Here is a 53,480-nt window from a genome sequence, read left to right on the forward strand (position 1 = left end):
CGACGAGCAGTACGGCGGGGAAGGCGGCGAGGAGAAAGCGCAGCGCCACGTAGAGCAGCGGGGGAAAGTGCCGGAGTCCCACTTCCATGACCACGAAGTTGAAGCCCCAGAGGGCGGTGAGGGCGACGGCGAGGAGGAAGTGCCGGGTACGCATCCCCTAATCGTCGTTTCCAACGATATTTCAGCACAAGTGAGACTTTCTTGCTCATGTCGTTTAGGGTTGCTTACATGTTGGATCTCAACCGGCTCAAGGCCCTGCACGCGGTATCCGTCTACGGCTCCGTGGGTGCGGCGGCCGAGGCGCTCATGGTGACCCCCTCCGCGGTCTCCCAGCAGCTGGCCAAGCTGGAGCGGGAGACCGGCGCGACCCTGCTGGAGCGCAACGGGCGCGGCGTGCGGCTGACCGACGCGGCCGGGTTGCTCGCCGACCACGCCGAGCGCATCCTCGCGCTGGTCGAGACGGCGGAGGCCGACTTCGAGGCGCTGCGCGGCGAGGTCGTGGGGCGGCTGAGCATCGGCGCCTTCCCCACGGCGGCCCGGGGCCTGATGCCCGCCGCGCTCGCCCTGCTGCGCACGCGCCACCCCGACCTTCGCCTCCAGCTCATGGAGCGCGAGCCGGAGCGGCAGGTCCGCGAGGTGGCCAGGGGCGAGCTCGACCTCGCGGTGATCCAGGACTGGATGAACCGCCCGGTGGCGATCCCCGAGGGGTTGTCCCGGGCCACGCTCTTCGACGACATCGCCGACGTGATCCTGCCCGCGTCCCACCCGCTGGCGGATCGTCCCGAGATCGAGCTCGCCGAGCTGTCCGGGGAGCAGTGGATCAGCTCCTCGCCCGGCACGGTCTGCCACGACTGGCTGGTCTACACGCTGCGCTCGGCCGAGCTGGAGCCGGACATCACCTGCATGGCGGACGAGTATCCGACCCAGATGGCCCTCGTCGCGGCGGGGCAGGGATGCGCCATCATTCCCCGGCTGGGCCGCGACTTCGTCCCGCCGGGGGTGCGGGTCGTCCCGATCCGGTCGCGCCCGACGCGCAGGATCTACGCGCTCTGGCGGAGCGACGCCGCCCGCCGCCCGGCCATCCGGGCCGCGGTCGAGGCGCTGAAGGCCGTCTCCGCCGACTTCCGCGGCCCCGTCTCCGAGCCCGCCGGGCCGGTGGCGGTCCCGGCGACGGCCTCCCCGGCGACCTCGATGGTTGCGGGTGACGGCTCCGGCGGCTTCTAGGGTTCGGTGCCGCTAGCCGAGGGCGATCGTCACCACGCCGCCGACGATGACGCAGGCCGCCAGCAGCCGCCGGGTCAGGTCGCCCTCGGCCAGCAGCCGGCCGCCGAGCACCACCGCCACGAGCACGCTGACCTCCCGTACCGGGGCCACCGCGCTGATCGGCGAGAACGTGTACGCGGTCAGCGCCAGGAGGTAGGAGAGCGGCATCAGCACCGCCGCGCCCAGCACCCGCGCCCGGTGCTCGTGCCAGACGGGCAGGACCAGGCCCCTGCGGCGGGAGCCGAGCACCGGCGAGGTCAGGACCAGGGCGCGGCCGAGGTCGCCGCCGTAGTTGAGCAGGATCGGCGCGACCGCGAAGGCGCTGACGACCTGCTTGTCCCAGACGGTGTACGCCGCGATGAACAGCCCGGTGGCCAGCCCGAACCCGATCCCGCTCAGGTCCCGGCGGCCGGGCCCGCGCGCCGCGCCGAGCAGGAACACGCCCACCCCGACCAGCAGGATCCCGGCGATGCCGACGGGGCCCGGCCGCTCGCCCAGGAACAGGATGGCGACCAGGCTGGCCAGCAGCGGTCCGGTACCGCGGGCGATCGGGTAGACCATCGACAGGTCGCCGTGCCGGTAGCCGCGCTGCAGCAGCATGAAGTAGCCCAGGTGCAGTGTGGTGCTCGCGGCGATCACCCCGAGGCCGGTCCAGGAGGGGCCGGTACCGCCGAGGAGGAGGTAGCCCACCGCGACCGGCGTCCAGACCAGGGTGGAGGCGGCGGCCACCATCCAGACGAAGACGACGCCGTCGGCCTCGGCCGCCTGCTTGCTCATCAGGTTCCAGCAGGCGTGGGCGACGGCGGAGGAGAGGACGAGGGCGAGCGCGAGGGGGCTCACGCGGTGACCCTATCCCGCCCCATCCGACCCGGGTCGCCCACCTGCCCGACCACCAACCCGTACTTGTCGGTAGGCTGGCGACACTATGCCTGAGACCACCGTCGTTCACCTCCTGCGCCACGGTGAGGTGCACAATCCCGCCAATGTCCTGTACGGCAGGCTTCCCGACTACCACCTCTCCGACAACGGCCGGCAGATGGCAGAGACGGTGGCCAAGACGGTCGCCGGACGAGATGTCACCGCGCTGTTCTCCTCGCCGCTGGAGCGGGCCCAGGAGACGGCGGCGCCGCTCGTCGCGACCTTCGGCCTGGACGTCACGGTCGACGAGCGGCTCATCGAGGCCGAGAACATCTTCGAGGGGCTCTCCCTCGGCAAGGGTGACAGTCTCTTCCGCAACCCGCGCTTCTACCGCTACCTGTGGAACCCGCTCCGCCCCTCCTGGGGGGAGCGCTACACCCACATGGTCAGCCGGATGAGGGCCGCGATCGAGACCGCCCGCGACGCGGCGCGCGGTCATGAGGCGATCATGGTCAGCCACCAGCTCCCGATCTGGACCGTCAGGCTCGCCGCCGAGGGCAGGCGCCTGCCGCACGATCCGCGCCGCAGGCAGTGCGGCCTCGCCAGCCTCACGAGCTTCTCCTTCGAGGGAAACCGTCTGATCGGCGTCGGATACAGCGAGCCCGCGGCGGCGCTCGTCAAACGCCCCACTGTGCCGGGCGCCTGACCTCGCCGGTACAGTGATTGCTCTACCGGTTGTAGTACAGGGAGCCTCCGTCACCCATGCGCGCACAATCCTTCGCCGCCGCCGCGCTGCTCGTCGCCGTGGCCGGATGCGCCGGAACCCAGGGATCGCAGCCGCAGACCGGCGACACCCGCTTCGTGGCCGGTGACGGCAAGATCACCCTGTTCCAGGCCGCGGACCGCAAGGTCGCCCCGAAGGTGGAGGGGGAGACCCTCGACGGGGGCACCGCGACCCTCGCGGCCCACAAGGGCAAGATCGTGGTGCTCAACTTCTGGGCCTCCTGGTGCGCGCCCTGCCGGGCCGAGGCGCCGGTGCTCAAGGACATCTCCGCCAAGACGAAGGCCGACGGCGTGGAGTTCCTCGGCATCGACTTCAAGGACCGCAAGGCCGACGCGCTCGCGTTCGAGCGCAGCCACCAGTCCGGTTACCCGAGCATCTTCGACCAGCCGGGCAAGGTCGCGCTCTCCTTCCAGGGCACGGTCCCGCCCGCCGCCATCCCCTCCACCCTGATCATCGACCGCCAGGGCCGGATCGCCGCCAGGGCCCTGGGCGCGGTCAAGTACAGCGACCTCCTCGCCGCCGTGACCAAGGTCCGCGATGAGGGATAACGGCTCCGGGCGACGGCCGGGCCCGCGATGAACGCCGACCTCGTGGGCACCGTCGCGAGCGGCTCGCTGGCGCTGGCGCTGCCGATCGCGGTCGCGGCCGGGCTGGTGTCGTTCCTGTCGCCGTGCGTGCTGCCGCTGGTCCCCGGCTACCTGTCGTACGTGACCGGCATGAGCGCCGACCCCAGGCGGGGACGCATGGTCGCGGGCGTCGTGCTGTTCGTCCTGGGCTTCGCGACCGTGTTCGTGGCCGGGGGAGCGCTCTTCGGCGGCCTCGGCGCGGCCCTGTTCGGCAACGCCGCGATCATCACGCGGGTGCTGGGCGCCCTCACGATCGTGCTCGGCCTGGCCTTCATGGGGGTCGTCCCGGGTCTGCAGCGCGACTTCCGCATCCACCGGCTCCCGGCCGCCGGCCTGGCCGGGGCACCCCTGCTCGGCCTGGTGTTCGGCCTGGGCTGGACCCCCTGTATCGGCCCCACCCTCGGGGTCGTGCTCACCCTCGGACTGAACGAGGGCAGCGCCGGTCGCGGCGCGATACTCGCCTTCGCGTACGCGCTCGGCCTCGGCCTGCCGTTCGTGGCGGCCGGGCTGGCGTACAGCAGGGCGCTGAGGACGTTCAAGGCGGTGCGCCGGCACTCGCAGCTGATCACGCGGGCGGGCGGCGTCATGCTGGTCGTCGTCGGCGTGCTGCTCGTCACCGGGCTCTGGGAGCAGCTCGTCGCGATGACGCAGGGCTGGGTCGGCGGATTCGAGCCGGTGATCTGATGGTGTCCGTCGGCCCGAGGACGGGAGAGCGAGCGGTGAGCGAGACGCGGCGGCCCACGGGCTTCGGGGTCGTGGGGTGGGCGCGCTGGTTCTGGCGGACGCTCACCTCGATGCGGACCGCGCTGATCCTGCTGTTCCTGTTCGCCCTGGGCTCCATCCCCGGCTCGATCTGGCCGCAGCGCGGCGTCTCCGACGCCAAGGTCGCCCAGTACTTCGACGACAGTCCCCGGCTCGCCGAGTGGCTGGACAGGTTCTGGCTGTTCGACGTGTTCCGGGCGCCCTGGTTCGCCGCGATCTACCTTCTGCTGTTCGTGTCCCTGATCGGCTGCGTGCTCCCCCGCACCGCGACCCACCTGCGGGAGCTGCGCAGGAAGCCGCCCGCCGCGCCGCGCAACCTGAGCAGGCTGCCGCAGCACGCCTCCTTCGAGGCCGGCCTCACCGTGGAGGAGGCCGTCAAGAGGCTGCGCGCCAGGCGGTTCCGGGTGACCACCGGTCCCGGCTGGGTCGCCGGGGAGAAGGGCTACCTGCGCGAGACCGGCAACCTGCTGTTCCACGTGGCCCTGCTCGGCCTGCTGGTCGCGGTCGGGGCCGGGGCGCTGTACGGCTACCGGGGCAACGTGCTGGTCGTGGAGGGCGAGGGCTTCGCCAACACGGTCGCGGCCTACGACCGCTACATGCCCGGCCAGCAGGTGAACGCCGAGTCGCTGGAGCCGTTCTCCTTCACCGTCGACGATTTCCAGGCGACCTACATCGCCAAGGGCGAGAAGGCGGGGCAGGCCCTCGACTACGAGGCCAGGCTCAAGGTCGAGGACGCCCCGGGCGCCGCCCCGCGCGACTACGTCCTGAAGGTCAACGAGCCGCTGGACGTCAACGGCACGCTGAGTTACCTGATCGACCACGGCTACGCGCCGACCTTCAGGATCACCGACGGCAAGGGCCAGGTCGCCTTCGACGGGCCGGTGCCCTGCCTGGTCGTCCAGCCCGCCACCTTCACCTCAGAATGCGTGATCAAGGTTCCGGACGCGCAGCCCGAGCAGCTCGGCATCCTCGTCGGCTTCCTGCCGACGACCGTCCCGATGGGCGCCGAGTGGGTGTCGGTCTTCCCTGGCGCCGCCAACCCCACCGCCCAGGTGTACGGCGCCTTCGCCGGTGACCTGGGCCTGAAGGACGGCCGGCCGCAGTCGGTCTACGAGCTCGATCAGGCGAGTCTGAAGAAGATGAAGCCGCTGGTCATGAAGGCCGACCCGCTGGCGGTCGGCAAGAAGCTCACCCTCCCGAACGGCGCGGGCTCGATCGAGTTCACCGGCGTCAGGGAGTGGATCGCCCTGCAGATCACCCACGACCCGGGCCGGATGCCCGCGCTCGTGGCCTCGGTCCTCGCCGTCGTCGGTCTCGTACTGACCCTGACCGTCCGCCGCCGCAGGGTGTGGGTGCGGATCAACGAGGGCCGCGAGGTCGAGGTGGGTGGCCTCACGCGCACCGAGGGTGACGATTTCAGCGAGGAGTTCACCGAGATCGTCTCCGCTTTGAACCCAGGAGTTCCCGATTCAGGAGTGAAGGATGTCCGCTGAGGTCGACGCCGGCCTCGCCACGTTGAGCGACCAGCTCATCCTGGCGACGGTGCTGCTCTACGTCTCCGCAATGATCGCCTACGCCCTCGACCTGGCCTTCGGCCGGTCGGCGGGGGCGTCGGCCCGTGCGGACCGGCCCGTTCTGGCCACCGTCGGCGGGGGCGCCGCCCCGGACGGCACCGGCTCCGCCGCCGAGGGCGGTCCCGCGGAGAAGGCGCCGCCCGCCTGGGCGGTGTGGGCGGGACCGGTGGCCGTCGGGCTGAGCTGGCTCGGCTGGGCCGCCAACCTCGCCTCCCTCCTCACCCGCGGCCTGGCCGTGGACCGGTGGCCGTGGGGCAACATGTACGAGTTCGTGGTCGCGATGTGCTTCGCGGCGGTGAGCGCGTTCCTGTTCATGCAGCTCCGCTACCCGGTCCGCTTCCTGGGCGCGTTCGTCACGGTCGCCGCCGCGCTGGGGCTCGGTTTCGCCGTACGGTACCTGCACGTGCAGGCCGGCCCCGTGGTGCCCGCGCTGAACTCGTACTGGGTCGCGATCCACGTGTCCGCAGCCATCGTCGCCAGCGGGCTGTTCATCGTGGCCGGAGTCTCCGGCATCCTCTACCTGGTCAGGAAGGACACCGCGGTCCGGCTGCCGTCCCGGCGGGACCTGGAGCGGGTCGCGCACCGGGCCATCGTGATCGGCTTCCCGATCTGGACCTTCGCCGTCATCGCCGGGGCGCTCTGGGCGGACAAGGCGTGGGGTCGTTACTGGGGCTGGGACCCCAAGGAGATCTGGGCGTTCATCACCTGGATCGCCTACGCCGCGTACCTGCACGCCAGGGCCACCGCGGGCTGGAAGGGAAAGGCGGCCATGATCGTGCAGCTCGTCGCCTTCGCCTGCCTGCTGTTCAACCTGGTCGGGGTGAACATTTTCCTCGGGGGACTGCACTCCTACGCCGAGGTTCCCGGCTGATTCCCGGCACCGAGCTGATTCTCGACGCCGAGATTTCCTCGGGCCGAATTTTCACGCTGGAATTTTCCGTCGAATTCCCGCGCCGGAGTTCACGCTGATTTCCCGCCGGATTCCCGGAGGGTTTCCGCGCCGGAATTCCCGGTCGATCGGCCGTACCGGCCACACCGGCCGGTCGATCGCCGTCTCAGTCGTCGTCGCGCAGGCGGCGGTCGAGGTCCTTGAGGAAGTCGGGGTCGTCGTCGGGGCCTTTCGGGGCCTCGGCGCGCGGCGGCCTTTCCTCGGACAGGAGCGATCGTGGCGCTCTGGGGCCGGTCGGCCGACCGAGTAGCAGCCAGAAGGCTCCCCCGGCGATCGGCATCAGCACCACGATGAGCACCCAGAGAAGTTTGGGCAGGTTCCTGGACTCCTCGTCCGGCGTGGTGATGACGTCGAACAGGCAGTAAAGCCAGAAGGCGAGTATCGCCAGACCGACAAGCAGGGGCATGCCCGAACTGTAAGCCATCGTGAGGCCTGCTGCGGTCCGGCTCCGCGTTACGGATGACTGGCAAGGGTCCGACCCCGTACCGTGGACCCGTTGCCACTTCCCCAGGGGGTGTGATGGCACATTCGGGCGACAAGGGCCGCCATCGACGGCGGTGGTGGCAGCGAGGTCCGACCACGCGTGCGGAGAGTGCCCTCAGGGAGGCTCCGCGTGAGGTCCCCCGCGAGGCCGAGCGCCGGGTCGGGACGGTCACGGCCCCGGTGGCCGACCGGCCGCAGTACACCTGGAAGGACTTCGAGCTCGACGATGAGAGCCCCCGGGCCCAGCCCAACTCCCCCGACACCCCGGACCTGGGCGACGGCCTGCGCCACTGCGGGCGCCTGGAGCGCATCCTGCACCGCCAGTGGGACTCTCGGAGGGAGACACCGCCCCCCGAGGTCGTACGGGCTGTGGAGAGCCTGGCGAGGCTGCCCGACGGGCTGAAGGACAAGCTGGCCGACGGTCTCGACGGCATCTACGTCGGCGCGGGCGGGGTGCCCGACCTGGACGACATGGGATACCTGCGCGGCGCGCCGCTTCCCTCGGGCCGGGCGACGTGGGACGTGTGCGCGGGGGCGTACGGCGACCGCAAGATCGTGGTGGGAGACCGGCCCTCGCCCACCCCCGACGTGATGATGCACGAGGTCGGGCACGCCCTGGACGACGTGGACGCCCCCCACGGCGACTGGGTCTCCGACTCCCCGGAGTTCGCCGCCCTCTACGCCCAGTGCGTCCCCGCGCTGGCCTCGGGGTTCCATCTCCAGTCGGGCGACCTGGGCCGCAAGGAGTTCTTCGCCGACGCCTTCGCCGCGATCGTCTCCCGGCAGCGCCCCGCACTGGTCGACATGCTGGGCGGCGACACGCGAATGGCGCTCAACGTCATGTTGTTCTTCAACCGGCGCTACGGAATCTAGGTGATCTGGATGTACGTCGTCAGACTCGCTGACGGGACCCTGCGCGTGCCGCAGACCCTGGCCAGCGATGACGGGCGTCTGATCGGCAATGCCTACGTGGAGGTCTCTCCGGGGGATCCCGACTACGACCGCTGGCTGGCCGAGTCGCTCACCGAGGAGGAGTGGGCCGAGCGGCGGCGGCGGTGGCTGGAGGAGAACGACGAGCTGGAGCGGGAGTTCCTGGCCTTCAAGGCCGAGCAGGAGACCTGAAGGGCTTCGAGGCCGCGGCGGGGGCCTGGGCCGGCTTCGAGGCCGGGGGCTTGGGCCGGGCGGGAGAGCCGGTACCGGGGGATCGGGGCCGGGGCGCGCCGGGTGGTTCCGGACGCGGAACGCGGCGGGCCCGGCGGCGCGGGTGGCCCGGTGACGGGGGAGGTCACCGTCCGTGTCGTGTCGTACCTCACACGACTCCACGGTGACCCTGCGGCTTCCGGGTAAGGCGCGCAGGATCACCGATGGTGTGACGTCCTAAGTCGTCAGACGCGCGGGGACTCGCCTGCCGGCCGTTCGGCCGTCAAGACGTCCTCTCCACGCAGAAGGGCGTGCACTTCCGACTCGCGGAAACGCCGGTGCCCTCCGGGGGTACGGATGCTGCTGATACGGCCTGCCGCGGCCCAGCGTGTAACCGTCTTTGGGTCGACCCGGAAGAGGGCGGCAACCTCTCCGGGCGTCAGCAGACGCTCGCTGCTACTCTCCACAATCTCTCCCCCTCGCATCCCGCTTCCTGCCAGCGGGCGGACAGGTAACCAGTGTGCCGAGCGAAGCCTGATTTATCCGTGGTTTTCAACAAAGATCACGGGTTGTTATCTACTGCCTGCCCGATTGTTATATGATAGAGCCTTTTTGGGACTCTCGTGGGTGTTTCTTTACGAAACAGATCTCTTGGGAAGACTAGCAGCGCTCGCAGTAGATGCGAAGAGTTACCCGTGCGGCCACCGCGATCGAGGCCGCGCGGGCGAGGTGACGTAGCCTTGACACCGTGCGCCCCGTCATCGTTTACACCGCGTCCCGGGCCGGTCTGCTGGCCGTGACTCTGGGAGTGCTCTATATCCTCGGCCTGCGCGAGCCCCTGGGCCTGCTGATCGCCGCATTCCTGATCAGCGGTGTGGCCAGTTACGTCCTGCTCTCGAAGCAGAGAGACGCGATGAGCGAGCGAATCACTAAGAATCGGGAGTGATCGGCAACGGGAACATGCCGACTCGGGCATGGTACTCGTGACCAAGGCGAGTTGTGTCACTACCAACCAGTAATCCGCCGGGATGCGCGAGGAATGCCTTGATCCCGATTCCGCGGTCCCGCGTCGGGTTCCATGCCAGGGCCCTGCCGGTGCGCGGGTGGATGGCGCCGATCCCCGGCCGCGCCACCGCCCCGGGGCCCGCCGAGTCGCGGCCGTCCGGATTGTTCAGCCAGCGCTGGTGCCCGCCGACGTAGACGGCCGCCCCCGTCGCCGCCACCGCGTACAGCGAGTCACCCCCGGTGTGGTTCACCCACGTCGGGCGCACCACGCCGGTCTCGAACGGGACGCCGGTCTCGAACCGGGCGGCGGTGTCGCACATCCTGTCCCGCCCCCCGGGCCCGCCGGTCGTGACGACGGCGAGATGGCTCCCGTCGGGAGCGAAGTCCAGGCCCCGCACGTAGCCGGGGAAGTCGGCCCTGCATCGGCCCCGGTAGGCGTCGGTCCGCCACGGCGCCACCGCGGCGGGTGAGGCGACGAGACCCGGCGACGGGGCGTCCGGCGCGGTGGCGTTCGGCGCGGTGACGGCCGGGGGGGTGACGGTGATCAGGCCGAGCTGGGCCCGCGGCAGGCCGCCGAGCGTGGTGAAGTCGCCGCCGACCGCGAGCCTGCCGTGGCTGAGGGAGATCGCGTGGACCCTGGTCCTGCCTCCCCGGGGCGCGCCCGGCTCGATGGTGAAGGACGGGTCGGCCTCGCCGGTGACGGCGTCGATCCTGGCCAGTGCCGTACGGGCGACGGGGCCGACGTGGGTGAAGTCGCCGCCCGCGTAGAGGTGCCGGCCGAGCCTGGCCAGACCGGTGACCGTGCCGCCGCGGACCTGGGCGCCGAAACGGGACACCGGGGAGCCGTCGGAGAGCCGGAGCAGGGCCAGGCCCCGCGTCTGCGCGCCGCCGGTCCTCGTGAACCGCCCGCCCGCGTAGACGGTGCCGCGGACCCCCGCCGCCAGGGCCTGGACCGGGCGGTCGAGGCGCGGCGCGAAGCCGGGCAGGATCCGGCCGGTGGCCAGGTCGTAGGCGAAGAGGTTGGCGCGCGGCAGCACTCTCGCCGCCCCCGCGCTGCCGGCCTCGCGCACCTCGCCGAACGAGCCGCCGACCACCACGGTGCCGCCCACCAGCGCGATGGCGTTGACGATCCCGTCGAGCACGTGGGGAGTGGTGTTCGCCGGATCGGCCGAGACGATCCCGCTGTGCTTCGTGGTGCCGGCGGCGGCGATCCCGGGGGGGACCAGAGTTAGGACCGCGACCAGCAGGTAAGTGGCTCTGGCAAACATTCGACAATTTTTAGCATGCTCTGGGTGATGGAATGACTACTTTCCGTGGACTATCGGGGCGGGCCTAGGGTGGGAGTCATGACGCGCGCTTCTCTGGACAAGCAGCCGCACGAGGTCGCCGCGATGTTCGATCGCACGGCCAGGCGGTACGACTTCGTCAACGACGTTATCTCCCTGGGCCAGGTCCGGCTGTGGCGCAAGGCCACCGCCGCGGCCGTCGACGCGGGCCCCGGTGAGCTGGTCCTCGACCTCGGCGCGGGCACCGGTACGTCGACCGACGCGTTCACCGCGCTGGGCGCCCGCGCCATCGCCTCCGACTTCTCGCTCGGCATGCTGAGCACCGGGGTGAGGCGCAGGGGCGGCTCGGGCATCTCCGGGGGCGGGGTGCGGGGCGTCAGCTTCGTCGCGGGCGACGCGTTGCGGCTGCCCTTCGCCGACGGCGTCTTCGACGCGGTGACGATCTCCACGGCCCTGCGCAACGTGCACGACACCGGCCGGGCGCTGCGCGAGATGTACCGGGTGGCCAGGCCGGGCGCGCGGCTGGTGATCCTGGAGTTCTCGCACCCGACGCCCAGGTCGTTCGACCTCGTATACTCGCAGTACCTGATGAAGCTGATGCCGCGGGCCGCGAAGCTCTTCGGTTCCAACGACGACTCCTACGAGTATCTGGCGGAGTCGATCAGGGCCTGGCCGGACCAGGCGGGGTTGGCGAGGATCATTCAGGGAGCGGGCTGGGAGCGGGTCGCCTGGCGCAACCTGAGCCTGGGAATCGTGGCCCTGCACCGCGCGTACAAGCCCGCGTAGCGCCTCGCGTGGAAGATTGGCGACGAGGGCAACACCCGCCTGACACTTTGCCCCGCAAAGGCGTTAGACTTCGGCCCGACAAGTTTGTGAAGCTCTTCACAAAGGAACGAAAGGCCCCTCACTCCGAGGCCCCCACAGCGTGTAGGACAGGACAGGTCCCGTGACCGTGCCAGCCGCCACACAGCGGAAAGTCGCTGAGGCTGACGCCGACGTCATCGTCGTCGGCGCCGGGCCCGCCGGTTCGACAACCGCATTCCACCTCGCGCAGGCCGGGCTCGACGTCCTGCTGCTCGAGAAGACCACCTTCCCCCGCGAGAAGGTCTGCGGCGACGGGCTGACGCCCCGAGCGGTCAAGCAGCTCATCGCGATGGGGATCGACATCGACGCCCCCGGCTGGGTCCGCAACAAGGGCCTGCGCGTGGTCGGCGGCGGGATGCGCTTCGAGCTCGACTGGCCGGAGCTGTCGAGCTTCCCCGACTTCGGCCTGGTGCGCACCCGCCAGGACTTCGACGAGATCCTGGCCGCCAACGCGGTCAAGGCGGGCGTCCGCCTGCTGCAGGGGGTGAACGTCACCGCCCCGGTCCTCGACGACCGCAGCGGGCACATCGTCGGCGTGGTCGCCAAGCGGGACGGCGAGGAGGTCACCTACCGCTCCCGGCTGGTGGTCGCCGCCGACGGCAACTCCACCCGCATCTCCCTGGCGATGGGGCTGCACAAGCGCGAGGACCGCCCGATGGGCGTCGCGGTGCGGACGTACTTCGAGAGCCCCCGCCACGACGACGACTACCTGGAGACCTGGCTGGAGCTGTGGGACGGCGACACCCTGCTGCCCGGCTACGGCTGGATCTTCGGTGTCGGCGACGGCACCTCCAACGTGGGCCTGGGGCTGCTGAACACCAGCGAGTCCTTCAAGGGCATGGACTACCGCGACCTGCTCAAGCGCTGGGTGAAGGGCATGCCCCCAGAGTGGGGCTACGTCGAGGAGAACATGACGACCCCCATCAGGGGCGCCGCGCTGCCGATGGCCTTCAACCGCCAGCCGCACTACACGCGGGGCCTGGTGCTGGTCGGCGACGCCGGCGGGATGATCAACCCGTTCAACGGCGAGGGCATCGCGTACGCGATGGAGACCGGCCACATCGCCGCCGAGACGATCGTCCAGGCGCTCGGCAGGGTCACCCCCGCGCAGCGGGAGCGCGTGCTGCGCGCCTACCCTCGGACGTTGAAAGACGCATACGGTGGTTACTTCACCCTCGGCAGGGGATTCGTGGAGCTGATCGGGCACCGCGGTGTGATGAACTTCGCGACGCGTCACGCGCTGCCGCACCCCCACCTGATGCGGTTCGCGCTCAAGCTCCTTGCTAATCTCACCGACCGGCGGGGTGACGCGTCCGACCGCATCATCAACGCCCTGTCGAAGGTGGCGCCACCGGCATGAGAGCGACGAGGGCCGGACACCTGGAACCGGGGGCGATGATCGCCCTGCCTAGACTTTCGAAATACACCACAACGCAGAGCTACGCGCCGGCGCGCGTGGAGATGGGAGAGGAGGCGTAGCGATGGAGTTGTACGCACCCATCCTGGTGCTCGCCGTTCTCGCGGCGGGATTTGCGATCTTCTCGGTGACGATCGCCCCCTTCACCGGTCCCAAGCGCTGGAACCGCGCGAAACTCGACGCCTACGAATGCGGCATCGAGCCGACGCCCCAGCCCGTGGGCGGAGGCCGCTTCCCGCTGAAGTACATGGTCACCGCGATGCTGTTCATCGTGTTCGACATCGAGATCATCTTCCTCTACCCGTGGGCGGTCGCGTTCGACCAGCTCGGGCTGTTCGGGTTGGTCGAGATGCTGCTGTTCATCGTCACCGTGCTCGTGGCCTACGCGTACGTGTGGCGCCGCAAGGGTCTGGACTGGGACTAGATATGGGTCTTGAAGAGAAACTTCCGAGCGGGTTCATGCTCAGCACGGTCGAGCAGGTCGCCGGCTGGGCGCGCAAGAACTCCGTCTGGCCGGCGACGTTCGGTCTCGCCTGCTGTGCCATCGAGCTGATGTCCACCGGCGGTCCCAAGCACGACCTGGCGCGCTTCGGCATGGAGCGCGCCTCGGCGTCTCCGCGCCAGGCCGACCTGATGATCGTCGCGGGACGGCTGTCGCAGAAGATGGCCCCGGTGCTGCGCCAGATCTACGACCAGATGGCCGAGCCCAAGTGGGTCATCGCGATGGGCGTCTGCGCCTCCAGCGGCGGCATGTTCAACAACTACGCGATCGTGCAGGGCGTCGACCACGTCGTCCCCGTCGACATCTACCTGCCCGGCTGCCCGCCGCGGCCCGAGATGCTCATCGACGCAATCGTCAAGTTGCACGACAAGATCCAGAACACGAAGTTCGGCGCGCACCGCGCCAAGCAGATCGACGAGCTCGAACTGCAGGCCCTGCGGACGCTGCCGCTGATCGACCAGGGGACCGCCAAATGACGAGCGAACCCGCTGACAACCTCCCCGAGGTTCCGGAGGAGCCGATCGCCCACCTGGGCATGTTCGGCGCCTCGGGCACCGGCGACACCTCCGGCTACGGCCGCCTCGTCGTGCGGCGCAAGCCCGAGCTGTCCAGCGCCCGCCCGTACGGCGGCTACTTCGACACCGTCGCCGACGAGCTGGAGCGCGCCCTCGGCGGCGATCTCGGCGACGCCGTCGAGCGCGTGGTGGTCGACCGCGGCGAGCTGACCTTCCACGTCAGGCGCGAGCGCCTGCTCGACGTCGTCAAGGTCCTGCGCGACGACCCCGCCCTGCGCTTCGAGCTCTCGCTCGGCGTCTCCGGCGTGCACTACCCCCACCTGGTGGGCCAGGAGCTGCACGCGGTGATCCACCTGTGCTCGATCACGCACAACCGCCGCCTGCGCGTCGAGGTCTCCTGCCCCGACGACGACCGGCACATCCCCTCCACGGTCTCGGTGTACCCGACCCACGACTGGCACGAGCGCGAGACCTGGGACTTCTTCGGCATCGTCTTCGACGGGCACCCGGCGCTGACCCGCATCATGATGCCCGACGACTGGGACGGTCACCCCCAGCGCAAGGACTACCCGCTCGGCGGCATCCCGGTCGAGTACCGCGGCGCCGAGATCCCCGCGCCGGACCAGAGGAGGTCCTACACATGAGCGTCCCCTACCAGGAGACGAAGGAGACCATCGGCGGCCCGTACGACGCGTACGACGAGGCCACCGAGGGCAAGGTCTACACCGTCTCGGGCAACGACTGGACGGAACTGGTCGAGACCCTCTCCGGCCAGCAGGACCAGCAGCTCGTCATCAACATGGGCCCCCAGCACCCGTCCACGCACGGCGTGCTCCGCCTGGTCCTGAACCTGGACGGCGAGACGGTCACCGAGGCCCGCACGGTCATCGGCTACCTGCACACCGGCATCGAGAAGAACCTCGAATACCGGACGTGGACCCAGGGCACGACGTTCGTCACCCGGATGGACTACCTGGCGCCGATCTTCAACGAGACCGCCTACTGCATGGGCGTCGAGCGGCTGCTGGGCATCACCGACCGGATCCCCGAGCGGGCCCAGGCCATCCGCGTGATGATGATGGAGCTCACCCGGATCTCCTCGCACATGGTGGCCATCGGCACCTTCGGCATGGAGCTGGGCGCGACCACGCCGTTCCTCTTCGGGTCCCGCGAGCGCGAGATGGTGCTCGACGTGATGGAGTACATCACCGGCCTGCGGATGAACATGGCCTACGTCCGGCCCGGAGGCGTCTCGGTCGACCTGCCCGCCGGCGCCGTCGACAAGGTCGGCGAGCTGCTCAAGGTCATGCCGGGGCGCATCAAGGACATGCGCAAGATGCTCGACGCGAACCCGGTGTACCTGGCCCGTACCAAGGACGTCGCCTACCTCGACCTCACCGGCTGCATGGCGCTGGGCGTCACCGGCCCGATGCTGCGGGCCGCCGGCCTGCCGTGGGACCTGCGCAAGTCGCAGCCCTACTGCGGCTACGAGACCTACGAGTTCGACGTCCCGACGGAGAAGACCGCCGACGTCTACGGCCGCTACCTGGTGCGGGTGGCCGAGATGGAGGAGTCGCTCAAGATCATCGAGCAGGCGCTCGACCGCCTCTCCGGGCCGCTCAAGAACGACCGGGTGATGATCGACGACAAGAAGATCGGCTGGCCCGCGCAGCTCGCGCTCGGCCCCGACGGCCTGGGCAACTCGCCCGACCACATCGCGCACATCATGAGCGGCTCCATGGAGGCGCTGATCCACCACTTCAAGCTGGTGACCGAGGGTTTCCGGGTCCCGGCCGGGCAGGCGTACGCCTCGGTCGAGTCGCCCCGCGGCGAGCTCGGCGCCCACGTGGTCAGCGACGGCGGAACCCGCCCCTACCGCGTACACTTCCGCGATCCGTCCTTCACGAACCTGCAGGCCATGCCCGCGACGTGTGAGGGCGGCATGGTCGCCGACGTCATCTCGGCGGTGGCCTCGATCGACCCGGTGATGGGAGGTGTCGACCGATGAGCTCCAGCAAGGGCCCGGCCGGCCAGTCGGCGAACGCGGCGGACGAGAGGCTCGACGCGAGCACGGGCACCGGCCTGACGGGCGAGAGCGCCCTCGGGACGAGCACCGCCCTGGGCGGCGAGCCCTCGAACGAGGCCGCCCGCGCGGGTGGCGAGGAGGTGAGCGCGACCGTGAGCAAGGGGTACGCGCCGGAGGTGCGGGAGCGCCTGGAGCGCGACGCCAAGGAGATCATCGGCCGCTACCCGAAGCCGCGGTCGGCCCTGCTGCCCCTGCTGCACCTGGTGCAGTCGGAGGACGGCTACGTCTCCGACGACGGCCACGAGTTCTGCGCCGAGATGCTCGGCCTGAGCAAGGCCGAGGTCGTGGGCGTCTCCACCTTCTACACGATGTACAAGCGCAGGCCGATGGGCCAGTACCACGTGGGCGTGTGCATCAACACGCTCTGCGCGGTCATGGGCGGCGACCAGATCTGGGAAGAGCTGTCCGAGCACGCGGGCGTCGGTCACGACGAGACGACCCCCGACGGCAAGGTCTCGCTGGAGCGGCTGGAGTGCAACGCCGCCTGCGACTTCGCCCCGGTGATGATGGTCAACTGGGAGTTCTTCGACAACCAGACCCCGGCCTCGGCCAAGCAGCTCGTCGACGACCTCAGGGACGGCAAGGAGATCTCCCCGACCCGGGGGCCGAAGAAGCTCTGCACGTTCAAGGAGGCCTCGCGGGTGCTCGCGGGCCTGCCCGACGGCCTGGCCGGCGACGGCCCCTCGGCGAACGGTCCCTCCCTGGAGGGTCTGAAGATCGCCAAGGCCAAGGGATGGAAGGCTCCGGAGGCGTGAGCGTGCCACGGCGAGGAGCCACCAGGAGCGGGCGTGCCGGTCAGACCGGCGCGTGCGGGCGCAACGAGCGTGCCGGCAGGCACGGAGCGGCCTCGTCACGGAGCGACGGGCTGCCAGGCGAGGAGACGAAGTGACCACTCTCACCCCGGTTCTGACCGCGAACTGGGACCAGCCCAACTCCTTCACCCTGGAGGGCTACGGCGACTACTCGGCGGCCGAGAAGGCGCTGGGCATGGACCCCGACGCCGTCATCCAGGCCGTCAAGGACTCCGGACTGCGCGGCCGAGGCGGCGCGGGCTTCCCCACCGGCATGAAGTGGGGCTTCATCCCCCAGGGTGACGGCAAGCCGCACTACCTGGTGGTCAACGCCGACGAGTCCGAGCCCGGCACGTGCAAGGACATCCCGCTGATGATGGCCAACCCGCACTCGCTGGTCGAGGGCGTCATCATCACCGCGTACGCGATCCGGGCCAACCACGCCTTCATCTACGTGCGCGGCGAGGTCGTGCACGTCGTGCGCCGCCTGCAGGCGGCCGTGGCCGAGGCGTACGCCAAGGGCTATCTCGGCACCGACCTGTTCGGCTCCGGTTTCGACCTCGAGCTGGTCGTGCACAGCGGGGCGGGCGCCTACATCTGTGGCGAGGAGACGGCGCTGCTCGACTCGCTGGAGGGCTATCGCGGCCAACCTCGGCTCAAGCCCCCCTTCCCCGCCGTGGCGGGCCTGTACGCCTCGCCGACAGTGGTGAACAACGTCGAGTCGGTCGCGAGTGTTCCCTCCATCATCGCCAACGGCGCCGACTGGTTCGCCGGGATGGGCACGGAGAAGTCCAAGGGCTTCGGCATCTTCTCGCTGAGCGGCCACGTGACCACGCCCGGTCAGTACGAGGCTCCGCTCGGCATCACGCTGCGCGAGCTGCTGGAGATGTCCGGCGGCATCCGCGAGGGCCACCGGCTCAAGTTCTGGACCCCCGGCGGGTCGAGCACCCCGATCTTCACCGACGAGCACCTCGACGTCCCGCTGGACTTCGAGTCCGTCGGCGCGAAGGGCTCGATGCTCGGCACCCGGGCCCTGCAGATCTTCGACGAGACCACCTGCGTGGTGCGCGCCGTGCTCCGCTGGACCGAGTTCTACGCGCACGAGTCGTGCGGCAAGTGCACCCCCTGCCGGGAGGGCACCTACTGGCTCAAGCAGGTGCTCAAGCGGCTGGAGAAGGGTCAGGGCACCGAAGAGGACCTGACCACGATCACCGACATCGCCGACAACATCCTGGGGCGCTCCTTCTGCGCCCTGGGCGACGGGGCCACCAGCCCCATCCACTCGTCGGTGAAATACTTCCGCGACGAATACCTCAAGCACTTCGAGATCGGCGGCTGCCCGTTCGATCACGCCCCGTCCACGGTGTGGGGTGCCCAGTGAGCGCGCGGACCCCGGCAACCGGCAAGCACAGCACCGTCTCGGTCATGAGGCCGACGGAGGAGACGCCATGACCGTCGAAGCCACCACCCCGGCGCAGCAGGTGCCGGTGAACCTGGTCACCGTCACCATCGACGGCTTCCAGGTGAGCGTCCCGAAGGGCACCCTGATCATCCGGGCGGCCGAGCTGCTCGGCATCCAGATCCCCCGGTTCTGCGACCACCCGCTGCTGGAACCGGCCGCCAACTGCCGCCAGTGCCTGGTGGACATCCCCGACGCCGGCAACGGCCGCGGCTTCCCCAAGCCGCAGCCCTCCTGCGCGATCGAGGTCGCCGAGGGCATGGTCGTCCAGACCCAGCTCACCTCCCCGGTCGCCGAGAAGGCGCAGCGCGGCGTGATGGAGCTGCTGCTCCTGAACCACCCGCTCGACTGCCCGGTCTGCGACAAGGGCGGCGAGTGCCCGCTGCAGAACCAGGCCATGTCCAACGGCCAGGGCGAGAGCCGCTTCGTGGAGAAGAAGCGGACCTTCGACAAGCCGGTCGCGCTCTCCTCCGAGGTGCTGCTCGACCGCGAGCGCTGCGTCCAGTGCGCGCGCTGCATCCGCTTCTCCGACGAGATCGCCGGCGACCCGCTCATCGACTTCTTCGAGCGCGGGGCCAAGGAGCAGGTCGCCACCGCCGACGGCCGCCCGTTCGAGTCCTACTTCTCCGGCAACACCGTGCAGATCTGCCCGGTGGGCGCGCTCACCGGTGCCGCGTACCGCTTCCAGGCCCGCCCGTTCGACCTGGTCTCCACACCCAGCGCCTGCGAGCACTGCGCGAGTGGCTGCTCCCTGCGCACCGACCACCGGCGCGGCAAGGTCACCCGCCGCCTGGCCGGGGACGACCCCGAGGTCAACGAGGAGTGGAACTGCGACAAGGGTCGCTGGGCCTTCACCTACGCGACCCAGCCCGACCGGCTGAAGACCCCCCTCGTCCGTGACGAGGAGGGGCGCCTGGTCCCGGCCTCCTGGCCCGAGGCGTTCGCCGCGGCCGCCAAGGGCCTGTCCGCCGCGCGCGGGCGCGCCGGCGTGCTGGTCGGCGGTCGCCTCACCGTCGAGGAGGCGTACGGGTACGCGAAGTTCGCCCGGATCGCTCTCGGCACCAACGACATCGACTTCCGTGCCAGGCCGCACTCCGAGGAGGAGGCGCGGTTCCTGGCGCACGCCGTCGCCGGCAAGGGCATCGAGGTCCGCTACGCCGACCTGGAGAAGGCGCCCGCGGTGCTCCTGGCGGGCTTCGAGCCCGACGAGGAGTCGCCGATCGTCTTCCTGCGCCTGCGCAAGGCGGCGCGCAAGAAGGGCCTGAAGGTCTTCTCGGTCGCGCCGTTCGCCGGCCCCGGGCTCGCCAAGATGGGCGGCACCCTGATCCCGGCGGTGCCGGGCTCGGAGACCGCCGTCCTGGAGGACCTGGCCGGCGTGGACGCGATCGCCGCCGAGGCGATCAGGCAGCCGGGCGCGATCATCCTGGCCGGTGAGCGGCTCGCCACCGTGCCGGGCGCGCTGTCGGCGCTGCTGCGGCTCGCCGGCTCCACCGGCGCCCGCCTGGCCTGGATCCCGCGCCGCGCCGGTGAGCGCGGGGCCGTCGAGGCCGGGGCGCTGCCGAACCTGCTGCCGATCGGCCGCCCGGTCGGCGACGAGACCGCCCGCGCCGAGGTGGCCAGGGCGTGGGACGTCGCCTCCCTGCCCGAGGGCGAGGGCCGCGACACCACCGCCATGCTGGCGGCGGCGCTCGACGGCGAGCTCGACGCCCTCGTCATCGCCGGTGTCGACCCCTACGACCTGCCGGCGCCGCAGGCCGCGCTGCTCGCTCTGGAGAACACCCCGTTCATCGTGAGCCTGGAGCAGCGCGCCAGCGCGGTCACCGACCGCGCCGACGTGGTGCTCCCCGTCGCCGTGGTGGCCGAGAAGTCGGGCACCTTCGTCGACTGGGAGGGACGCGGGCGCACCTTCGCCGAGGCGCTCCCGGTTCCGGGGATCATGAGCGACCTGCGGGTCGTCTCCGCGATCGCCGACGCGATGGACGTGCACCTCGGCCTGCCCGACCCCGCCGCCGCCCGCCGCGAGCTCAGCTCGATCGGCGCGTGGCGCGGCCCCAGGGCCGCCGCCCCCGACGCGGCCGGCCGGGCCGCCGCCGGGCCGAAGGCGGGGGAGGCCGTGCTGGCCAGCTGGCACCTGCTGCTCGACGACGGCCGCATGCAGGCCGGAGAGCCGTACCTGGCGGGCACCGCCCGCCGGGCCGAGGCGCTGGTGTCGGAGTCCACCGCGGCCGAGTCGGGCCTGGTCGACGGCGGCGAGATCGTCGTCAGCAGCGAGCGCGGCTCGCTGAGCCTGCCCGTGCGGATCGCGGACCTGCCCGACCGGGTGGTGTGGCTGCCGGCCAACTCCGCGGGCCGCTCGGTCACCCGGGACCTGCGCGCCGTCGCCGGTGACGTGGTCGCGATCGGCGCCTCCTCCGGGAACGCCGCGTCCAACGGGGGCGCCTCCGTCGCGCCCGCAGCCGCGAGCCCGGTCACGCCGGGTTCGGCGAGCACCGTCGCGGGCATCGGCGCGGCCACTGACACCGGGTCCGACGAGCGTGCCACCGGCACGACGGCCGGCGAGGCACGCGCCGCCGGCGAAGCCAACGAGGAGCGGTAATGAACGCCCGGACTCTTCTAGCGGCCGATCCGAGCCTCGCCGACTTCGGCAAGGACCCGCTCTGGATCAGCATCATCAAGGCCGCCGTCATCTTCATCGTCCTGATGCTGGGCGTGCTGTTCGGTGTGTGGTTCGAGCGCAAGCTCATCTCCCGCATGCAGAACCGGTACGGCCCCAACCGGGCGGGCAAGTTCGGGTTGCTCCAGTCGGTGGCCGACGGTCTCAAGATGGGGCTGAAGGAAGACCTGATGCCCCGGACCGTCGACAAGGTGATCTACTTCATCGCCCCGGTCGTCCTGGCGGTCCCGGCCTTCCTCGCCTTCTCCGTCATCCCGATGGGCCCGATGGTCTCGATGTTCGGGGTGCAGACGCCGCTGCAGCTCACCGACCTGCCGGTCGCGGTGCTGCTGGTGCTCGCGATGGCCTCGATCGGCGTGTACGGCATCGTGCTGGCCGGCTGGGGCTCGCGCTCCCCCTACTCGGTGCTCGGCGGCCTGCGGGCCAGCGCCCAGGTGGTCTCGTACGAGATCGCGATGGGCCTGTCGTTCGTCGGCGTCTTCCTGTTCGCCGGGACCCTCTCCACCTCGGAGATCGTCGCGGCGCAGGCCAACGGCGGGGTGCTCACGCTGGGCGGCCTGGAGATCCCGCTGCCCTCCTGGTACATGATCCTGCTGATCCCGTCCTTCCTGATCTACATCATCACGATGCTGGGCGAGACCAACCGGGTCCCCTTCGACCTGCCCGAGGGCGAGGGCGAGCTGGTCGGCGGCTTCCAGACCGAATACTCCAACTCGTTGAAGTTCGCGGTCATCATGCTCGCCGAGTACGTCAACGTCTTCGTGGTCTCCGCGGTCTCCATCACCCTGTTCATGGGCGGCTGGCGGGCCCCGTGGCCGATCTCCATGTGGGACGGGGCCAACACCGGCTGGTGGCCGCTGCTGTGGTTCTTCCTCAAGATGGTGCTGGTCTTCTCCTTCTTCGTCTGGTGCCGCGCCTCGCTGCCGCGTGTCAGGTACGACCAGCTGATGGCCCTCGGCTGGAAGATCCTCATCCCGGTCAACCTGGCCTGGATCATGCTCGTCGCCACGGTCAAGGCCCTGCGGCTGGACAACGTCGACCAGTCGGTCGTGTTCATCGTGCTCGCGGCCGTGCTGGTCGGCTGCTTCGGGATCTGGTGGCGTTTCGACAGCGTGCTGCAGAGGCGCAAGGAGGCCAGGGCCGCCCAGGTCCAGGCCGAGTTCGAGCAACTCCAAGCCGAGCCGTCCGCCGGTGGCTTCCCGGTGCCGCCGCTCGACCTGCCGCACTACCACGGTGTAGCGCGCAAGGAGGTTCCCAGTGGGAGCAACTGATTGGCTGAATCCCATCAAGGGATTCGGCGTGACCTTCCACACGATGTTCAAGAAGGTCGAGACGGTCAACTACCCCGAGGAACAGCGGCCCACGGCCCCGCGCTTCCACGGCCGGCACCAGCTCAACCGCTGGCCCGACGGCCTGGAGAAGTGCGTCGGCTGCGAGCTGTGCGCCTGGGCCTGCCCGGCCGACGCGATCTTCGTCGAGGGTGCGGACAACACCGACGAGGAGCGGTTCTCGCCGGGTGAGCGCTACGGGCGCACCTACCAGATCAACTATCTGCGGTGCATCCTGTGCGGCCTGTGCATCGAGGCCTGCCCGACACGGGCGCTCACGATGACCAACGAGTACGACCTCGCCGACAGCAGCCGTGAGAGCCTCATCTACACCAAGGAGATGCTGCTCGCGCCGCTCGGCCCCGGCATGGAGGTCCCGCCGCACCCCATGCGTCTCGGCGAGACCGAAGAGGACTACTACCGGCTGGGACGCAACAATGGGTGAGACCATCACGTTCTGGGTTCTGGCGGTCGTCTCGGTGGGGGCGGCCTTCGGGCTCGTCTTCAGCCGCAAGGCGGTCTACTCGGCGCTGATGCTGGGCGTCGTCATGCTGTCGCTGGCCGTGCTGTACGCGGTCCAGGACGCCCCCTTCCTCGCCGCGGTGCAGATCATCGTCTACACCGGCGCGGTCATGATGCTCTTCCTGTTCGTCCTGATGCTCGTCGGCGTCGACTCCGCCGACTCGCTGGTCGAGACGATCAGGGGACAGCGTCTGTGGGCGTTCGTCGCGGGCATGTCCTTCGCGGCGCTGCTCGCCCTGGGCGTCGGCAACGCCGTCTACGCCCCGCCCACCGGCCTCGCCACGGCCGTGGAGGGGGCGGGCGGCAACGTGCCCTCGCTGGCGCAGCTCATCTTCACCAGGTACGTCTTCGCCTTCGAGGTCACCTCGGCGCTGCTGATCACCGCCGCGCTCGGCGCGATGGTGCTGGCGCACCGCGAGCGCGTCCGGCCCAAGGCCACCCAGCGCGACCTGGCCCGCGCCCGCTTCACCGGCCCGCAGCCCTCGCCGCTGCCGGGGCCCGGCACCTACGCGCTGCACAACGCGATCGACATGCCGGCCCTGCTGCCCGACGGCACGGTCGCGGAGAAGTCCATCAACCGGGTGCTCGCCCGGCACGAGATCGAGGACGGCTTCGCGCCGACCGACCCGGCGAAGGCGGCGCTCATCAAGCAGGTCCTGGAGAAGGAGGCGGCGCAGGGCCGTGACTCCGACCAGGACGACGAGCCCGTCCATGTGAGGGACGCGGCACTCCAGCAGGAGGACGGCAAGTGACCACTCACTACCTGGTGCTCTCCGCGCTGCTGTTCGCGATCGGCGCCGTCGGTGTGCTGGTGCGGCGCAACGCGATCGTGGTGTTCATGTGCGTGGAGCTCATGCTCAACGCCTGCAACCTCGCGTTCGTCACCTTCGCCAGGCAGCAGGGCAACCTGGACGGCCAGATCATCGCGTTCTTCGTGATGGTGGTGGCCGCGGCCGAGGTCGTGATCGGCCTCGCCATCATCGTGATGATCTTCCGAACCCGCAGGTCCGCGTCGGTGGACGACGCCAACCTGCTGAAGTACTAAGAGGTGGCCGTGGAACCCGCTGAGATCATCCAGCATTCCGGGGGCGTGATCGGAGTCTCCTGGCTCATGATCGCACTCCCGCTGCTCGGCGCCGCGGTCCTGCTGCTGGCCGGGCGTCGCTCCGACCGCTGGGGTCACCTCCTCGGCGTCGCGATGTCCCTGGGCGCCTTCGTGGTGGCGGTCGCCGCCTTCGTCGAGATTCTCGGCCTGCCCGAGGCCCAGCGCCGCCAGGGTGTCCCGCTCTACCAGTTCATCCCCGGCGTCGCCGACATGGGGCTGCTGATCGACCCGCTGTCGATCAGCTTCGCCCTGCTGATCACCGGTGTGGGATCGCTGATCCACATCTACTCGATCGGCTACATGTCGCACGACGTCGACCGGCGCCGGTTCTTCGCCTACCTGAACCTGTTCGTCGCGGCGATGCTCCTGCTGGTGCTGGCCGACAACTACGTCGCCCTGTTCATCGGCTGGGAGGGCGTGGGCCTGGCCTCGTACCTGCTCATCGGGTTCTGGCAGTTCAAGCCCTCGGCGGCGGCCGCGGCGAAGAAGGCCTTCATCGTCAACCGCGTCGGCGACTTCGGCCTGCTGATCGCGATCTTCACGATCTTCACGACGTTCGGCACGGTCGCCTTCGGCGAGCTGTCCGGCGCGACCGTCGACGGGGCGCTCCAGTCCGGCGGCGCCTCGCAGGGCACGATCACCGCGATCGGCCTGCTGCTGCTCCTGGGCGCCTGCGGCAAGTCGGCCCAGCTGCCGCTGCAGTCGTGGCTGCTGGACGCGATGGAGGGCCCGACCCCGGTCTCGGCCCTCATCCACGCGGCGACCATGGTCACCGCGGGCGTCTACCTGGTCGTCCGCTCGGGCGCGTTCTTCGAGGCCGCCCCCACCGCGCAGCTGGTCGTGACGATCGTCGGTGTGGCCACGCTGCTCGCCGGTGCGATCATCGGTTGCGCCAAGGACGACATCAAGAAGGGCCTCGCGGGCTCGACGATGTCGCAGATCGGCTACATGATGCTCGGCGCGGGCCTCGGCCCGGTCGGCTACGCGTTCGCCATCGCGCACCTCATCGGGCACGGCTTCTTCAAGGCCAACATGTTCCTCGGGGCGGGCTCGGTCATGCACGCCATGAACGACGAGGTCGACATGCGCAAGTACGGCGGGCTGTTCTCGGTGATGAAGGTCACCGCGGTCACCTTCATCGTCGGCTACCTCGCGATCATCGGCTTCCCGCTGCTGTCCGGTTACTTCACCAAGGACGGCATCATCGAGACGGCCATGCACCACAACGCGATCCTGGGCTGGCTCGCGGTCCTGGGCGCGGGCATCACCGGCTTCTACATGTCGCGGATGGTCTTCATGACCTTCTTCGGCAAGAAGCGCTGGGCCGACGACGCGCACCCGCACGAGTCGCCCTCGGTGATGACCGTGCCGCTGATCCTGCTGGCGATCGGCTCGATCTTCCTGGGCGCATTCATGGTCCTGGACAACCGGCTCATGAGGTTCCTCGCCCCGGCGGTCGGCGCGCCCGCGAAGCTCCCCGAGTTCCACCCCTTCAGCGTCCCCGGCCTGGCCACGCTCGCGCTGGTCGCCGTCGGCGTCGTCTTCGCCTGGTTCCGCTACGGTGCCGCCGAGGTGCCCCGGGTCGCCCCGCGCGGCTCGTTCGTCACCACCTTCGCCCGCCGTGACCTGTACGGCGACGCGCTGAACGAGGCGCTGTTCATGCGCCCCGGCCAGTGGCTGGCCCGCATCGCGGTGTTCTTCGACAACCGCGGCATCGACGGCCTGGTCAACGGCCTGGCGGCGGGGATCGGCGGGACCTCCGGGCGGCTGCGCCGCATCCAGACCGGCTACGTGCGGTCCTACGCGTTGTCCATCCTCTTCGGTGCCGCCGTGGTCGTTGGCGCGCTGCTCTACGTAGGGAACATGTGATGCCCTGGCTCTCGACCCTGATGGCCGTGCCCGTTCTGGGCGCGGTGGGTGTCTCCCTTGTCAAGAGTGACAAGCTCGCCAAGCAGCTGGCCCTGGTGGTCTCGCTGGTCGTGCTGGCGTTGACCGGCGTCCTGGCGGCGCAGTTCGACCCGGCCTCCGGGACGCGCTTCCAGTTCGCCGAGGTCTACGAGTGGATCCCGCGCTTCGGCGTCCACTACGGCGTCGGCGTCGACGGCATCGCCCTGGTGCTGATCGCGCTGTCGGCGATCCTCGTGCCGATCGTGATCCTCGCCTCCTGGCACGACGCCGACGGCTCCGGGGCCGCGGCCCCGCCCAAGCGGTCGGTGAAGACCTACTTCGCGCTGCTGCTGGTGCTGGAAGCGATGATGATCGGCGTCTTCGCGGCGACCGACGTCTTCCTGTTCTACGTCTTCTTCGAAGCCATGCTCATCCCGATGTACTTCATGATCGGGTCGTACGGCGGGGCGCAGCGGTCCTACGCGGCCGTGAAGTTCCTGCTGTACTCGCTCTTCGGCGGCCTGCTCATGCTGGTCGCGGTGATCGCGCTCTACGTGGTCGCCGGGAAGAACACCTTCATGTTCCCCGAGCTGATCGCGGCCGTCCAGGACCCGACCACGCAGAAGTGGCTCTTCGCGGGCTTCTTCATCGCGTTCGCGGTCAAGGCGCCGCTGTGGCCGTTCCACACCTGGCTGCCCGACGCCGCCGCGCAGGCCCCGGCCGGCGCCGCGGTGCTGCTGGTGGGCGTGCTGGACAAGGTCGGCACGTACGGGATGCTCCGCTTCTGCCTGGAGCTGTTCCCCGAGGCGTCGAAGTTCTTCACCCCGCTGGTGATCGTGCTGGCGGTCGTGGGCATCGTCTACGGCGCGATCGTGGCCATCGGCCAGACCGACATGAAGCGCCTGATCGCCTACACCTCGATCTCGCACTTCGGCTTCATCGCGCTGGGCGTCTTCGCGATGACCGCGAACGCGGGCGCGGGCGCCACCCTCTACATGGTCAACCACGGCTTCTCGACCGGCGCGCTGTTCCTGATCGCCGGCTTCCTGATCTACCGCCGGGGTTCCAGCCAGATCGCCGACTACGGAGGCGTGCAGAAGGTCGCCCCGCTGCTGGCGGGCACCTTCCTGATCGCCGGCCTGTCCGGGCTCTCCCTGCCGGGTCTGTCCACGTTCGTCAGCGAGTTCATGGTCCTGCTCGGCACCTACCAGCGCTACCCGGTCCCGGCGATCATCGCGACCAGCGGTGTCGTCCTGGCGGCCGTCTACATCCTGTGGATGTACCAGCGCATGATGACCGGCGCCCCGAAGGAGCCGGCGTACGCCGTGCCCGGTTCCCCCGAGGAGGCGGCGCAGGCCCTGCCCGACTCCCCGAAGAAGCCGGTGCTCGGCCTGCCCGACCTCAACCTGCGTGAGATCTTCGTGGTGGCCCCGCTGGTCGCGGTGCTCCTCGTGCTGGGCTTCTATCCCAAGCCGGTGCTTGACGTGATCAACCCCGCGGTGGACAAGACGCTCAGCAGTATCAACATCGAACAGCCCAAACCCGCCGTGGCGGACCAGAAGGGGGCCGGGCAGTGAACGACGCCATCATCCAACCCCCGACGATCGAGTACGCGCTGCTGTCGCCGATGCTGCTCGTGTTCGGCGCGGCCATCATCGGCGTGCTGATCGAGGCGTTCGCGCCCCGCTACCTGCGCAAGTCGATTCACATGCCGCTCACGCTGCTGGCCCTGGTCGGCGCGTTCCTGATGACCGTGCTCAACGCCGTCAACGGTCTGCCGGACGCCCCGGCGGCGATGGGCTCGGTCGCGGTGGACGGTCCCTCCCTGTTCATCTGGGGCATCATCCTCGTGCTGGCCCTGGTCAGCACGCTCCTGATCAATGACGAGGAGCAGTTCGTCGCGCAGGCGGCGGCGGTGCCGGGAAGCCCCGACGAGGAGGAGGCGATCCTCAGCGGGTACGCCCAGACCGAGGTCTACCCGCTGCTGCTGTTCTCCGTCGGCGGCATGCTGCTCTTCGCCTCCGCCAACGACCTGCTGATCATGTTCGTCGGCCTCGAGGTCATGTCCCTGCCGCTGTACCTGCTCTGTGGCCTGGCCCGCCGTCGCCGCCTGCTCTCGCAGGAGGCCTCGGTCAAGTACTTCCTGCTCGGCGCGTTCTCCTCGGCCTTCTTCCTGTACGGGATGGCCCTGATCTACGGCTACGCCGGGTCGGTGGACCTGCGGGCCATCAGCGACTCGCTCAGCACGGTCAGCGGCCAGGAGACCCTGCTGCTGATCGGCACCGCGATGCTCGGCATCGGCCTGCTCTTCAAGATCGGAGCCGCGCCGTTCCAGGCGTGGAAGCCTGACGTCTACCAGGGCGCGCCCACCGCGGTCACCGCCCTGATGGCCTCCACCGTGCTCGTCGCGGCCTTCGGAGCCGTTATGAGGGTCTTCTGGGTGGCTCTGGGCGGTCTTGAGTGGAACTGGAAGCCGGTCATGTGGGGCGTCGCGATCCTGACGATGATCGTCGGCGCGGTCCTGGCCATCACCCAGACCGAGATCAAGCGGATGCTCGCCTACTCCTCGATCGCGCACGCGGGCTTCCTGCTCACCGGCATCGTCGCGGTCGGCGCCGCCGAGCAGAACGCCCAGGCCCTGTCGGCCATCCTGTTCTACCTGGCCGCGTACGGCTTCACCACGGTCGGCGCCTTCGCGGTCGTCACCATGGTGCGCGACGCGGGTGGCGAGGCCGGGCACCTGTCCCGGTGGGCCGGCCTGGGCAAGCGTTCCCCGGTCCTGGCGGGCATCTTCGCCTTCTTCCTGCTCGCCTTCGCCGGCATCCCGCTCACGAGCGGCTTCTTCGGCAAGTACGCCGTCTTCTCGGCGGCGGTCGCCGGGGACGCCCTGCCGCTCGTCGTCGTGGGTGTGGTCAGCTCGGCGATCGCGGCGTTCTTCTACGTCCGCGTCATCGTGCTGATGTTCTTCAGCGAGCCCGCCGCCGACGGGCCGTCCATCGCGGCACCCACGGTGGGCACCTCGGCTGTGGTCACCCTCGCGGCAGCGGCTACGGTAGTGCTCGGGGTCTTCCCGCAGCCGGTGCTCGATCTCGCGGATCAGGCTGCGTCCGCGCTGTTCATTCGCTAGAGGAGTAACGTTTCATGGCTGCGCCACCGGTTGTTGATCTTCCGTTCGTCGACGAGCGGCTGGCGCAGGACGTCGCGACCGGACTGGCAGAGGTCGAGAAGCTGCTGCGGTCCTCGGTGCAGAGCGAGGACGCCTTCGTCACGGAGGCGTCCAAGCACCTCATCGAGGCCGGCGGCAAGAGGTTCCGGGCCATGCTGGCCCTGCTCGCCGCCCAGTTCGGCTCGCCGCAGGCCGCGGGTGTGGTGCCCGGGGCCGTGGTGATCGAGCTGACCCACCTGGCGACGCTCTACCACGACGACGTGATGGACGAGGCCCCGGTCCGCCGGGGCTCCCCGTCGGCGAACGCCCGCTGGGACAACACCGTGGCCATCCTGACCGGCGACTACCTGTTCGCCCAGGCGTCGGAGATCCTCGCGGACCTCGGTGCCGACGTCATCAGGATCCAGGCCCAGACGTTCTCCCGCCTGGTGCGCGGCCAGATCCGCGAGACCGTCGGCCCCCGCCCCGGCGACGATCCGGTGGCCCACTACATCGGGGTGCTGGCCGACAAGACCGGTTCGCTGATCGCCACCTCCGGCCGGTTCGGCGCCATGCTCAGCGGCGCCTCGCCCGAGGTGGTCGAGCGGCTGACCCGGGCCTGCGAGGCGATCGGGGTGGCGTGGCAGCTCGGCGACGACCTGCTGGACGTCGCCTCGGAGACGATCGAGTCGGGCAAGACCCCCGGAACCGACCTGCGCGAGGGCGTCCGGACCCTGCCGGTGCTCTACGTCCTCGCCTCGGACGCCCCCGAGAGCGCCCGCCTGCGCGAGCTGCTGGCCGGTCCGGTGGCGGAGGAGGACATCGAGGAGACCTTGGGTCTGCTCCGCGCCGACCCCGCCATGGGACGTGCCCGCGCCGAGCTGCTCGCCTGGGCCGACCGCGCCCGCCAGGATCTGATGAGCCTTCCCGACATCCCGGCCCGCTCCGCCTATCTGGCACTGTGCGACTACGTGGTGGAGCGTTCCGGCTGACCACCGCCTGCCCGGCACCGTCTTCTCGGTGCCGTGTGATCATTCGTGGGTTGTCCGGCCGGCCATCGCCCGCCAGGCGGTGTGCGACCACCTCGTGCAGTGGTCCGGCCGGCCCCGTTAGCCTGGAGTCGTGCGACCACGTCGTGAAGCGTTCCGGCCGGCCACCGCAGGCATGATCATCCGGCTCACCCACCCGGTCTGACCGGGTTTTTCGTATGTCTTCCATGATGTTTATTGCATGTAAAAGCAAATATTGTATGTGCATGTAGACTCCTGCCGATAGAACACTCCAGGAGGAATCACCATGTCGTGGGATCGTTTCGCCCTCTTGCACGCGCGCGTGGAGGCGGAGTTGACCAAGGCCCTCCAGCGCGGACACGGCCTCGGGCTGTCGGAGTACCGCGCGCTGGGACGGCTCGCCACCGCTCCCGCCGGCTGCATGCGCATGCAGGAACTCGCCGAGGCCGTGGGGCTCAACCAGAGCTCGGTGACCCGCCTCGTCGCCCGCCTCGAGGAGGCCGGGATGACCCGGCGCGACCTCTGCTCGGACGACCGCCGCGGCGTCTACTCGGTGATCACCGACGAGGGCCGGGCCCGGCTGGCCGGGGCCACGCCCACCTACGAGCGCTCGCTGGCCGCGGCCCTGGAGCAGGCCGGCGTCGACCCGGACCTCACCCCGCTGGTCCTCGCCGTCCGCGGCTCCTGACCGACCCGGTCGCCTTGACGCGGCCCTCCACGGCCCCTGGCGCCACCATGTGGCGCTATGGGGTCTTACGCGGGTTCTTGTACGGGAACGGAGTCGGGAGCCGTCCGGCGGGCCTGAGCGGCCGTCCGGAGGCTGTCCCAGGTGAAGACCGACAACGCCAGCCAGATGACACCGAACCCCAGCCAGCGACTGGGCGGCATGACCTCCCCTATGACGAACACGCCGCACAGGAACTGCAGCAGCGGGGCGATGTACTGCAGCAGGCCGATCGTGGTGAGTGGCACCCGGATCGCGGAGGCGGTGAAGCAGAGCAGCGGGACGGCGGTGACCACGCCCGCCCCGGCCAGCAGGAGCGCGTGGCCCGCCCCCGCGTTGCCGAACGTGCTCGTCCCCTGCTGTCCCAGGTACGCCAGGTAGCCCAGCGCGGGCAGCAGCAGCACCAGCGTCTCGACCGTCATGCTCTCCGCCGCGCCCACCCCCGCGGTCTTCTTGACCAGCCCGTACGTGCCGAAGCTGACGGCCAGCACCAGCGCGATCCACGGCGGACGCCCGTAGTCGACGGTCAGGATGACCACCGCCGCCGTGCCCAGCCCCACCGCGACCCACTGCCACCGCCGCAGCCGCTCCTTCAGCAGGAACACCCCGAAGAGCACGCTGACCAGCGGGTTGATGAAGTAACCGAGCGCGCCCTCGACCACGTGCCCGCTGTTGACGGCGTAGATGTAGACGCCCCAGTTGACCGTGATGATCACCGCTGCCAGGACGAGGAGGCCGAGCTTCCCTGGAGTGCGCAGGAGCTCGCGGAACCAGGACCAGTGGCGCCGTACCGCCAGGATGGCGACGACGGCGACCAGGGACCACGCGATGCGGTGCGCCAGGATCTCCAGGGCGGCCGAGGGCTTCAGGAGCGGCCAGTACAGCGGGAACAGGCCCCACATGCTGTAGGCGGCGATGCCGTACAGGACTCCACGGCGCGTTTCAGGCATGACGCCTATCCTCGCTCCTTACTAGGTTTAATACAATTTAGTAGTGCTTTCTGCTCTGTTAAGCGGGGCTTACGGGAACACGGGAAGGTCGCGCGTGGTTGCCTCCTGGTGAGAACGTGTCAGGAGGAGGTTCACAATGGGCTGGTTGTTCGGCAAGGACAAGACGACGATGGTGTCCCCGGAGAACGCGCTCCCGGGCCGCCCCACGCGGATCACGGCACCCGGCCGCCACGCGGTCCTCGACGCCCCGCTCGCTCCGCCCTACCCCGAGGGAAGCGAGATCGCCGACTTCGGCCTCGGCTGTTTCTGGGGCGCCGAGCGCATCTTCTGGCAGACACCGGGAGTGATCACCACCTCGGTCGGCTACGCGGGTGGCTACACCCAGAACCCGACCTACGAGGAGGTCTGCACCGGCCAGACCGGCCACACCGAGCTCGTCCGCGTCGTCTTCGACCCTGCCAAGGTGTCGTACGAGGAGCTGCTGCGCGTCTTCTGGGAGGCCCACAACCCCACCCAGGGCATGCGCCAGGGCAACGACGTCGGCACGCAGTACCGCTCGGCGATCTACTTCCACTCGCCCGAGCAGGAGAAGTCGGCCCTCACCTCGCGTGACGCCTACCAGAAGGTGCTCACCGAGTCGGGCTACGACCCCATCACCACCGAGATCGCCCCGGCGGGGGAGTACTACTTCGCCGAGGAGTATCACCAGCAGTACTTGTACAAGAACCCGGGCGGTTACTGCGGGATCGGGGGGACCGGGGTCAGCTGCCCGGTCGGCCTGACCTCCGGCGAGGCGTAGACCTGCGGATTCGGCTAGATCCTGGCCCTTGATCGCCCGGTGTGTCCGGTGTCGGTCTTGGGCCGGAGCCGTTTTCGGCGACGACCTTCACCACAGGGGCAAAGCAGCCCATCTGCAGCCCGTCTGCAGCGCGTCGGGCGGTAGCGGGCCGCGCCGCGGCTCTTCGGCCGGTCGCGGTCGGCGACCGCCCACGCGCATGACCACCGCCACGAAGGGCCCGAGACGGCGAAGCTCAACGACGAATGGGACATCAACTCGGGTATCGCCTTTGCAGCTCGTCCATCGCGAGGTCCCAGAAGGACCTGTAACGGTTGGCGCCGGGTAGCTGTGGCGCGAGATACCAGGCTTCCCATTCACCTTCAGCGGTGCTGACGTGGGGATTGAGGAGAGCCACTCCACGGCCTCGCGGGACTCCGGCCGAAAGTATGCCTTGTCAGTGGACGATCGGCCGGTTCGGGTCAGGCCGTTCTCCCGATGAACCGCCGCCGTCCCGGTTGTCACGATCGGACCATGACCGATGAGAGCCCGACAGGCCACCTCCTGTCCTCGCAGCCGCCGCGAAGCGGCCGGCCGGCGGATGAGCGGAAGACAGCGGAGACTTTCACCGTCCGTGCCCGTGCCGAAGTCGCCACGACCCCCTCCGCCGGGTCGGGTTGGCTCCTGCCCGCCGCGCTGATCCTGCTCGGCGCCGTTCCGATGATCGCCGGAGCCGCCCGCCTGACCGAGCTGACGGCCGGCACGGAGATCACGCCGGGAAACGCACGGTTCTTCGCGGCACCCCTGCCCGTGGTGCTGCACATCCTCAGTGTCAGCGTGTACACCATCCTGGGAGCTTTCCAGTTCGCTCCCCGTTTCCGTCGCCGGAGGCCGGGCTGGCACCGCGTCGCCGGGCGGGTCCTGGTCCTCTGCGGCGTCGTCGCGGCGCTTTCTGGCCTGTGGATGACCCTGTTCTACCCCCGACCTGAGGGTGACGGTGATCTCCTCGCCGGCATCCGGCTGGTGTTCGGCTCGGCCATGGTCCTGTCCATCGTTCTCGCCTTCGCCGCGATCCGGCGGCGGGACATCGCCCGGCACCGCGCCTGGATGATTCGTGGTTATGCGATCGGCCTGGGCGCGGGTACGCAGGCGCTGACCCACCTGCCCTGGTTCCTGATTCTCGGGACACCCGGTGAGTTCCCCAGGGCGCTGCTCGTGGCCGCCGGCTGGGTGATCAACCTCGCCGTGGCCGAATGGGCCATCCGCAGGCGGCCGATCGGTCGGAGTCGCACCTCCGCGGGCCGCACCTCCACGGTGGGTGCGAAGCGCATGAAGTCGTAGCGGATGACGCACGAGAAGCCGGCGTCCCAGCGGCACCGGCTCACCGGCCGGGAGGCCGAGGTGTTCGCCCTCGTCGGCCGGGGGTTGTCGAACTCGGAGATCGCCGCCAGGCTCCATCTCGGGGAGACCACCGTGAAGACGCGTCTGGGCAGGGTGCTGGACAAGCTGGAGCTGCGCGACCGCTCACAGGTCATCGCCTTCGCGTACGAGAGCGGGTTCGTCCGTCCCGGCGAAGACTGAAGATCGCGGGCGTTGACACCGCCTACCGGATGACTTCGCGACTCATCGCCGTGGTGGCCAGGATCTGGAGCGCTTCACCGGAGTACCGCTGGGGTTTCGCTCCCGGGGCGGAAGGATCATGGTGTCGCGGGTTTCCCGTTTGCCGCGGTCAGCGCTGTCGGCGTGGGTGGCGGCCGCAGCTGTCACGGCCTTCCCGACGTGGGAACTGTGGCGCGAGCGACTCAGCCTTGAGGAGTACGCCCAGCTCCATGGGGAGACCACCCAGATCTACGGGTACGTGTGCCAGTTCAGCAGCGGATCGACGCTGTCACCGCTCGCCCCGCTCCGTGGTGACCTCGAAGCGGTCATGGAGATCACGACGGGGTGGGCGGTTCCGGCTCTGGTGGTCCTCCTCGGATTTCTCGCGTGTCTCGTCCGCGGGGATCCCGCGACCGTGGGCCGGCGGGTGGCGGGACTCCTCGTCCTGAACGCGGCCGTCGGGCCTCTCGCCTCGCTGCACAGTGAGCGAGGCATGTGCCGCGAGACGATCCCGCTGTTCAGCGCCGGTTGGTTCGGAGCGGTGGCCGACGCCTGGGGAATCACCCAGCTGTGCCTCCTGGTGACCGCGGCGCTGGTGTTCGCCGCGTCCCGGGCGGTGCGGCCCATCACGGGGGACGAGCCTGCCGCGTCCCAGGCCGGGATGATGTGGCGCAGGCCGATCGCGATCCTGGCCGATTACCTGATCGTCGCCACGGTCCTCAGCGCCGTCGCGGGGACGGCCGGATACTTGATCGGCGTCGGCTTCGCACCCCGCATGGGTGCCGGACTCCTGGAGCGAGCCGGGGATCACGTGCCCCCGAACAGAGTGCGGCCCGGGGAAGTGGCCGTCCTAGCAGGGCTGTTCCTTCACGACCGCCTGCTGGGTGCCACGGTGGTGGGCCGGGGTCACGTCGAGCCTCGGCCGGTACGGCCGGCGGGCGGCCAAGGTGTGGTTCGCGATACCGGAGGGTGACGTGGCGCGGTACTGACCGGGGGAGGCGTTCTCGATGGAGCCCTCCGCCGACGCGGGTGTGGTCGTTGGTGCCGGTATCGAGTGTGCGAACCCCCTGGGTTTCCGGGAAATCAAGGTCATTGTCCTCCGTTGGAACGTGACATATGTTCCGGATAGATACCGCCGATACAAGGGAGAAGCCGTGCCCGAACTCGTGGCTCCCCAGCTTGTCGTCAACAGTCGGATGATCTACTTCGGCTGGGTGCCGGCTGATCCGGAAGCCGTCGCGGCCCTGGTGCCCGACGGTCTGAAGCCCATGGCCAACCGCCAGGTCTTCATGAACCAGTACGTCGTCGACCGGCCCGAGCAGACTTCGGGCTTCGGCGCGTACTCGCTCACCTATATCGGGCCGGACCTGGAGGACGCCTACGCTCCCGACGGTGTGACCCCCGGCCGCTGGTGGACGCACTACTTCAACTCCAGTGCGGTGGTGCGCGAGTACGCGGCCGCCCGAGGTGTGCCCGCGACCGCGGGCCGTACCACGATCGAGGTGGGGGACGGGGAACTGGTCGCGACGACCGAGTCGGACGGTGTGCCGGTGATCCGCGCGACCGCGCGGGTCGGCGACACCGGCACGGCGGTCAACCGTGGCCAGTTGCGTTACATCACGGAGGTCGGCGGGCGGAGGCTCAGCGGGATCTATCCGTTCGTGGCGGAACCGGTCGACCCGTTCGAGGTCGTGTCACTGGAGTTCCTGGAGCCGAGCCACTCCGTCTACGCTCTCCGCCCCGCCGAGCCGCTGCAGGTCGTGTGGGGCTTCTACTCGCCCCGGTCGTCCTTCACCTATCCCGGTGGGGAGTCGGTGATGGCCTGACGCCCGTCGATTCCGCGAGATCCCGTTCGGAGATCCGAGGTCGTGGCCACCGCCCGCTCAGCACCGGCTGGGCGGGCAGGGTGACGGGTCGATCCGCGCCCGCGCGGCATCGGTCACACCCCACGGCGGCGCACCACCCGCCGTCACAGTCCGCCTCCGTACTCAACCTCTGTGGTCAGTACACCTAGCCTCCGAACGACGTCCCCCGCGCATGACAGGGCTGCGCGCCTGGGTTCCTCGGGGTCGGCCGGGACGTGGAGGAGGGCCAGGAGACGGCGGCGGAGGTCGCTGAAGCCGGGTACGTCGACGGAACGGGGGTGGCCGAGATCGACCTCGATCTCCTCGGCGATGCGGCCCCTGTCCAGGACGAGGAGCCGGTCGGCGAGAAGGAGCGCCTCTTCCACGTCGTGGGTGACGAGCAGGGCGGCGAAGCCGTGCCTGGCGCGGAGCCTGCCGAACAGAGCCTGCATCTTCAGCCTGGTCAGCGCGTCGAGCGCGCCGAAGGGTTCGTCGAGCAGGAGCAGGTCCGGCTCGCGGACCAGTGCCCTGGCGAACGCCACACGCTGGGACTGCCCGCCGGACAGTTCCGACGGCCAGGCGCCGCGCCGGTCGGCCAGCCCCACCTCCTCGAGCGCTGTCGTCGCGCGCTCCTGGGCGTCCCGGCCGCGGACGCCCAGCGCCACGTTGTCGGCCACCCGTTTCCACGGCAGCAGCCGGTGCTCCTGGAACACGACGGCCTTCGACCCGGAGGCCGTGAAGTCGCCGGTCGCCTCCTCGTCGAGCCCCGCCAGGATCCGCAGGAGCGTGCTCTTGCCCGATCCGCTCTCCCCGAGCAGGGCGACGACCTCGCCCCGCTCGATCCGCAGGTCGACGCCGTCCAGGACCGTCGTGCCGGCGAACACCCGGCGTATCCCGGTGGCGGCTATGACGCTTGCAGGCCGCGCCGCCATGACAGCGTTCTCCTTTCCGCGGTGCGCAACGCCAGGTCGGACAGCAGGCCGAGGGCCGCGTACACGACCAGGCCCAGCACGACGATCTCCGTCTGGCTGAAGTCGCGGGCCTCCATCATCATGAAGCCCAGGCCGCTCTGCCCGTTGACCTGCTCCCCGACGACGAGGCTGAGCCAGCCCGCGGCGAACGCCAGTCGCAGGCCGAGGAACAGGGACGGCATCGCGCCCGGGAGCACGACGTGCCGGATCCGCTCGAGCTGGGTGAGGCCGCAGGTCCGGGCGGCCTCGACCAGCCTCTCGTCGATGTCGCGGATGCCGGCGTAGGTGTTGAGATAGACCGGGAAGAACGCGCCCAGCGCCACCAGGGACACCTTCAGCGACTCCCCGATGCCCACCCAGATGATGAGCAGCGGGACGAGCCCGAGATGCGGCAGCATCCGGGCCGCCTGGACCGGCGGGTCCACGAGGTCGTCCCCGATCCGGAGCAACCCCGCGAGCGCGCCCAGGACGAGGGCGAGCGAGCCTCCGATGAGCAGCCCGAGGGCGGCCCGCTCCACGGATTCCAGCAGGTGCAGGCCGAGGGATCCGTCCAGGGACAACCGCCAGGCCGCCGCCGCGATCTCGCTCGGCGGGGGAAGCTTGTCGGGCGAGAGGACGCCGGCCTGCGCGGCACCCTCCCACCCGGCGACGAGCACGATCGGCGTGATCAGCCGCCGTGGCCTGAACCTCACTTCAGGACGTCCGAGAAGCTCGGGTCGATGAGGCTCTTGACGTCGACCCTGCCGGGAATGAGCGCGAGGTCGGCGAAGCCGTCCGCGATCTGCTGGAGCTCGTCGCCGATCGTGGCGTCCACCTGCGCGAGTGGCTGGGCGCTGCGCTCCAGGGCGCGGCGGGCGACGTCCTCGGGGATCTTCAGCTCGGGGGCGAGCAGCTTGACGCGCTCCTCCGAGTTGGCGATGCCCCAGTCCGTGACCTCGCGGTAGACCTTCAGATACTCGCGTACCAGGTCGGGCTTGTTCCGCAGGGCTTCGGGCGAGACCAGCAGGTACTCGCGGTTGTTGGCCAGGCCGGTGGCGTCGGCGAGGACCTTCACGCCCGGCTGCTCGGCGAGGGAGAAGTACGGGTCCCAGATGATCCAGGCGTCGACCTGGTCGTTGTCGAACGCGGGACGGGCCTCGGCCGGTTTGAGGTACTGGACCTCGATGTCGGTGATCTTCATGTCGTTGGCCTCGAGCAGCTTGACCAGCAGCCAGTTGACGTTCGACCCCTTGTTGAGCGCGACCTTCCTGCCCTTGAGGTCCTTGAAGGAGGTGAAGCCGTTCTTCTCCTTGACCAGGACGGCCTCGCCCTTCGGCACCGGCTCGGAGGTTGCGATGATCTTGAATTTGGTGCCGCCGGCCGCGGCGAAGATCGGCGGGGCCTCGCCCGTCTGGCCGATGTCGACGGCGCCGGCCTTGATCGCCTCGGTCAGGGCGGGACCGCTCTCGAACAGCGACCAGGAGGCGTTCGGAGCGAGTCCCCTGGCCTTGAGCAGGCTCTGCCCGCCGAACCGCTGGTAGCCGACGCGCAGCTGTTCCTTCTCGGCCTTCGTCTCACCTCCCCCGCAGGCGGTGAGGCTGCCGATCAGGGTGAGTACGCCAAACAGGGCAACGACGCGGCGCATAAGGGGCTCCTTGAAGAACGAGGCAAACGGCCGCAAGTATGCCTACTAATCCTACCTTTTGTATAGGGTTAGTGGAGGAGGGGCTCGGACCTCGTGAGCGGTGCGACGACGCCCGCCTTCCGCTCAGCGCAGGTCGGCCATCCGGCGCGTGACATCGGGGTCGCCGAGGAAGCAGCCGATCATGAGGGCGTCCCGCAGCATGGCGAGGGTCTCGGCCTCGGCCTTGGGCTCGGCGTCGTCGCGGCCGGCCTCGACGGCCGCGGCCACTCCCTCGTCTTCGACGGCGATCGGTGCGAGGTCTCCGAGCCCGTCCTTGACCGGATGCGCCGGCAGGTCGCTTGAGCGGCGCCCGGTACCGTCTCTTACCGGGCCACGAGTCTCGCGGCTCGCCGCTGACCATGGAGAACACGAGGGAGACAGCCATGGACACCACCGCCGATCGGATGGCGGCGGCGTACTTCGACGCCATCGAGTTGCTCTGCGAGGTGACGCCGATGGGCTGGTACGCCGAGCGGGGCACCGCCCGTGCGGCGGTGACCCGCGCGGGCGTCGCGACGTTGAACGCGGCCTACGACACGGCGCCGGAACCGGATCGCGAGTCGCTCGACGAGATGGCGACCGAGGTCGGCGGGCAGGGCGCGCCATGGTCGATCATGGTTCGGGGCGAGGCGGGCGACGAGATCGTCGGCCTCGCGGCCCGGCACGGGCTGGTCGAACGCAGTGATCTGTGGCTGCTGGCCTGTGCCGCGGGCGACATCGTGTTCCGGACCGGCGCGGTGGAGCGAAAGCCGGTACGCCAGGTCGGTGCGGCCGAGAGCGACCTCTACACCGAGGCTCTCACCCAGGGCTTCGAAGCTCCCGAGGGCGTCTTCGGCTCGCTGATGGGCGGTGGCGTGCTCGACGCCGACCCCATCACCGGCTATCTGGCCGAGGAGTCCGGACGGCCCACCGGCACCGGGCTCGGGATCCGGGCCCCCGGTGTGGTCGGCGTGTTCAACATCGCCGTCGTCCCGGCCGCACGGAGCCGTGGCCTGGGCCGGGCGATCACCGAGACCGTGCTGCTGGACGGCGTCGCGGCCGGAGCGGACGCGGCCTACCTGCACACCAGCGCGATGGGCCGGCCGCTCTACGAGTCGATGGGTTTCCGCCCCGTGGAGAAGTGGACCGTGTTCGAAGCACGGTGACGGACGAGACAGCCCGATCGAGGAAGAGAATTCATGAACTTCAGTGAGAACGTGCGCTCGGCCTTCCGGCGCGGTGAGAGCGACGCCGTGGTGCGTATGAGCGAGGCCGAGATCGAGCGGGCCCAGGCGGCCGGTGACGCGGCGGGCGAGGTGGAGGCCCGGTACAGCCTGGCCCGGGTCGCCATCCGCGGCGGTGACCTGCCGGGCGGAGAGGCGCGGGCCCGGGAGGCGCTCGCGGTCGCGCTGCGCTCCGATGACCGCGGCCTCGAGGAACGGCCGAGGCACGTGCTGGCCGCCGTGGCGCGCATGTCCGGAGACCTGCTCCGTGCTCGGGATCTGTACCGGGAGAGCATCGCCCTCAACGAGGCGCTCGGCCGGCCCGAGACGGTCAACTCCGAATATCACAACCTCGCGTTCTGCGAGCTGGGCCTGGGCAATCTCGACGTGGCGAGGAAGCTGTTCGCCGAGGGCCGTGAGCGGGTGTGCCGCAACGGCTGGGCCGACTTCGTGCCGTACGTCTGCGTGGCGGGGGCCGCGTACGCCTCGGCCGAGGGCGATCACGCGCGGGCGGCGCGGCTGGCCGGGGTCGCGGACAGCGCGTTCGCGTCGCTCGGCCAGGTACCGGATCCTGACGACGCGGCCGACCTCGCCAAGGTCCGCGCCGCCGCCGTCGAGGCGCTCGGCCCGGACGCCTTCGACGAGGAGTACGCGCGAGGTCGGCTCCTCGATCCGCGTGCGGCCTTCGCCGACGATCGACGCTGACGCGACGGTCCTCCGTCAACCGGCGGGGTCGCGCGGGCGCGGACGTACGGAGATCTCCAGGACGGTGACCCGCGCACCGTCGTCGTCCGTGAGGTGCTCTTCCACATTGGGGCCGGCGATGTCCATGTGGTGGCGGTCCAGCCAGCCGAACAGGTCCTGCCCGGCCTGGATCACGCCGGCGGGCGGGACGACGGCGCGGACGACGGCGCGGGCGGGCAGGACCAGCCGCTCCCCGCCCCGGTCCGTGGTCACCGCCGCGGCGAATCCACCGGTCGGGGGCCGGAGCAGCCAGGTCAGCAGGGTCACGGGCGGTGCCGGGCAGACGGTGGCCAGCTCGGCCGGGTGATCGAGGCGAAGGTGGCATACGCGCAGGTGGCGCGGGCCCACCGTGGTCTGTTGCGGCAGGATCGACATCGGCGTCGCGAGATGGTCCTCCGCGTGAGCCGCGGTCGTGGCCAGGGCGGTGATGTCACGCCGGATGCTCGTCAGGACCTCGGCCACGGCCTGCCGCACCTGTGCCTCGGGCGCGTCCAGCAGGTCGGGGATCTGACGCAGCGACAGGCCGAGACGTCGTAGCGCACGGATGTGTTCGAGCCGGGACAGCTCGGCCACGCCGTACCGGCGGTAGCCGGTGGCGCGGTCCGTCGTGGCGGGCATGAGCAGCCCGATGTGGTGGTAGTGGCGCAGGGTGCGCTCCGAGACGCCGGTCATGCGCGCCAGTTGTCCGATCCGCCACATCTCGACCTCTCGTGTTGACCTTGTCCCTGCGTCAGGGTTCTAGCGTCACCGTCCATGACCGACTCGACCCCTGGAAACCGGCTCACCGGTGTACTGCTGCTGTGCTCGCTCATCGCCATGGTCGCCGGTGCGGCCGTCGTGGTGCCATCGGGGCTTACCCTGAATCCGTCCGATCCCGCCGCCGCGCTGGCCGCGGTGGGCGAGCACGCCGGGCTGCACCTGGCCGAGCTCGCCCTCGACGTGCTGGGCTGGCTGGCGCTGACCGCCGCGGGGCTGGTGATGGCCGCCGGCTCGGCCGAGGCGCCCAGACCGCATCTGGTGGTGCTCGCCGGCGGGCTGCTGGCGGCCGCCGGGCTGGCGGGCATGCTCCACGACGCCGGCAATCTCGCCGTGACCCGGCTGACCGCCGTTCCCGAGGCCGCCGCCGTGGCCGCGGCGGTACTTCTCACCGCCAAGTGGATGGTCAACCTGGCCGGGCTGTTGTGGGTCGCGGCCACCGTCGCCACCGCGACCGGTGTCCCGATGCCCGCGGGGCTTCGCCGGGCCGGTGCGCTCGTCGCGCTCCCGGGGCTGGTCGCGGTCGCGCTTCCGTGGACGACCGGCGTGCAGGGACCGTCGGTCGCGATGGAGCAGCTGGGATACGCCCTTCATCTGCCGATCATGCTGTGGTTCGGCGTGCTGGGCCGGCGATGCCTGCGTGCCGGGTGACCAGGTGACGCGGCTCGGGCGTCGACTCCGGTCAGCGCGCGATCAGCCGGCCTTTCAGGGGAAGAGCGGTGGTCCTGGCGACCCGGCCGTTCTTGATCCAGAGAATCCGGGTGGAGCCTCCGTCGGTGGTGGCGAGTTCCGGGACGGTGTCGCCGTCCACGTCGAGCAGCGCCACGTTGGCCCCGCCCTTCCCGACCCAGTCCGGCCGGCGCGGCCCAATGGCGGAGCCGTACAGGACGGCGACCTCGCCCCGGCCGCGAGCTCCCGCGACGAGGTCGGTGTAGCCGTCCTTGTCGACGTCGCCGGCGGCGAGCGAGCCGGCGTGGTCGTTGGCCGGGTCGCTCGTCCCGGTGATGCCGGGCAGGGCCAGCGTCTTCAGCCGGCGCCTGTCGACGCCCGCGGGACCGCCTCGCAGGACGAGAAGCCTGCCGGTGCCGATTCCGACGATCACGTCGGCGTGCTTGCCGCCGTGGAAACGGCCGACCCGGACCGACCAGCCGAACGGCTCGCGCGTGCACCTGGCGGTGTTCGCCTTGTTGTCGGCACCGTCGGGACCACCCGCGCACGCCTGCGCGTCCATGACGCGGCCGTCCACGTTTCCGCTGGTCACCATGGTGTCTCCGGCGGTCGTCACGCCTCTGGCCGACCCCTTGAACACGTGGACGGCCCCGCCGATGTCGTATCCCGGCCGTCCGGACGGCGCGGTGACCACCAGGTCGTTGTATCCGTCTCCGGTCACGTCTCCGGCCGCCAGCGCGGCGCCGAAGAGACGGCTGTGCTGGCTGAAGCCGACCACTCCCGGCGTGTTCTCGCTGAGGCGCAGTGCCCCGGAGGAGGTGAGACCGCGGCGGGAGCCGTACAGGACGACGGCGGCGCCGCCGTGCGTCGCCGCGCCGTCCAGCGTGGTCTCCGGCGCCCCCACGGCGAGGTCGGTGTAGCCGTCCCGGTTGAGGTCGGAGGTGGTCAGCGCGTTGCCGAAGCCGTGGCCGGTGCCGAGCCGGGGGACACCGCCCTGGCCGGGGGTGAATCGGCCGGTCCGGCCGACATAGCCGTCCGCGCGCCGGCCGTACAGGACGGTGACCGTGCCGCCGGCGCCGACCGCCACGTCCGCGAGGCCGTCACCGTCGAAGTCGCCCGTCGACAGCGCGGTCGCGCGCTGGTCCCGGACCGCCGCTCTGCCCTTCAGCGGCTGGATCGTGAGCGGACCGGCGCCGCCCACCACCAGGTCGGCCCCGCCGTCCCCGTTGACGTCCCCGCGGACGGAACGGGGAGGAAGCGCGGCTCCTGTGGCGAGCACGGTTGCCAGCACGATGACCGCTATGCGAGGGGACATGCAGGGATGGTACGGGAAGGTCTCGTCCATGGGCAGTGGCGGCGGCGGGCCGCGGGGGTGCCGGTGGCCGGATCAGTCGCGGACGGCGCAGAGGAGACGGTTGTTGCCGCGCTGCCAGAGGGTGCCGATCTCGGCGAATCCGGCATCGCGGAGGGCGTCGACGTGTTCGGAGAGCAGGGAGGACTCCGAGCCGTGATGGTCGGCGCCCGCGGTGGTGCGTGCGGTGCGGAGTTCGGCGAAGGCGGGATCCGCGGCGACCGCCTCCCACCACTGGCGCCAGTCCTCGGGGTGGCCGCCGGCGAACGTGCGCAGGGTCTCCCGGTCGTGCACGGTGCGTTCGAGTTGGGCGATGGCCGGAGTGGTGTCGTCGGTCTCCATGTGGTCGCCGTTGAGCAGGAGGCCGCCCGGACGCAGCACGGTCGCCAGCTCGGCGTACATCTTCCGGAGGTCCGGTCCGGAGATCCAGTGCAGCGCGGTGGTGCTCACCGCGACGTCGGCCGGCCCGTCCAGGCCCAGGGACCCGGTCCATCCGGGGGTGCGCAGATCGAGGGAGACGAAGGAGAGGTGCGGGTAGGCGGCCCGGCCGAGGCCGAGCAGCAGGGGGTCCGCGTCGACCGAGATCACTGTCGCCCTGGGCAGCCGTTCCAGGAGGCGGGCGGACAGCGAGCCCGGTCCGCAGCCGAGGTCGATGACCAGCGGGTCGGGGCGGCCCGTCGCCTCGACGGCGTCGATCAGCGCGGTGAAGCGCTCCTCGCGGTCGGGCAGGTAGCCCTCCTGCTGGCGGTCCCAGCGTGCGATCCACTCGAGTGCGGCATCGTGGGTGAGCACCATAGTCTCCTTGTGACTGTCGTATAGCCTTATGACAGTTACAAGCTAGAACGCGAGGATGTAACTGGTCAAGTGGATTTCAACAGTCACGCTGATGCGATCGTTCGGGTGGCCGTGGGGTTGGTCAACGAGCTGACCCCGGGAGAGAGGCGAGGCCGCGACTTCCCGCCGCCACGAGATCTCGCCGCCGCCGCCACGGAGGGCCTGCGCACCGGCCACCCGGACCACCGGGAGGTCACCGAGACGGAGGCCGGTGAGCTCGTCGAGATCGCGGCGCGGCTGCGCGTGGTCTTCGACGCCGTCACGAGGGGAGACGTCGACGCCGCCGCCCTGCGGGTCAACGATCTCCTTGAGGAGACCCGGGCACGGCCGATGCTCGAACGCCACGACGGAGAGCCGTGGCACCTGCACTTCCACGGCCCGGGTGGCACCATGGCGGGCGACTGGGCGGCGAGCTGTGCCACCGGTCTCGCGATCGTGCTGGGAAGCGAGTACCACGACCGTCTCGGCGTGTGCACGGCGCCGCACTGCGACCGGGTCTACGTGGACGTCTCCCGCAACGGTACCCGCCGGTTCTGCGGCACCACCTGCCAGAACCGCGTCAAGACGGCGGCCTTCCGCGCCAGGGGCAAAGGCCTGTGAGGGCGCGCTCCCGACGGCCGCCGATCACGGACCACGGATGCCGGGACACCTGGTGGGCCGGGTACGAGGCCGGCCGTTTCCGTGGTCCCGGCGGCGCCGGAGTCTTCCACGCCGCCGGCCCGACCACCGGCGAAGTCAGCCGACGTGGGCCGGCCCGGCCTCGCGGTTCCTTCCGGCGACCTCGGGCCGGTGCGCGCGGGTCAGCCGGCGACGGTCATGCGCTGGGTGCCGACGACCTTCAGGAGCTGGAGGGACTGGTAGGCGGAAGACCCGGGATCGGCGGTGAAGATGACCACCTGCTCCTCCTAGTCGGGAACGGTCAGGACGTCGAAGTCCAGCTCGATCGGCCCGACCTGCGGATGCCGTACGGTCTGGTGCAGGTGACGCTCGATGTGGAACCGGTGGGAGTTCCACAGGCGGGCGAACTCCTCGCTTCCGGCCACCAGCTCGTCCACCAGGAGCTTCAGCTCCGGATCGTCGGGATAGCGGGTGACGGCCAGGCGAAGATAGCTGACCGCCGTGACGACGAACCGCTCCGGGCCGCCCATGCCGTAATGCCGATGCTCCGGGTCCGGGTGCAGGAAGTAGCGCCGGATGATGTTGCGCTCCTGCCCGGCCAGGGCGGAGAAGTCCTCGAACAGCGCCGCGGACGCCGAGGCCGTGGTCCACACCGCCGTGGATTACGCCCACCCGGAGATGGGTGAGATCGAGCACGACGCCCTGCGGGCGCTGCTGGCCGGACTGGGCGAAGGGGGGACGTTTCTCTACACCAGTACGGGCCTGGTCTGTCCGGACACCCAGGGCGTCACGGTGGACGAGGATCACCCCGTCGACCCGCGGACCTCGCCGCAGCCGTACAAGATCCTCGGTGAGCGGCAGGTCCTGGACACCGGCCACGTGGCGGGCATGGTGATCCGGGCCTCGCTGGTCTACGGCCGGGGCGGGTCCGGGCTGTTGCAGGGCATGGTGGCCTCCGCCCGGCAGCAGGGCGTGGTCACCTACGTCGGGGAGGGCGCCAACGAGTGGTAGTCGGTGCATGTCGACGATCTCGCCGAGCTGTACCTGGCCATGCTGGAGCGCCCCGCGCCCGGGGTCGTCGGCAACGCCGTCGGGCTCGAACGGACCCCCATGCGGCGGATCGCCGAGGCCGTCGCCGAGCTGACGGGTGCGCGTGCCATGTCGATCACCCTTGAGCAGGCGGCCGAGGCGCTGGGACCGTTCGCCGCCACGCTCACCCGCTCGTCACCGCTGGACTCGTCGCGGGCCCGGAGGCTCTTCGGCTGGAACCCCGCCGCCCCGGCGTCCTGGAGGACCTGACATCCGGCTCCTACGCGCAGGCGCCGGACTGATCGGCCCGCTCTCTCGTCAGGGTCCTGCCGTCACCGCCCATGACCGGCTCGACCTCTCTGACCCGTCCGAGACGGACGAACGAGGTGTGGCCGGGTTCGTGCTCAGCCGATGAGGCGTTTGCGCCAGTCGAGGGGGACGACGGTGACGGCCTGCCGGGGATCGCCGTTCCACTCCACCGGAAGGCCGGTCGCCTGGAGCGCGGTCACGATCTCTCGCCCGATGGACGCCGTCGTGTCCGGTGAGCCGTCGAACACGCCGTACAGGAGTGTCAGCCCGTGTCCGGCCGCGGCCGAGTTCGTGCACTGGCTGTGGAAGTAGACGTAGCCTCGGGCGTCCGGTGAGCCCGCCCCCCGGATCTCCGCCTGACCGCAGGTGCGGCAGCAGGTGAAGTTCTCCCTCGCCGTGACGCCCGTGGCCTCCAGGGCGGTGAAGGCCCGGCTGAGCCGTTCCGGGTCCGTCTCCCCCTGCCAGGAGGCCTGCTCCTCGACCCGTTCCAGCCACATCCGGTCCACCAGCCGGCGTGCCTGTTCGGGAGAGACCGGTCGGCGGTTCCCCGACACGAGATGGTCCTCCGCGATCTCGGCCAGCTGCGCCCGCGTCCCGTAACCGCCCACGATCACTTCACGGATGCGTGCGTCGAGAGCCTTACGCTCGTCCTCGTCGAGTGCGAGAGGAGGCGGAGGTTCGGGGACGTCCAGGTCCGACGGGGTCCAGTCCAAGCCGGAGTCCCATTCGTCCTCCGAGCGCGCCCAGCGGGTCATGGCCGCGATCACCGGCTCGGGTTTGCCGAGTACGGTCTGGAAGTGCCGGTCGGGTGCCCCGCCCCGGTGTTCCAGCGCGTAGTCGCCCCCATTCTCGTGCCATACCTGAATGAAGACCTCGGGCAGGTCGGGAATCCGCTGGACGACCAGGAACCTGTCGCCCTGACCGCCCAGCCGGTCGACCAGTTCGGCGAGTTTCCCGGCACTCGCCCGGACGTGCCGGTGACCGTCCTCTGTCAGTACGGTGATCGCGAACATACCGGCCACCCTGGCACAGGGCGCCGACGGGTGACCAGCCCGGAGGGGCGAAGGCGTCCAGTGCGCTCTGCCCCTACCGGCGATCGGGAAAGCAGATCGGCCCATCGGGTGATACCCCATGACCGACATTCGCTCCCGAGAGGCTCTCGATGACAGCCACGCCGGTCGAACGACCGCCAGACCAGTCGCTCGACGACTTCTCCGCGGTCTTCGACGCCTACTTCAGCGAGATTCACGGCTACGTCACCCAGCGACTCGGCCCTGGACAGGCCGAGGACGTGGTGGCCGAGACGTTCCTGACGGCGTTCCGCAAGCGAGCGCGATACGACCCCGCCAGGGCCGGCGTCAGAACCTGGCTGTACGGCATCGCCACCAACCTCGTCGGTAAGCATCGCAGGGCCGAGATCCGCGCGCTGCGGGCCATGAACAGGTACGGCCCCCCAGCCGACTCACCCGGCCACGAGGAACGGGTGGCGGCCCAGGTCAGCGCAGAGAGCCTGCGACCCGCGCTCGCCGAGGCCATCGCCCGTCTCGGGCGGGGCGAGCGCGACGTGCTGCTCCTGACGGCCCTGGCGGGACTGAGCCACGAGGAGATCGCCGCCGCGCTCGGTATCTCCTACGGCACGGTCGGCTCGCGGCTGAGCCGTGCCAGAACCAAGATCCGCGCCGCTCTGGGCGCCGACCCGATGAAGGACGATCATGGATGAACTCACCGAGGTCCGTGAACTGTACGGCCGGCCCGCCCACGACCCGTTCGTGAAGGAGAGGGTGCGGGCACGCGTGCACGCGGCGACCAGGCGGCGCCTGCCATGGCAGGCCGGTGTCGCGGGCCTCGCCGCCGCGGCCGCGGCCGCGGCGGTGATCTTCGTGCCCGGCCTGGCCACCTCCACCCCCGCGCTTTCCCCCGCCCCCCGGATCGGCGCGACCATCTTGTCCGGCCCCTCGATCCTGCTGGCCGCCGCGGCCAAGGCCGAGGCCGCTCCCGAGGGCGCCTACTGGCACGTCAAGCGGCTGAACACGATCCGGTGGGCCAGGCCGTACGGCAAGAAGGGCGACACCTACCAACTGGAGAGTTCCACCATCACCGAGAACTGGATCTCCGCGGAGGGCCGGGCCTGGACCGGCTACAAGAAGCTGGCCACGCGCCCCCTCGACGTGGAGGCGTGGCGCCGCGACGGCTCGCCGACCGAATGGAAGGCGGAGCGCGGTGACTCCTCCATCTCGCCGGGCGAGGGGAAGATGGAGTACGGCGCCTTCTCCACCTCGCCAGGCGAAGGGCATCTGGGCTCGTACAAGGACAAGATGAAGTTCCGGTTCGGCGGCGAGCGGCTGACTCTGGAAGAGATCGGAGCGCTGCCCGCCGACCCCGAGGCTCTGAGGAACCGGACGCTGGAGGCCATCCGTGTCGGGGTCGAGCGCTCCGCGGAGGACCACCTGCCGATGGCGTTGGCGTCGCTGCTGTACGAGCTGCCCGCCTCTCCGGAGGTGCGGGGCGCCGCGTACCGGGCGCTGGCGGCGCTGCCCTTCGTGCGGGTGGAGGGCCCCACCAGGGACCCGCGAGGCAGACCGGGCGTCGCGATCGCGTTCCCCGGCCTGTACGACCGGTCCACCCCGAACAGGTTGATCATCGATCCGGACACCTCGATGGTGCTGGCCTTCCTGAACGCCGGCGTGCCGGGCGGGAACAACGGCACCGAGGTGGTGCTGGAGGCCGGCTGGACCGACTCCGAGCCGGTGGCGCCCTCGGCCGAGTAGGGGATGCCCGGCCACGGACGCGGGGGCACGGTGGCCGGGCACGCTCGCGGTTCGCGGGCGACCGGCGAGGATGAGGTCGTTTTCGCCGAGCTCAAGGCCCGGTCGTCGACCGGCCATCGAGCCGGCCGACCTCAACCCGGTGCTCAAGGAACCGGAGGGCCGGGCGGGACCCCGTCCCGCCCGGCCCCGGTGGCTCAGGCCGCGGCACGGCAGGCCCGTCGGCCTGTCACGCCGCGGTGGACGCGGCGAAGCCGGCGACCGCGCGGGCGAAGTCCTCGGGCTCCTCGAGGTGGCCGAAGTGGCCGCTGTTCTCCAGGATGAGCAGTTCGGAGCCGGGGATCAGCTTGTCGAGTTCGTGTGCCCAGCGCACCCCGCAGATGACGTCGTACCGGCCGGTGATCACCAGGGTCGGTGTGGTGATGCGATGCGGTCCGGGGACAGTTGACCTTGTCTGGAGGGTTGGTGTTACGAAAAGCCACGAATTCCTATTGGTTGGGAACATAACGGACAAATACCTACTCTCCAATTCAGTGGTCAGCGACTGGAATTCCCGGAAGTGGGTCTGGCGGTGCATGAAGAGCCGAGTTACGCTGCCCTCAGTGAGCGCGGTGTCGCTCTTCGATCACGCTGGAGGTCTGCTGTGACTTCAGACGGTGGTACGACGGGAGAAGATCGGGCTGAAGTCCGCATTCCCGTTGTCTTCATGTTCCAGCCGACCCGGTTCGAGACGGTTACGGGTGACCGCTTGGCCGAGTGGGAAAGTCACATGATGCAAAACGTCGGGCTTGGCAACATCGCTGATGCGTTCGCGCTCAAAGCCGCTGGAACACGTACGACCTCCTTTTGTCCGGGCAGCGAACCTTATCCAGACGACTGCGACTGGATCCCGGGGTAGTACACCAGCCCATCGCACCTGATTTGTCATTCAAAATTCCATAAGAAAGGTGTTGATGTGGACTCTGGGGACAGTGCTGCCGTAGAAGGTCAGGCCGATGGTCGCATTCCTGTTGTCTTCATGTTCCAGCCGACCCGGTTCGAGACGGTTACGGGTGACCGCTTGGCCGAGTGGGAAAGTTACATGATGCAAAACGTCGGGATGGGTAACGTCACTGACACGTTCGCGCTCAAAGCGACCGGCACTCATACGATTTCTTTCTGCCCGGGCGGGGAAGCGCCCGATGATTGTGACTGGGCTCCGTGGTGACCAACGGAAACCGGTAACAGAAATCAAGTTCCTACCAGCAGGAGAGCGGGCTTACATGGCCTTCAGCGGTGGTGCGGGAGAGAGTCAGGCCGATGGTCGCATTCCCGTTGTCTTCATGTTCCAGCCGACCCGGTTCGAGACGGTTACGGGTGACCGCTTGGCCGAGTGGGAAAGTTACATGATGCAAAACGTCGGGATCGGTAACGTCACTGACGCGTTCACGCTCAAAGCGACAGGTTCGGCAACATACTCATGGTGCGGTAACAACAGCATCGACGAATGCGACTTTCTTGAACACCCGTAGCGGCAGACCGAAGGCAGTCATTCTTTCATGCACAAATGACTTGCACGCGCTCGCAGTTCAACGCAGGATGTGCGAGTTCTTTAATGTCGACTGTGATGTGGTCGAGATCGATTCTTTTTCCGGTCACCGAGCCGGCCTCACTTGGTCGACCACCCCCGGAGATCTGTGTGTGCTTCCTACGCGGGGTGGTGGAAGTATTGCGGTTGCGGATATAAACGTGATCTGGTATCGACGAGCAAATCTTCCGCAAAACGGAATCAGCGACCTCGCTGCTGACGCATATGTGGACGTCGTCAATCAGAGCTGTACCGCAACCCTGCATGGCCTCCTCGATGTGGAATTCTCGGGTACTTGGGTAAGTGATCCTGACGCCACACGCAGAGCCGAGAATAAGCTCGTACAGCTCCGCGCCGCCGGCTTGGCCGGTTTCAAGGTCCCTCGGACCTTGGTCTCGCAGGATCCTGAAGAGATCATGCGTTTCTATGAGGCCGTCAGTGGAAACGCCATCATGAAGCCGGTTCGAGCATCCAGACATGAACAGCTGCTGACAATGAAGGTCACGCGTGAGCATCTGCTTCATTCGGATGCCCTGCGACTTTGTCCGACCATCTTCCAAGAGTACGTACCTGGAAGTCGGCACCTCAGAGTCCTCTGCTGCGGCTCCGACACATACGCCGTTGAGATCGAGTCTCAAGATTTGGATTGGCGTCCGAACCTTGATGTGCCCTTCACGCCCACAACCCTCGATCCGGTCACGATTGAACGCCTTCACCGAGTGCTCGAATTGTTAAATCTTAGAATGGGAATATTCGATTTAAAGATTTGCGACGGCGAGCCCGTTTGGCTTGAAGTAAATCCTCAAGGACAATTCCTTTTTCTCGAAGGGTTGACCGGGATGGAGTTGACGCATGCCTTCGCCGAGTTCCTTTATGTGACGGCACGGCGCGACATGACGAGTGGACGCCATTCGATGAAAGAGCCCAGGAGGGCATCTACCAGTGCTGACGGGTAGAGATGCTGTTGGTTGGTGCGTCCTTCGATGTCGTACGGCCGGTGTCGACGCCACCGTGCGGGAAGTCTCAGCACAGGCCGGCGGCCGACCGCTCGGGCCAGGGTCGAAATCCCCGCGTCCAAAACTCCTCATCGGCACGAGATGTGACGTCCGTGATCGGTCCTTCGAAACGGGGTTCCGAAGGACCGATCGATCAGGGGAGTACGAGAAGAGGCGGATATCGCGCAGGGCCGTGGCTTTCTGCGCGCACCGCGCCGGTGGTAGGTGATCGCGTTCCGTGACCCGCGCATCATCTTCGAGCGGGTCTTTTCGCGGTTATGAGCAGGCCCGTCGGCCTGTCACGCCGCGGTGGACGCGGCGAAGCCGGCGACCGCGCGGGCGAAGTCCTCGGGCTCCTCGAGGTGGCCGAAGTGGCCGCTGTTCTCCAGGATGAGCAGTTCGGAGCCGGGGATCAGCTTGTCGAGTTCGTGTGCCCAGCGCACCCCGCAGATGACGTCGTACCGGCCGGTGATCACCAGGGTCGGTGTGGTGATCGCCCCCAGCAGCTCCCGGTCGTCGATGACGTCGGGGGCCAGATGCTCGTCGAGACCCGAGATGTGTGATCCGCTCACCGTGGCCCGCAGGGGCGCGAACTCCTCCGCGCGCCCCCAGTAGTCGGCGAAGTAGGCCGGGAGCAGCCCGCGGATCGTGGCGGTGAACTCCTCGTCGTTCGAGATGGCGGGGATCGACCGGAAGGCGTCGAGGACTCCCTGGAGCTCGGGATTGCCCGCGTTCCTCCGGGTGAACTCCTCCATGTTGCGCATGGCCTCGGCGAAGTGCTCGGCCCCGGTGACCGGTGCGCTGTCGTACAGGACGATCCCGGCGAGCCGATCGGCGTGGCGCAGGGCGTAGTGCTGCACCACGAAACCGCCGTGCGAGTGGCCGAGGAGGTACACCTTCGGAAGCGCGAGGTGGTCGATCAGGTCGTCGAGGGCCTCCGCGTAGCGGTCTCGCGTGTAGCCGTGGGGGTGCGTCTCGAGGCGGCCCGATCCGCCCGTGCCGATCGGCTCCACGTACACCACGGTCAGGTGCCGCTCCACCGCCGGCATCCTCATGTACTCCCAGAGCACGCCGGGGCCACCGGAGTGTGCCAGGCACACCGGTCCGGTGCCGTGGACGTGGTAGCGCTGGACGATGCCGTTCAGGTCGACGGCGTGGGTGCCGGGCGACAGCGGGTTCGTGTCGAGGGCGTTCATGGGATCTCCGGTCGTGTGGTGTCGTCACTGACACCGACAGGACGCGGGGGCGGCGGGTAAGTTCGATCCGGTCCCTGTGATCGTGGTCACAGCCGCAGCCGCGGGTGGAGCCGCCGTTCCGTGCTCAGGCCGGTCCGGAGGGCCGTGGATCGTGAAGGGCCGTTCCTGAGGGCCGCGGATGGTAGAGCCGCAGCTGGTGGACCCGCCCCTTGTCGAGGGACATGAGCCAGGTCACGGCGGGCGGGCAGTGTTCCGGGTTATCCACCGGATTGACGATGTCCATCTCCCAGATGGTGATGTCACGGCTGGCGACCACGTGGGCGAGGTGCTGGCGGACCCCGGCCTCCAGATCGCCCTCCATTCCCCTGAGCAGGAAGTCGTGCCCGATCGTCGGGCGCTCCCCGACGAGCAGCGCGACCTCCGGCGACCACCGTTCGGCCAGGACCTCGGCGAACCTCCCCCGCGCGGCCGCCTCCAGGGTCTCCAGGGCCTCCCGCCGGCTCGCCGCGGCCAGCTCGGCGGCGTCGCCGTGCGCCGAGTCCGCGGTCGCCCGCAGGGCCTCGGCCAGCTTGGCCCTCCCCTGACTGAGCCGGCTGCGAACCGTGCCCACCGGTACCGCGCAGGCCGCCGCTATCTCCTGGTAGGACGTGACGCGACTGCTGAAGTGCCGCAGCATGACGGCCGTCCGGACGGGCGGGGGCAGTTCCTCGATCGCCCGCCAGACCCAGTCGCGCAGCGCGTGCCGCTCCAGTGCCTGCTCGGGGGTCGCGTCCGGGGAGGGCAGCGCGAGCTCGTCGAGGAACCGGGTGTCGTGGGCGGACCGGAGACGCGTCCGGCACGCGTTGCGGACGATCATCCGCAGCCACGGTCCCACCGCGGCGGGG

The 53,480-nt window shown here is 69.7% G+C and carries 61 protein-coding genes (2 of these 61 only partly in view); 43 read left to right on the forward strand and 18 right to left on the reverse strand.

What is annotated here, in order from left to right; all coding sequences use genetic code 11:
- On the reverse strand, positions 1–154 hold the 5' portion of the coding sequence (locus ACTOQ3_RS14500; RefSeq protein ID WP_440083889.1) for an EamA family transporter. 764 nt of this gene lie to the left of the window's left edge; 154 of the gene's 918 nt are visible here — the first part of the coding sequence; it begins with the start codon at positions 152–154; the stop codon falls past the left edge of the window.
- Positions 155–228: 74 nt separating this feature from the next.
- On the opposite strand from ACTOQ3_RS14500, the gene ACTOQ3_RS14505 reads away from it, so the two are divergent.
- Positions 229–1,224, forward strand: coding sequence for a LysR family transcriptional regulator (locus ACTOQ3_RS14505; protein WP_440083890.1), 996 nt, complete (start codon positions 229–231; stop codon positions 1,222–1,224).
- A 12-nt stretch (positions 1,225–1,236) separates the two neighbouring features.
- Here the strand turns inward: ACTOQ3_RS14505 and ACTOQ3_RS14510 are convergent, their stop codons facing one another.
- The gene (locus tag ACTOQ3_RS14510; protein WP_440083891.1) at positions 1,237–2,103 is read right to left on the reverse strand and encodes an EamA family transporter; all 867 of its coding nucleotides are present in this window, start codon (positions 2,101–2,103) and stop codon (positions 1,237–1,239) included.
- 85 nt (positions 2,104–2,188) lie between these two features.
- Here ACTOQ3_RS14510 and ACTOQ3_RS14515 point away from each other — a divergent pair, with 85 nt between their 5' ends.
- Genes ACTOQ3_RS14515 through ccsA form a run of 5 tightly spaced genes read left to right on the forward strand, consistent with a single transcriptional unit; the run spans position 2,189 to position 6,738 of the window.
- Entirely contained in the window at positions 2,189–2,827 is a 639-nt protein-coding gene (locus ACTOQ3_RS14515) for a histidine phosphatase family protein (RefSeq protein ID WP_440083892.1), read from the forward strand.
- 56 nt (positions 2,828–2,883) lie between these two features.
- Entirely contained in the window at positions 2,884–3,453 is a 570-nt protein-coding gene (locus tag ACTOQ3_RS14520) for a TlpA family protein disulfide reductase (protein ID WP_440083893.1), read from the forward strand.
- A 27-nt stretch (positions 3,454–3,480) separates the two neighbouring features.
- The gene (locus ACTOQ3_RS14525; RefSeq protein WP_440083894.1) at positions 3,481–4,215 is read left to right on the forward strand and encodes a cytochrome c biogenesis CcdA family protein; all 735 of its coding nucleotides are present in this window, start codon (positions 3,481–3,483) and stop codon (positions 4,213–4,215) included.
- On the forward strand, positions 4,215–5,786 hold the full coding sequence (resB, locus tag ACTOQ3_RS14530; protein ID WP_440083895.1) for a cytochrome c biogenesis protein ResB: 1,572 nt from the start codon (positions 4,215–4,217) through the stop codon (positions 5,784–5,786). Before ACTOQ3_RS14525 ends, resB begins: the two co-directional genes overlap by 1 nt.
- On the forward strand, positions 5,776–6,738 hold the full coding sequence (gene ccsA, locus ACTOQ3_RS14535) for a cytochrome c biogenesis protein CcsA (protein ID WP_440083896.1): 963 nt from the start codon (positions 5,776–5,778) through the stop codon (positions 6,736–6,738). Before resB ends, ccsA begins: the two co-directional genes overlap by 11 nt.
- A gap of 184 nt (positions 6,739–6,922) precedes the next feature.
- Here ccsA and ACTOQ3_RS14540 read toward each other — a convergent pair whose 3' ends face one another.
- Positions 6,923–7,222: a PLD nuclease N-terminal domain-containing protein gene (locus ACTOQ3_RS14540; protein ID WP_440083897.1), complete on the reverse strand. Its 300-nt coding sequence runs from the start codon at positions 7,220–7,222 to the stop codon at positions 6,923–6,925.
- Positions 7,223–7,335: 113 nt separating this feature from the next.
- Between ACTOQ3_RS14540 and ACTOQ3_RS14545 the strand changes: the two genes are divergently transcribed.
- A complete protein-coding gene (locus ACTOQ3_RS14545) occupies positions 7,336–8,172 on the forward strand; it encodes a hypothetical protein (protein WP_440083898.1) in 837 nt (278 codons plus the stop codon).
- Between the two features lie 9 nt (positions 8,173–8,181).
- Entirely contained in the window at positions 8,182–8,421 is a 240-nt protein-coding gene (locus tag ACTOQ3_RS14550; RefSeq protein WP_440067964.1) for a hypothetical protein, read from the forward strand.
- Positions 8,422–8,684: 263 nt separating this feature from the next.
- On the opposite strand, the gene ACTOQ3_RS14555 is transcribed toward ACTOQ3_RS14550, so the two are convergent.
- Positions 8,685–8,924 (reverse strand): BldC family transcriptional regulator, encoded by a 240-nt coding sequence (locus tag ACTOQ3_RS14555; protein WP_012887349.1) that lies wholly within the window; start codon positions 8,922–8,924, stop codon positions 8,685–8,687.
- 263 nt (positions 8,925–9,187) lie between these two features.
- On the opposite strand from ACTOQ3_RS14555, the gene ACTOQ3_RS14560 reads away from it, so the two are divergent.
- The gene (locus tag ACTOQ3_RS14560) at positions 9,188–9,385 is read left to right on the forward strand and encodes a DUF4229 domain-containing protein (RefSeq protein WP_362834612.1); all 198 of its coding nucleotides are present in this window, start codon (positions 9,188–9,190) and stop codon (positions 9,383–9,385) included.
- Here ACTOQ3_RS14560 and ACTOQ3_RS14565 read toward each other — a convergent pair.
- Positions 9,369–10,712, reverse strand: a complete 1,344-nt coding sequence (locus ACTOQ3_RS14565) for a hypothetical protein (protein WP_440083899.1) — start codon at positions 10,710–10,712, stop codon at positions 9,369–9,371. The genes ACTOQ3_RS14560 and ACTOQ3_RS14565 overlap by 17 nt on opposite strands.
- 78 nt (positions 10,713–10,790) lie before the next feature.
- Between ACTOQ3_RS14565 and ACTOQ3_RS14570 the strand changes: the two genes are divergently transcribed.
- The 18 genes from ACTOQ3_RS14570 to ACTOQ3_RS14655 all read left to right on the forward strand — a co-directional run bounded on the left by ACTOQ3_RS14570 (position 10,791) and on the right by ACTOQ3_RS14655 (position 30,723).
- Positions 10,791–11,516, forward strand: coding sequence for a demethylmenaquinone methyltransferase (locus ACTOQ3_RS14570; RefSeq protein ID WP_440083900.1), 726 nt, complete (start codon positions 10,791–10,793; stop codon positions 11,514–11,516).
- Between the two features lie 160 nt (positions 11,517–11,676).
- On the forward strand, positions 11,677–12,954 hold the full coding sequence (locus tag ACTOQ3_RS14575) for a geranylgeranyl reductase family protein (RefSeq protein WP_440083901.1): 1,278 nt from the start codon (positions 11,677–11,679) through the stop codon (positions 12,952–12,954).
- A gap of 121 nt (positions 12,955–13,075) precedes the next feature.
- On the forward strand, positions 13,076–13,435 hold the full coding sequence (locus tag ACTOQ3_RS14580) for an NADH-quinone oxidoreductase subunit A (protein WP_440067972.1): 360 nt from the start codon (positions 13,076–13,078) through the stop codon (positions 13,433–13,435).
- A gap of 2 nt (positions 13,436–13,437) precedes the next feature.
- Positions 13,438–13,989: a NuoB/complex I 20 kDa subunit family protein gene (locus ACTOQ3_RS14585; protein ID WP_030916695.1), complete on the forward strand. Its 552-nt coding sequence runs from the start codon at positions 13,438–13,440 to the stop codon at positions 13,987–13,989.
- Entirely contained in the window at positions 13,986–14,672 is a 687-nt protein-coding gene (locus ACTOQ3_RS14590) for an NADH-quinone oxidoreductase subunit C (protein ID WP_440083902.1), read from the forward strand. The genes ACTOQ3_RS14585 and ACTOQ3_RS14590 overlap by 4 nt, the downstream gene beginning before the upstream one ends.
- Entirely contained in the window at positions 14,669–16,036 is a 1,368-nt protein-coding gene (locus tag ACTOQ3_RS14595; RefSeq protein ID WP_440083903.1) for an NADH-quinone oxidoreductase subunit D, read from the forward strand. Before ACTOQ3_RS14590 ends, ACTOQ3_RS14595 begins: the two co-directional genes overlap by 4 nt.
- 158 nt (positions 16,037–16,194) lie before the next feature.
- Entirely contained in the window at positions 16,195–16,869 is a 675-nt protein-coding gene (gene nuoE / locus ACTOQ3_RS14600; protein ID WP_440083991.1) for an NADH-quinone oxidoreductase subunit NuoE, read from the forward strand.
- Between the two features lie 130 nt (positions 16,870–16,999).
- Positions 17,000–18,286, forward strand: a complete 1,287-nt coding sequence (nuoF, locus tag ACTOQ3_RS14605) for an NADH-quinone oxidoreductase subunit NuoF (protein WP_440083904.1) — start codon at positions 17,000–17,002, stop codon at positions 18,284–18,286.
- 67 nt (positions 18,287–18,353) lie between these two features.
- Positions 18,354–20,960, forward strand: coding sequence for an NADH-quinone oxidoreductase subunit G (locus ACTOQ3_RS14610; RefSeq protein WP_440083905.1), 2,607 nt, complete (start codon positions 18,354–18,356; stop codon positions 20,958–20,960).
- Positions 20,960–22,309 carry an NADH-quinone oxidoreductase subunit NuoH gene (gene nuoH / locus ACTOQ3_RS14615; RefSeq protein ID WP_440083906.1) on the forward strand — a complete coding sequence of 450 codons (1,350 nt, stop codon included), beginning with the start codon at positions 20,960–20,962 and terminating at the stop codon, positions 22,307–22,309. Before ACTOQ3_RS14610 ends, nuoH begins: the two co-directional genes overlap by 1 nt.
- Positions 22,296–22,811, forward strand: coding sequence for an NADH-quinone oxidoreductase subunit NuoI (gene nuoI, locus ACTOQ3_RS14620; protein WP_344747308.1), 516 nt, complete (start codon positions 22,296–22,298; stop codon positions 22,809–22,811). The genes nuoH and nuoI overlap by 14 nt, the downstream gene beginning before the upstream one ends.
- Positions 22,804–23,640, forward strand: a complete 837-nt coding sequence (locus ACTOQ3_RS14625; protein ID WP_440083907.1) for an NADH-quinone oxidoreductase subunit J — start codon at positions 22,804–22,806, stop codon at positions 23,638–23,640. Before nuoI ends, ACTOQ3_RS14625 begins: the two co-directional genes overlap by 8 nt.
- Entirely contained in the window at positions 23,637–23,933 is a 297-nt protein-coding gene (gene nuoK / locus ACTOQ3_RS14630) for an NADH-quinone oxidoreductase subunit NuoK (RefSeq protein ID WP_329089089.1), read from the forward strand. Before ACTOQ3_RS14625 ends, nuoK begins: the two co-directional genes overlap by 4 nt.
- Positions 23,934–23,999: 66 nt before the next feature.
- Complete coding sequence (nuoL, locus tag ACTOQ3_RS14635) at positions 24,000–25,862, forward strand: NADH-quinone oxidoreductase subunit L (RefSeq protein ID WP_440083992.1); 1,863 nt, start codon at positions 24,000–24,002, stop codon at positions 25,860–25,862.
- Entirely contained in the window at positions 25,862–27,457 is a 1,596-nt protein-coding gene (locus tag ACTOQ3_RS14640; RefSeq protein ID WP_440083908.1) for an NADH-quinone oxidoreductase subunit M, read from the forward strand. The genes nuoL and ACTOQ3_RS14640 overlap by 1 nt, the downstream gene beginning before the upstream one ends.
- On the forward strand, positions 27,454–29,007 hold the full coding sequence (nuoN, locus tag ACTOQ3_RS14645; RefSeq protein ID WP_440083909.1) for an NADH-quinone oxidoreductase subunit NuoN: 1,554 nt from the start codon (positions 27,454–27,456) through the stop codon (positions 29,005–29,007). Before ACTOQ3_RS14640 ends, nuoN begins: the two co-directional genes overlap by 4 nt.
- 14 nt (positions 29,008–29,021) lie before the next feature.
- Positions 29,022–30,017, forward strand: a complete 996-nt coding sequence (locus tag ACTOQ3_RS14650; RefSeq protein WP_440083910.1) for a polyprenyl synthetase family protein — start codon at positions 29,022–29,024, stop codon at positions 30,015–30,017.
- A 304-nt stretch (positions 30,018–30,321) separates the two neighbouring features.
- Positions 30,322–30,723, forward strand: a complete 402-nt coding sequence (locus tag ACTOQ3_RS14655; RefSeq protein ID WP_440083911.1) for a MarR family winged helix-turn-helix transcriptional regulator — start codon at positions 30,322–30,324, stop codon at positions 30,721–30,723.
- Between the two features lie 65 nt (positions 30,724–30,788).
- On the opposite strand, the gene rarD is transcribed toward ACTOQ3_RS14655, so the two are convergent.
- Complete coding sequence (rarD, locus tag ACTOQ3_RS14660) at positions 30,789–31,709, reverse strand: EamA family transporter RarD (protein WP_440083912.1); 921 nt, start codon at positions 31,707–31,709, stop codon at positions 30,789–30,791.
- 136 nt (positions 31,710–31,845) lie between these two features.
- Between rarD and msrA the strand changes: the two genes are divergently transcribed.
- The 5 genes from msrA to ACTOQ3_RS14685 all read left to right on the forward strand — a co-directional run bounded on the left by msrA (position 31,846) and on the right by ACTOQ3_RS14685 (position 35,909).
- Positions 31,846–32,508: a peptide-methionine (S)-S-oxide reductase MsrA gene (gene msrA, locus ACTOQ3_RS14665; protein WP_440083913.1), complete on the forward strand. Its 663-nt coding sequence runs from the start codon at positions 31,846–31,848 to the stop codon at positions 32,506–32,508.
- A gap of 510 nt (positions 32,509–33,018) precedes the next feature.
- Complete coding sequence (locus ACTOQ3_RS14670) at positions 33,019–33,825, forward strand: DUF2306 domain-containing protein (protein WP_440083914.1); 807 nt, start codon at positions 33,019–33,021, stop codon at positions 33,823–33,825.
- A gap of 3 nt (positions 33,826–33,828) precedes the next feature.
- Positions 33,829–34,065 carry a response regulator transcription factor gene (locus tag ACTOQ3_RS14675; protein WP_440083915.1) on the forward strand — a complete coding sequence of 79 codons (237 nt, stop codon included), beginning with the start codon at positions 33,829–33,831 and terminating at the stop codon, positions 34,063–34,065.
- 139 nt (positions 34,066–34,204) lie between these two features.
- On the forward strand, positions 34,205–35,056 hold the full coding sequence (locus tag ACTOQ3_RS14680) for a hypothetical protein (RefSeq protein ID WP_440083916.1): 852 nt from the start codon (positions 34,205–34,207) through the stop codon (positions 35,054–35,056).
- A gap of 181 nt (positions 35,057–35,237) precedes the next feature.
- A complete protein-coding gene (locus ACTOQ3_RS14685; RefSeq protein ID WP_440083917.1) occupies positions 35,238–35,909 on the forward strand; it encodes a hypothetical protein in 672 nt (223 codons plus the stop codon).
- 143 nt (positions 35,910–36,052) lie between these two features.
- On the opposite strand, the gene ACTOQ3_RS14690 is transcribed toward ACTOQ3_RS14685, so the two are convergent.
- From ACTOQ3_RS14690 to ACTOQ3_RS14705, 4 genes are all read right to left on the reverse strand, one after another.
- Positions 36,053–36,859 (reverse strand): ABC transporter ATP-binding protein, encoded by an 807-nt coding sequence (locus ACTOQ3_RS14690; RefSeq protein ID WP_440083918.1) that lies wholly within the window; start codon positions 36,857–36,859, stop codon positions 36,053–36,055.
- The gene (locus tag ACTOQ3_RS14695) at positions 36,832–37,590 is read right to left on the reverse strand and encodes an ABC transporter permease (protein ID WP_440083919.1); all 759 of its coding nucleotides are present in this window, start codon (positions 37,588–37,590) and stop codon (positions 36,832–36,834) included. Before ACTOQ3_RS14695 ends, ACTOQ3_RS14690 begins: the two co-directional genes overlap by 28 nt.
- A complete protein-coding gene (locus ACTOQ3_RS14700; RefSeq protein ID WP_440083920.1) occupies positions 37,587–38,522 on the reverse strand; it encodes an aliphatic sulfonate ABC transporter substrate-binding protein in 936 nt (311 codons plus the stop codon). Before ACTOQ3_RS14700 ends, ACTOQ3_RS14695 begins: the two co-directional genes overlap by 4 nt.
- 123 nt (positions 38,523–38,645) lie before the next feature.
- Complete coding sequence (locus ACTOQ3_RS14705) at positions 38,646–38,789, reverse strand: hypothetical protein (protein ID WP_440083921.1); 144 nt, start codon at positions 38,787–38,789, stop codon at positions 38,646–38,648.
- Positions 38,790–38,944: 155 nt separating this feature from the next.
- Here ACTOQ3_RS14705 and ACTOQ3_RS14710 point away from each other — a divergent pair, with 155 nt between their 5' ends.
- Both ACTOQ3_RS14710 and ACTOQ3_RS14715 read left to right on the forward strand, forming a co-directional pair.
- A complete protein-coding gene (locus ACTOQ3_RS14710; RefSeq protein ID WP_440083922.1) occupies positions 38,945–39,706 on the forward strand; it encodes a GNAT family N-acetyltransferase in 762 nt (253 codons plus the stop codon).
- A 33-nt stretch (positions 39,707–39,739) separates the two neighbouring features.
- Positions 39,740–40,468, forward strand: a complete 729-nt coding sequence (locus ACTOQ3_RS14715) for a hypothetical protein (RefSeq protein ID WP_440083923.1) — start codon at positions 39,740–39,742, stop codon at positions 40,466–40,468.
- A gap of 15 nt (positions 40,469–40,483) precedes the next feature.
- On the opposite strand, the gene ACTOQ3_RS14720 is transcribed toward ACTOQ3_RS14715, so the two are convergent.
- Entirely contained in the window at positions 40,484–41,206 is a 723-nt protein-coding gene (locus ACTOQ3_RS14720; RefSeq protein WP_440083924.1) for a MerR family transcriptional regulator, read from the reverse strand.
- A gap of 54 nt (positions 41,207–41,260) precedes the next feature.
- On the opposite strand from ACTOQ3_RS14720, the gene ACTOQ3_RS14725 reads away from it, so the two are divergent.
- Entirely contained in the window at positions 41,261–41,914 is a 654-nt protein-coding gene (locus ACTOQ3_RS14725; RefSeq protein ID WP_440083925.1) for a hypothetical protein, read from the forward strand.
- A gap of 31 nt (positions 41,915–41,945) precedes the next feature.
- On the opposite strand, the gene ACTOQ3_RS14730 is transcribed toward ACTOQ3_RS14725, so the two are convergent.
- On the reverse strand, positions 41,946–43,247 hold the full coding sequence (locus ACTOQ3_RS14730; RefSeq protein ID WP_440083926.1) for an FG-GAP-like repeat-containing protein: 1,302 nt from the start codon (positions 43,245–43,247) through the stop codon (positions 41,946–41,948).
- Positions 43,248–43,319: 72 nt separating this feature from the next.
- The gene (locus ACTOQ3_RS14735) at positions 43,320–44,075 is read right to left on the reverse strand and encodes a class I SAM-dependent methyltransferase (RefSeq protein ID WP_440083927.1); all 756 of its coding nucleotides are present in this window, start codon (positions 44,073–44,075) and stop codon (positions 43,320–43,322) included.
- A 108-nt stretch (positions 44,076–44,183) separates the two neighbouring features.
- Here ACTOQ3_RS14735 and ACTOQ3_RS14740 point away from each other — a divergent pair, with 108 nt between their 5' ends.
- Positions 44,184–44,717 carry a CGNR zinc finger domain-containing protein gene (locus tag ACTOQ3_RS14740; protein WP_440083928.1) on the forward strand — a complete coding sequence of 178 codons (534 nt, stop codon included), beginning with the start codon at positions 44,184–44,186 and terminating at the stop codon, positions 44,715–44,717.
- Between the two features lie 305 nt (positions 44,718–45,022).
- Here the strand turns inward: ACTOQ3_RS14740 and ACTOQ3_RS14745 are convergent, their stop codons facing one another.
- Positions 45,023–45,388, reverse strand: coding sequence for an MmyB family transcriptional regulator (locus tag ACTOQ3_RS14745; RefSeq protein WP_440083929.1), 366 nt, complete (start codon positions 45,386–45,388; stop codon positions 45,023–45,025).
- Here ACTOQ3_RS14745 and ACTOQ3_RS14750 point away from each other — a divergent pair.
- Both ACTOQ3_RS14750 and ACTOQ3_RS14755 read left to right on the forward strand, forming a co-directional pair.
- A complete protein-coding gene (locus tag ACTOQ3_RS14750; RefSeq protein ID WP_440083930.1) occupies positions 45,378–45,746 on the forward strand; it encodes a hypothetical protein in 369 nt (122 codons plus the stop codon). The two genes, ACTOQ3_RS14745 and ACTOQ3_RS14750, sit on opposite strands and share 11 nt — an antisense overlap.
- A 3-nt stretch (positions 45,747–45,749) precedes the next feature.
- The gene (locus ACTOQ3_RS14755) at positions 45,750–46,034 is read left to right on the forward strand and encodes a hypothetical protein (protein WP_440083931.1); all 285 of its coding nucleotides are present in this window, start codon (positions 45,750–45,752) and stop codon (positions 46,032–46,034) included.
- Positions 46,035–46,168: 134 nt separating this feature from the next.
- On the opposite strand, the gene ACTOQ3_RS14760 is transcribed toward ACTOQ3_RS14755, so the two are convergent.
- Entirely contained in the window at positions 46,169–47,086 is a 918-nt protein-coding gene (locus tag ACTOQ3_RS14760; RefSeq protein ID WP_440083932.1) for a DUF6891 domain-containing protein, read from the reverse strand.
- A 149-nt stretch (positions 47,087–47,235) separates the two neighbouring features.
- On the opposite strand from ACTOQ3_RS14760, the gene ACTOQ3_RS14765 reads away from it, so the two are divergent.
- Both ACTOQ3_RS14765 and ACTOQ3_RS14770 read left to right on the forward strand, forming a co-directional pair.
- Positions 47,236–47,793: an RNA polymerase sigma factor gene (locus ACTOQ3_RS14765; RefSeq protein ID WP_440083933.1), complete on the forward strand. Its 558-nt coding sequence runs from the start codon at positions 47,236–47,238 to the stop codon at positions 47,791–47,793.
- Positions 47,786–48,841: a CU044_5270 family protein gene (locus ACTOQ3_RS14770; RefSeq protein ID WP_440083934.1), complete on the forward strand. Its 1,056-nt coding sequence runs from the start codon at positions 47,786–47,788 to the stop codon at positions 48,839–48,841. Before ACTOQ3_RS14765 ends, ACTOQ3_RS14770 begins: the two co-directional genes overlap by 8 nt.
- Before the next feature lie 226 nt (positions 48,842–49,067).
- On the opposite strand, the gene ACTOQ3_RS14775 is transcribed toward ACTOQ3_RS14770, so the two are convergent.
- The gene (locus ACTOQ3_RS14775) at positions 49,068–49,415 is read right to left on the reverse strand and encodes an alpha/beta fold hydrolase (RefSeq protein WP_440083935.1); all 348 of its coding nucleotides are present in this window, start codon (positions 49,413–49,415) and stop codon (positions 49,068–49,070) included.
- 378 nt (positions 49,416–49,793) lie between these two features.
- Between ACTOQ3_RS14775 and ACTOQ3_RS14780 the strand changes: the two genes are divergently transcribed.
- From ACTOQ3_RS14780 to ACTOQ3_RS14790, 3 genes are all read left to right on the forward strand, one after another.
- Positions 49,794–50,045: a hypothetical protein gene (locus ACTOQ3_RS14780; RefSeq protein WP_440083936.1), complete on the forward strand. Its 252-nt coding sequence runs from the start codon at positions 49,794–49,796 to the stop codon at positions 50,043–50,045.
- A 55-nt stretch (positions 50,046–50,100) separates the two neighbouring features.
- Complete coding sequence (locus tag ACTOQ3_RS14785; protein WP_440083937.1) at positions 50,101–50,349, forward strand: hypothetical protein; 249 nt, start codon at positions 50,101–50,103, stop codon at positions 50,347–50,349.
- Between the two features lie 217 nt (positions 50,350–50,566).
- Entirely contained in the window at positions 50,567–51,361 is a 795-nt protein-coding gene (locus ACTOQ3_RS14790) for an ATP-grasp domain-containing protein (RefSeq protein WP_440083938.1), read from the forward strand.
- A gap of 338 nt (positions 51,362–51,699) precedes the next feature.
- Here the strand turns inward: ACTOQ3_RS14790 and ACTOQ3_RS14795 are convergent, their stop codons facing one another.
- Both ACTOQ3_RS14795 and ACTOQ3_RS14800 read right to left on the reverse strand, forming a co-directional pair.
- Positions 51,700–52,596, reverse strand: coding sequence for an alpha/beta fold hydrolase (locus ACTOQ3_RS14795; RefSeq protein ID WP_440083939.1), 897 nt, complete (start codon positions 52,594–52,596; stop codon positions 51,700–51,702).
- Between the two features lie 124 nt (positions 52,597–52,720).
- Positions 52,721–53,480, reverse strand: the 3' portion of a protein-coding gene (locus tag ACTOQ3_RS14800; protein WP_440083940.1) for an RNA polymerase sigma factor. The gene runs 323 nt beyond the window's last position; only the last 760 of its 1,083 coding nucleotides appear in the window; the start codon falls outside the window, past its right edge — the gene reads right to left on this strand; the stop codon is at positions 52,721–52,723.

Origin of the sequence: Streptosporangium sp. LJ11 (assembly GCF_051918945.1) — a bacterium.
Lineage (GTDB): Bacteria > Actinomycetota > Actinomycetes > Streptosporangiales > Streptosporangiaceae > Streptosporangium.

What these genes read in the sequence shown, in the direction of transcription:
- ACTOQ3_RS14505 (WP_440083890.1), top strand. Translation starts at nt 229, where the DNA reads ATGTTGGATCTCAACCGGCTCAAGGCCCTGCACGCGGTATCCGTCTAC.
- ACTOQ3_RS14515 (WP_440083892.1), top strand. Translation starts at nt 2,189, where the DNA reads ATGCCTGAGACCACCGTCGTTCACCTCCTGCGCCACGGTGAGGTGCAC.
- ACTOQ3_RS14520 (WP_440083893.1), top strand. Translation starts at nt 2,884, where the DNA reads ATGCGCGCACAATCCTTCGCCGCCGCCGCGCTGCTCGTCGCCGTGGCC.
- ACTOQ3_RS14525 (WP_440083894.1), top strand. Translation starts at nt 3,481, where the DNA reads ATGAACGCCGACCTCGTGGGCACCGTCGCGAGCGGCTCGCTGGCGCTG.
- resB (WP_440083895.1), top strand. Translation starts at nt 4,215, where the DNA reads ATGGTGTCCGTCGGCCCGAGGACGGGAGAGCGAGCGGTGAGCGAGACG.
- ccsA (WP_440083896.1), top strand. Translation starts at nt 5,776, where the DNA reads ATGTCCGCTGAGGTCGACGCCGGCCTCGCCACGTTGAGCGACCAGCTC.
- ACTOQ3_RS14540 (WP_440083897.1), bottom strand. Translation starts at nt 7,222, where the DNA reads ATGCCCCTGCTTGTCGGTCTGGCGATACTCGCCTTCTGGCTTTACTGC.
- ACTOQ3_RS14545 (WP_440083898.1), top strand. Translation starts at nt 7,336, where the DNA reads ATGGCACATTCGGGCGACAAGGGCCGCCATCGACGGCGGTGGTGGCAG.
- ACTOQ3_RS14550 (WP_440067964.1), top strand. Translation starts at nt 8,182, where the DNA reads ATGTACGTCGTCAGACTCGCTGACGGGACCCTGCGCGTGCCGCAGACC.
- ACTOQ3_RS14555 (WP_012887349.1), bottom strand. Translation starts at nt 8,924, where the DNA reads ATGCGAGGGGGAGAGATTGTGGAGAGTAGCAGCGAGCGTCTGCTGACG.
- ACTOQ3_RS14565 (WP_440083899.1), bottom strand. Translation starts at nt 10,712, where the DNA reads ATGTTTGCCAGAGCCACTTACCTGCTGGTCGCGGTCCTAACTCTGGTC.
- ACTOQ3_RS14570 (WP_440083900.1), top strand. Translation starts at nt 10,791, where the DNA reads ATGACGCGCGCTTCTCTGGACAAGCAGCCGCACGAGGTCGCCGCGATG.
- ACTOQ3_RS14580 (WP_440067972.1), top strand. Translation starts at nt 13,076, where the DNA reads ATGGAGTTGTACGCACCCATCCTGGTGCTCGCCGTTCTCGCGGCGGGA.
- ACTOQ3_RS14585 (WP_030916695.1), top strand. Translation starts at nt 13,438, where the DNA reads ATGGGTCTTGAAGAGAAACTTCCGAGCGGGTTCATGCTCAGCACGGTC.
- ACTOQ3_RS14590 (WP_440083902.1), top strand. Translation starts at nt 13,986, where the DNA reads ATGACGAGCGAACCCGCTGACAACCTCCCCGAGGTTCCGGAGGAGCCG.
- ACTOQ3_RS14595 (WP_440083903.1), top strand. Translation starts at nt 14,669, where the DNA reads ATGAGCGTCCCCTACCAGGAGACGAAGGAGACCATCGGCGGCCCGTAC.
- ACTOQ3_RS14610 (WP_440083905.1), top strand. Translation starts at nt 18,354, where the DNA reads ATGACCGTCGAAGCCACCACCCCGGCGCAGCAGGTGCCGGTGAACCTG.
- nuoH (WP_440083906.1), top strand. Translation starts at nt 20,960, where the DNA reads ATGAACGCCCGGACTCTTCTAGCGGCCGATCCGAGCCTCGCCGACTTC.
- ACTOQ3_RS14625 (WP_440083907.1), top strand. Translation starts at nt 22,804, where the DNA reads ATGGGTGAGACCATCACGTTCTGGGTTCTGGCGGTCGTCTCGGTGGGG.
- nuoL (WP_440083992.1), top strand. Translation starts at nt 24,000, where the DNA reads ATGATCGCACTCCCGCTGCTCGGCGCCGCGGTCCTGCTGCTGGCCGGG.
- ACTOQ3_RS14640 (WP_440083908.1), top strand. Translation starts at nt 25,862, where the DNA reads ATGCCCTGGCTCTCGACCCTGATGGCCGTGCCCGTTCTGGGCGCGGTG.
- ACTOQ3_RS14650 (WP_440083910.1), top strand. Translation starts at nt 29,022, where the DNA reads ATGGCTGCGCCACCGGTTGTTGATCTTCCGTTCGTCGACGAGCGGCTG.
- ACTOQ3_RS14655 (WP_440083911.1), top strand. Translation starts at nt 30,322, where the DNA reads ATGTCGTGGGATCGTTTCGCCCTCTTGCACGCGCGCGTGGAGGCGGAG.
- rarD (WP_440083912.1), bottom strand. Translation starts at nt 31,709, where the DNA reads ATGCCTGAAACGCGCCGTGGAGTCCTGTACGGCATCGCCGCCTACAGC.
- msrA (WP_440083913.1), top strand. Translation starts at nt 31,846, where the DNA reads ATGGGCTGGTTGTTCGGCAAGGACAAGACGACGATGGTGTCCCCGGAG.
- ACTOQ3_RS14670 (WP_440083914.1), top strand. Translation starts at nt 33,019, where the DNA reads ATGACCGATGAGAGCCCGACAGGCCACCTCCTGTCCTCGCAGCCGCCG.
- ACTOQ3_RS14675 (WP_440083915.1), top strand. Translation starts at nt 33,829, where the DNA reads ATGACGCACGAGAAGCCGGCGTCCCAGCGGCACCGGCTCACCGGCCGG.
- ACTOQ3_RS14690 (WP_440083918.1), bottom strand. Translation starts at nt 36,859, where the DNA reads ATGGCGGCGCGGCCTGCAAGCGTCATAGCCGCCACCGGGATACGCCGG.
- ACTOQ3_RS14700 (WP_440083920.1), bottom strand. Translation starts at nt 38,522, where the DNA reads ATGCGCCGCGTCGTTGCCCTGTTTGGCGTACTCACCCTGATCGGCAGC.
- ACTOQ3_RS14710 (WP_440083922.1), top strand. Translation starts at nt 38,945, where the DNA reads ATGGACACCACCGCCGATCGGATGGCGGCGGCGTACTTCGACGCCATC.
- ACTOQ3_RS14715 (WP_440083923.1), top strand. Translation starts at nt 39,740, where the DNA reads ATGAACTTCAGTGAGAACGTGCGCTCGGCCTTCCGGCGCGGTGAGAGC.
- ACTOQ3_RS14720 (WP_440083924.1), bottom strand. Translation starts at nt 41,206, where the DNA reads ATGTGGCGGATCGGACAACTGGCGCGCATGACCGGCGTCTCGGAGCGC.
- ACTOQ3_RS14725 (WP_440083925.1), top strand. Translation starts at nt 41,261, where the DNA reads ATGACCGACTCGACCCCTGGAAACCGGCTCACCGGTGTACTGCTGCTG.
- ACTOQ3_RS14730 (WP_440083926.1), bottom strand. Translation starts at nt 43,247, where the DNA reads ATGTCCCCTCGCATAGCGGTCATCGTGCTGGCAACCGTGCTCGCCACA.
- ACTOQ3_RS14760 (WP_440083932.1), bottom strand. Translation starts at nt 47,086, where the DNA reads ATGTTCGCGATCACCGTACTGACAGAGGACGGTCACCGGCACGTCCGG.
- ACTOQ3_RS14765 (WP_440083933.1), top strand. Translation starts at nt 47,236, where the DNA reads ATGACAGCCACGCCGGTCGAACGACCGCCAGACCAGTCGCTCGACGAC.
- ACTOQ3_RS14770 (WP_440083934.1), top strand. Translation starts at nt 47,786, where the DNA reads ATGGATGAACTCACCGAGGTCCGTGAACTGTACGGCCGGCCCGCCCAC.
- ACTOQ3_RS14775 (WP_440083935.1), bottom strand. Translation starts at nt 49,415, where the DNA reads ATGCACCGCCAGACCCACTTCCGGGAATTCCAGTCGCTGACCACTGAA.
- ACTOQ3_RS14785 (WP_440083937.1), top strand. Translation starts at nt 50,101, where the DNA reads ATGGCCTTCAGCGGTGGTGCGGGAGAGAGTCAGGCCGATGGTCGCATT.
- ACTOQ3_RS14795 (WP_440083939.1), bottom strand. Translation starts at nt 52,596, where the DNA reads ATGAACGCCCTCGACACGAACCCGCTGTCGCCCGGCACCCACGCCGTC.